The organism is Pseudomonas sp. FW215-R2 (assembly GCF_058789255.1).
Window position 1 is genome coordinate 57,672 of the sequence record NZ_JBYTBO010000024.1, and the last position, 47,029, is coordinate 104,700.

The window sequence follows — 47,029 nt, forward strand, 5'->3', positions numbered from 1 at the left end:
AATAGGGCTTGCCCACCTGGGCAGTACTCAAGCGGTCGAGAACTGAATGCAGGTAGAGGATGAAGGGGGTTGAGATCTTCTCGAACTCATCAATCGCCTTCGCCGTGAGGATCGGGGAGGGCGTGTTGTTGATCCAGGCGTAAAAGGCTCCCAGCCCGGTTTGCTGAATCCACAAACTGGCAATTTCGCTGCCCTTGTTCAACAACTCGTCCGTGATGTTCTCTCCGGACTTGATGATCTGGGTGGCCCATGCCGACAAGTCCTTTTGAAGTTGGTCAGCCTGTGGCGCGACTTTTTGCGACCAGGTTTGTACTTCGCCCTTGAGCCGGTTCACCTGTGTCTGCAACCTGGCACGCCCCGGTTGAGTGACGGAAGTCACCACCGGGATTTTCTGCTGCGCGCGTGCCAGCCAGTTCTCGACCCGCTGCTGAATCGCCGACGCTTGTTCCGGTTTGTCGAGCGCCACGCCGATGGCCGTGCTGATGGACTTGGCTTCCTGGCGCAGCTCAGTCAGCGCGCTGTCGGTTTTTTGCAGCGTCTGGACTTCTTGATCCATGGTGCTGACCGCGCCATCAAGCGAAGTTTTCCATTGGCGCAGAGTCTTTTTCCAGGCCTCCAGGTTGTCACCGGTCAACTGTTTCTGAACAAACTCGGCAATGTAGATCACGCCGCCGGTGGAGTACGCCGCGCCTGCTCCGAGCAAGCGCAAACCATCCTTGCCCTTTTCGGCGAACCATTCGCCAGCGTCTTTTTTTGCCTCGCGCATGACGTTGAACATCTTGTTGTCCATGGCCCACGCATACGTGCGCTGGCCTTTGCTCAGCGCATCGCCTTCCATCAACGCGGCGCCGATCAGTTCGACGGTGGTCATGTAAGGGTATTGCTTGTGTGCCTCGATTTCCGTGAGTGGCGGGATGCACGGGTTGTAAAACTCGTTCGCGGTTCTCCCGTTCGCGGCCAGACGAAAGTTGTTGTCATCACGGCGACCGTAAGCCAGATCGATCCCGCCGACGTAGGCGATTTCGTTGTCGATCACCACCATTTTCTGGTGATGAGAAAAGAACAGTCCCAAGGTGCCCATGTCACTTTGTTGAATCGCCGGCAGGCACCAGACTTTTTTCTTTGGCAGACCGGCGTTCAAAACGAAGGCGGCTACCATGGTCTCCAGGTCACCGGTATCGACGGCAGCCTTGGGTGACAGCCAGGGCATCAGATAAATGTCGGGCGTTTCGCCTGGTTTGCGCAGCGCGTGATTCAAACAGTCCCAGAGACGGACATCACCTTCCAGCCGCACTTCGTAGTTGATCTGCCAGCCGGAAATGAAGATCGATTTTTTGGCGTTTTTTATCGCATTGGCAACGTCTTTGAAGTAATCGCTACCGGTGGTGAAGAACTTGACCTGGTTCCCCGAGCGCTCAGGTGAAAAGGCTTCACCGAACCTGGCATTGTGTTGTTTGATGAACCAGCCTGGGGCGGAGGTCGAGGTATAGGCTTTGCCGTCTTTTGAAATCAGTTGGTTCAATTGTTTGGGCTGAACGCCATTCAGATTGCTCATGCCTTGAATTCCTTAAACTTGTCGAAGAGTGCTAGGCCGTCCGCCAGAGACAGGTTTTCCAATGCACTGTTTTTATCCGTACCGGCTTGCGGGTGATGAGGCGCGGCATGAGGTTCGCTGCTGAAGTCCATGCTCGCCAGCGCCAGCAGTTCCCGTTGTTCGTCGCTCCAGCCATTGTCTGTGTGGGCCTTCAGGGCGACGCACTGGCCGGGATAAACCAGCCAGAACATTTCCGGGTTTTGCGGATACTCAAGGGAGAGTTTTTTCTGAGCGGCGTCTGACAAGGTGACACGCCCCGTGTCATCGGTTTCGCCTTGGGCAATCACATCGCTCTCTGGTACACGACCGAGTTTTTTCCAGCTCGGTTCGCTCATCCTGATGATTCGCCACGGCGTGTTCGCCAGCGCAAAGGCGCCTTCGCCCGGACGGTCGGCCAGACGAATGTCGAAGCTCAGTTTGGTCGGCTCGACCGGTGGCACCGGCAGTCGTTGGCCCGGTTGCGCGGGCGCCATGAGATTGCCAGCCCTGGCCGAAGGAGCAGGAATCGGCAGCAGCGGCATCAGGATCGCAATCCCGGAACCCGTTCCCGCCGAGCCACCTGCGTTGATCTTCACCACCGGCCCGACCACCGTGATGCCACTGCCATCGAGTTTGATGAAGCTGCCGCCAGCCTGGACGGTCAGTTCGCTGCCGGCCTCGATGACCATTTTGTCACCGGCCTTGAGATGGATTTCCTTGCCCACGCTGGTCAACTGCGCGGTGCCGAGTTTGATGTGCTGATCCTGGTTCACGGTCAGGTGGTCACTCGCCTTCACTTCCACTTTGCGATCGGAAATCGTGGTGCGGTGTTCTTCGGCCTTCAGCTCGGTGTAGGTGTTCTTCACCACGGTGTCGTGACGTTCGTTGCCGACCCGGATCTTCTGGTCGTGTTCGACGTTTTCATCCCAGTCGCGCTGGGCGTGGATGAAGATTTGTTCGGCGCCTTTTTTGTCTTCGATGCGCAGTTCGTTGTAGCCACCGCCGCCCGGGGAGCTGAGGGTTTTGAAGACGCTGCGGGTTTTGTTCGCCGGGAGGGCGTACGGCACCGGGTTTTCCTTGTGGTACAGGCAGCCGGTCACCAGTGGTTGGTCGGGGTCGCCTTCGAGGAAGGTGACGAGGACTTCCATGCCGATGCGCGGGATGGAGATCGCGCCGTAGCGGTCGCCGGCCCAACTGCTGGAGACGCGCAGCCAGCAGCTGGTCTTGTCGTCGGCCAGGCCTTCGCGGTCCCAGTGGAATTGCACCTTGATGCGGCCGTACTGGTCGCAGTGGATTTCTTCGCCTTTGGGGCCGGTGACCATGGCGGTCTGGCTGCCGAGGACGCGGGGTTTCGGGTGTTCGAGGGCCGGGCGGTAGAACACGTCCCACGGGGTGGCGAGGAAGGTGTTGCGGTAGCCCTGGTGGAAGTCGTCCTTGTTGTCGGTGGTGTCGCTGGTCACCGACTCTTCGAGGACTTGCGGCTGTTTGCCTTCGTGGAAGATTTCGGTGAGCAGCCACAGGTCGTTCCACTCGCTGCGCGGGTGGTCGGACATTTCCATGAAGTGGCCACTGACGAGTTTGGTCTGGTCGCCGCGACCTTCGGCCTGGCGGTAGTCGGCGCGGTGGCGCTCGAGGGCGCGCTGGCTGAGGAACTTGCCGCGGGCGCGGTCGATGAAGCGGCCGGGGTAGTCGTAGTCTTCGAGATCCGGTTCAGTGCTCTCGCCGTCCGGTTTGTAGGCCGCTTCCATTTGCAGGTGCGGTTTTTCAAAGTCGTAGTCGCGGCGGGTGGTGCGGCTGGTGCGGGTTTCCAGGCGCAGCCTGAAGCCTTTGATCACCGGTTCTTCGGCGACCATGCCGCTGCCCTGCACGTACGCGGTCGGTTGGCCGAGGTTCGGGAACACGGTCTGGTCATCGCCGAACACCAGCAGATGGCCTTTCTTGCTGTGCTGGAAGTGGTAGTGAATGCCTTCCTCTTCGCACAGGCGTTGGACGAAGTGCAGGTCGGTTTCGTCGTACTGCACGCAGTAGTCGCGATCCGGGCACGGCTGGCTCAGCTGGAAACTGTAGGCGTTGCCCTTGATGCCATGCTCATCGAGGATCAGCGCAATGATTTTCGGCGCCGACATCTGCTGGTAGATGCGCTGGTTGGTGCGGTGATGCAGGTATTGCAGTTGCGGCACCAGCGAGACTTTGTAGCGGGTCAGGCGCTTGCCGGCATCGCCCTGGGCGACGCGGTAGATCTGGCCGTGGATGCCGGAGCCTTGCGGGTCGAGGGCGAGGAAGGCCTGTTTGTGCAGGAGCTTTTCCAGGTCCAGATCCGGGTTTTCGCTGACCAGTTCCAGGTCGAAACGGAATGGCTGGCTGATGCCTTCGGTGCCGGTGAACGACAGGACTTGCAGGTCGCAAACGTAGTCCTCAACGGTCAGGCTGAAGTGCGTTTCGTTGGCTGGACTGAACATTTGGCGCTCCTTGAGGTGAAACACAATCTCCTGAAAGTTCTACAGCGGGCGAAAGCCTGATCCAGAACCGAAGCGGATCATAAAGGCTTAAAGTTGCGCAAAAAGTTGCGCACATACCCTGAAGGCCACGGTTTATAAGGGCTGCTTGAAGTTGCTACGAGATATTTCTTGGCAAAGTGATATCACTTTTATTGATATTTCCAGGTGATTGTCGATCCCGTCAGGCAGTAGAGTGGAGCGCTGACAGGAGCCTCAGCGCAGGAAAACAGATGACGAAGTTCTACGATGCCCGCGGCAATATCTATGGTGTGGTTTCACCCCGACAGGTGCGTGAGGCGGGCATCGACCTGCCGGCCAGTGCCGGAGACGCCGCTTCATCCAGAGCCTTCTGGAGCGAGCAGGCCATAGAGACATTCTGCCAATGGCCTGACGCGATTCGTCCCGCCGGTGCCAAGCACCATCGTAGCGATGGCTTGCTGATCGGCCCGTTTCAATCGTCGCCACCCTTCGATCTGCTGATCGTCAATACCGACGGCACGCTGGCCGAGCGCAGCGGTAACGGCTTGACGATTTTCTCCCAGGCGCTGCTTGAACAAGGGTTGATGCCGAAAGAGGGCGCACCACTGCAGGTGCATCACGACAAACAGGATGCGCCGTCGCCCGTGCCGACCTCGGTCAAACCGGCTGAGGTGGCGGGCGTGCAAGGCTTCTGGCTGGATCTCGGGCAACCCGGATTCGGTCCGGCAGCCGTCGGTGCGCTCGGTGTTGAACCTGTGCCGTTCAACGGTGTGGAAGTCAGTCGTGTTCGGCCGTTGGTGCAGATCGATCCCGCTTGGGCGAACAGTCAGTTCGTACGCATCGGCAATCCCCACTGCGTGACGCTGGTGCAGGATGAAGCGGCACTGCCGAGCAACGAGCGGATGCTTGAACCGCCACTGGCGGACAGTCTGACCGCAATCGCCTATGCCACCCCCGTCGGCGCCGGCCAGCCGTGCCAGGCCGGGGTCAATCTGCAATGGGCGATGCGCGCAGGCGATCAACGCATTGTTGCGCGGGTTTTCGAACGCGGCGAAGGCCCGACGGCGTCCTCCGGCACCAGCGCCAGTGCGGTGGCGAGCGCAGCATGGCGGGTGGGCTGGGTGTCGGCGGGAGAAGTGAAGGTGGTGATGCCGGGCGGGACTGCGCCGATTTTACTGGAGAAACAGGACGGTGAACTGAGCGGCGTGCGTCTGTTCGGCACCGCGCATCAGACAAAAAGGTGAAGTCCCTTTCATGATCGTCCCCCCGGGAACGATGGATCCCTTGGACTTCACTGTGAGCTGGTTCGCTGCGGTTGTCGCCTGTCAGATCTGACAGGCCGGCTCTATCGTTTTGCGATAAGGCCGGCCCGATCCATAACCACGGCTCAACCCTCGACGAATTCCACCACCGGCATCTGCCGCTTCATCAACACCTTGCCGCCACGGATCGAATACAGCGGCAGGCCCTGGCTGCGGATCACTTCGTAATCGCTGTCCGCCGACAGAATCAGCAGGTTCGCCGGGCGACCCTGTTCAAGACCATAGCGTTCACCAAGGTGCATGGCCTTGGCGCTGTTGTCGGTGACCAGGTCCAGTGCGCTTTGCAGGTTGCGGTAACCGAGCATGTGGCAGATGTGCAGCCCGGCTTCGAGCACGCGCAGGATGTTGCCGTTGCCCAGCGGATACCACGGGTCGACGATCGAGTCCTGACCGAAGCAGACGTTCATGCCGGCTTCGAGCAATTCGTTGACGCGGGTCACGCCCCGGCGTTTCGGGAAGGTGTCGAAGCGGCCTTGCAGGTGAATGCTTTCGGTCGGGCAGGAGACAAAACTGATCCCTGAGTGCCCGAGCAGGCGGAACAGTTTGGCGCAGTAGGCGTTGTCGTAGGAGCCCATTGCCGTGGTGTGACTGGCCGTCACGAGCGCGCCCATGTCGCGGCTGCGGGCCTCTTCGGCCAGCACTTCGAGGAAGCGCGAATGCGGGTCGTCGGTTTCGTCGCAGTGCACGTCCACCAGGCAACCGGTGCGCTCGGCCAGGTCCATCAGAAACTTCACTGAGCTGACGCCCTGATCGCGGGTGTATTCGAAATGCGGAATCCCGCCGACCACGTCCGCGCCCATGCGGATCGCTTCTTCCATCAGTTCGCGGCCATTGCGGAACGACTCGATGCCTTCCTGAGGGAACGCGACGATTTGCAGGTCGATCAGGTGACGGCTTTCTTCGCGCACTTCGAGCATCGCTTTGAGCGCGGTGAGTTGCGGGTCGGTGACGTCGACGTGGGTGCGCACGTGTTGGATGCCATGGGCGGCCAGGGACTGAATGGTTTTCTTGGCCCGGGCCTTGGTGTCTTCCTGGGTGATGGTGACCTTGCGCTCGCCCCAGCATTCGATCCCTTCGAACAGCGTGCCGCTCATGTTCCAGCGTGGCTCGCCGGCGGTCAGGGTGGCGTCGAGGTGAATGTGCGGTTCGACGAAGGGCGGCACCACCAGATTGCCGCCGGCGTCGAGGTCGTCGGGGCCCAGGGTCGGCGCTTCGGTCTGGCGCGCGATGCTGCGGATCAGGCCATCTTCGAGGTGCAATTCGTGCAGACCTTCCTGGTTGCGCAGTCGGGCGTTGATGATGTGCATCGGGCGAATCCTTTTATAGATCTTGTAGAGGGGCGGCCGCGTTGCGGGCGCCGAGCAGGCCGGTCACTGCGATATACGTTAACGCGGCAACGGCGATCCCGACCAGCGGCGCGACCCACGGCGAGCCGAAGGCAGCGACGGTTCCAGCCGCGTAGGCCGCCAGGCCCGGCCAGTTGAACGCGGGCAGGCGCGCATCGGCAAGACGTGGATATTGACCGCGCCAGCGGAAGAAAAAGTCCGCCATGATCACCCCGCCAATCGGCGGAATCACCGTGCCGAGCAGGATCAGATAAGGCACCAGCATGTCGTACATGCCCAGCAACGCGAGTGCCGTGCCGATCACGGCACCGACCAGGGTCACGGTCTTGCGGCGTCCGGTACGCAGCAGATTGCAACCGGCGACGGCGAAGTTGTAGATGGTGTTGTCCTGGGTGCTCCAGATGTTCAGCAACAGCATCGCCATCGCCGCCATGGCGAAGCCCTGCAACAGCAACACTTCGACCACGTCGGGTTGTTGATAGACGATCGCGCCGTAAGCGCCGATCAGCACCATCAGTCCGTTGCCGATGAAAAAGCCAATGAGGCTGGCCAGCACCGCGACCCGCGCCGAGCGGGAAAAACGCGTCCAGTTGGTGGCCTGGGTCGCGCCGCTGACGAAGGTGCCGAACACCAGCGTGATAGCGGTCGACCAGTCCAGCGAACCGCTGGGTACGACGCTGAGCAATCCGTCGAGGCCGCCGACTTTCACGGTCGCGACCCACATCGACAGCATCAGCAGCAACATCATCGCCGGTACCGCGATGTACGACAGTATCTCCAGTCCGCGATAACCGACATACGCCGTGGCGCAGAACACCAGGCCGAACAGCACCATCAGCCCCAGCACCGTGCCTTCGTTCAGGTCGAAATACTTGCCGAGCACCACCGCCGCCGTCGCGGTGCCCCAGGCGTACCAGCCGATCTGGGTGAACCCGAGAATCAGGTCGCTGAGCTTGCTGCCGACTTCGCCAAAACAGAAACGTCCCATCAGCACCGAATTCAGGCCGCTCTTGAAGGCGATGTAACCGAGGCCTGCGGCGTACACGCCGAGCAGCAGGTTGCCGATGACGATGACGGCGAGCATTTCGCCGAAGTTGAATGCAACGCCGAGCTTGCCGCCGGCAAACATGGTCGCGGTGAAGAAGGTGAAGCCCAGCAGCACCATCGCCGTGGAGGCCAGGCCTTTGCGTGCGTGCATCGGGACTTCACTGAGGGGGTAATCGTTGCCGGGATCGTTCTGCGTCATGGGGGCGTTCCTTGCTGGAAAGGGGAGGACGCGAAGAGGTTGCAGCGGTCGTGCCAAACGCAATGTTGCGGGTATTTATAGACGAGACACGGATGATCGGCGCGAAAGCAGTGCATTTGGCGCCGTGCCGAACCATGGGGGAGCAGGGCGTCCCCCACGAGGTCATGGGATTCGATCAGAGGAACCGCAGCAGTGCAGCAACGATGGCTTCAGGCGCATCTTCCTGTACCAGATGCCCGGCATTCGGGATCGGATGAAACTGCGATCCGGGGATCAACTGGTGCAAGGCCCGGCCGCGTTCGATGGGAATCCACTGATCCTCCTCACCCCAGAGAATCTGCACCGGGCAGCGAATCGTCGGGTACAGCGGCTGAGTTTCCAGTGTGTAGCGCTGGTCCATCTGCGCGATCTGCCGGTAGAACGCCGCTTGCCCCGGATCACCCAGCCACGGCTGCACGTAGGGCGCCAGTTCATCATCCGGAATGTCACGATGAATCGCCCCGCGAATATAGGTCGGGACGATGGCGCGCTGGATGTAATCGGGCAGGCCGCTGAACGCCGCTTCATGCTGGCGCACGTGCTGCACGAACGGCGAACCCCAGGGTGTCAGTGCGACCGGGTCTATCAGCGTCAGGGTACGGTAATCCTTGCCGTTGAGCAGATGCGCGCGCAGGGCGGTGGCGCCGCCGAAGTCGTGGGCAACCACGTCCGGGCGTTGCAGACCCCAGTGATCCAGCAACTGCGCGAGCAATTCGTTTTGCACGCCCAGGGAGACATCGGCGTCCGGTTGTTCGGATCGTCCGTAGCCCAGCAGGTCGAAGTAATGCACCCGATGGCTGGCGAAAAAATGCGGCGCGATGCGGTGCCACACGTAGGAAGAGAAGGGTGTGCCGTGCACGAACACCAGCGGCGGGCCGTCGCCGCGCACCCCGTGGCGAATCTGTCGCCCTTTGAAGTCAAAGACCTGATCCAGCAGCCAGTCCGTCATGGGCCTGTCCTCTTGGCGGGTTCGAGCCAAAAAGCATAGGCGTAAAAAAACCACCGGTCTCGGTGGTTTTTTGGTGTCGCCGGACTCACTCGCCGCGATAGATGCAACCGCTGGTGCAGGTCTCGTGGATGCGGATCGCACTGAGTTCCGGCAGCAGGGGCTTCAACTCATTCCAGATGAACTTGGCCAGCACTTCGCTGGTCGGGTTCTCGAGGCCCGGAATATCGTTCAGGTAGTTGTGGTCCAGACGCTCGTACAGCGGCTTGAAAATCGCCTTGATCTCGGAGAAATCACGGATCCAGCCGGTGTGCGGATCGAGGTCGCCGCTCAGGTGAATCGCCACTTTGAACGAGTGACCGTGCAGGCGTCCGCACTTGTGGCCGTCCGGTACGTGGGGCAGGCGGTGGGCGGATTCGAACGTAAATTCCTTGAAGATTTCCACAGTGTTTTCAGCTCTGTTGAGATGGCGTTCGCCGCAGCGAATTCGGGCAGGCGGCGAGTTTACCAGCTTGTCCCCGGCTGTGCTGACTAAAGGGTCAGCAAGCGCTCGGCGAGGCGACCATTGGCAGTCAGTTCAAGGAACTCGTCGCCCAGACGGCGGCTCTCGTCCATCGCCGCGCGCCAGTATTTCTGCCGGCTCGGTGCATCGCCCATGAAGCGCTTGAAGTCGTTGCGGTCGGGGAGTTTGCCGTAGGGCAGGCGCGCCAGGTATTCCTTGGACGGCGCGAGCAACAGCACGTCCTGCAAGCGTTCCACCGAGGCTTTGCGCCAGGGCAGGGTCTTGTCGAACCAGCCCGGAATCACCCGGTCGGTGAAGTGCGGATAGAGCACGATGCCGTCGCCGTTGTAGGGCAGGTCGAGGTGATAGTCCAGCAGACCGCCATCGCGGAACGTGCCGGCTCCGGCGCCCGGCAGGTCGCGCACGCCTTCCATGACCATCGGGATCGAGCCCGAGGCCAGCAGCGCCTGGCGCAGGTTGCCGGCATCGAGGGCAACGAAGCGCGACGGGAAATCGTTCAGCGCATGCACCGGTGGCGCCAGGCGCGGGTCGTGGATGATCAGCCGTTCAAAGTGCCGCGACAGCCGCGCGCGACCTCGCAGGTTGTCGGCGATCACCGAACCCAGCGCCAGCCCGAGCCGGCCGCGATGATCGTCCGCCAGCCGCCCGTGGCTTTTGACCACCATGATGTTCAAGCGGTAATGGGCGTTGTCGAGCAGTACCGCATCGCGACCGTCGAGCAGGTCGTCGAGCATGCGCTGCGAACTGCGGCTGACTTCACCGATGGTCACGCCCTTGTTGAAGTTCTGCTCGGTGTACAGATGACCGAGGCGGCGGATGCCTTCGGCGGCGTCCGGCAGACAGGCGCTGGCGAAGCGCCAGGAGCCCACCGACGCACCGATCAGCGAGCGCTCGCGCGGTGCGGCCGGCAGCCACTCGCCGAACAGCGCCAGATCCAGCCCCTGAATCCCCAACGCCTTCGGCCCACCGGCAGCGCCGGGCAGTGTGCCGACGTCGGCGGCGTTCAGGCCCTGGGCGCGGATGCGCGCCATGGCACGTGGGCCAGCCTTGAGGGTGAGGGCAGGGAACTTGATGTGGATGGCTGTCATACCGGTCTCGATCGTTAGCAAGCGAAGAATTATAAACACATGTTGCCGGCCCTGCAGGAGCGGGTTCGATGATGGCAGTTCAGTTTCAATTAAGTTCGAATCGCTAAGGTGTCCGCCAAGGAAGCACTACCAGATATCAGGAGACACTCATGAAAATCCTCGCGACCCTGTTCATCGCGCTCCTGTTCTACGGCCTGACCTCGAACCTCGCCCACACCCGCGACTTGCTTGCGGATGAAGCCCGAAGATTGATCGACGCTGGTACCATTGTGCCGATTGAGACCGTCAAGGCCACGGCCATGGCCCGCCATCCGGATTCGACAGTCATCGATATCGAACTGGAAAAGCGCTACGGCTTTTATCTGTACCAGATCGAGCTGAAAGATCCGCAAGGCGTGGAATGGGAAATGGAACTGGACGCGAGCGACGGGCTGTTGCGCAAGGATCATCAGGACACTTAATGAAATTGTTTTTGCCGTATTCATCGACGCGCGCCACGGGCCTTATGGCCCTGGCGCTCGTTGCGTTCTGCTCGGCGCCGCTCGCTCGCGACCTGAATCAGGACGAAGCCCTGCGCCTGCGTCAGCAGGGTGTGATTCTGCCGCTGGAGCAGGTGCTGCATAACGCGCTGGATCGCTACCCCGGCGCGAAACTGCTGGAAGTCGAGCTGGAAGAAAAACACGACGTCTACATTTACGAAGTCGAGTTGCTGACCGTCGACGGTGTGACACGCGAGCTGCATCTCGAGGCCGCCACCGGCCGTTTACTGAAAGACAAGGAAGATTGACCGATGCGTTTGCTTCTGGTGGAAGACCACGTCCCCCTGGCCGATGAACTGATCGCCGGCCTGCAACGCCAGGGCTACGCCGTGGACTGGCTGACGGACGGCCGTGATGCGGTTTATCAGGGCCGTAGCGAGCCGTACGACCTGATCGTTCTCGACCTTGGCTTGCCGGGCGTGCCGGGCCTTGAAGTGCTGGCGCAATGGCGCGCCGGTGGGCTGGCGACGCCGGTGCTGATCCTCACTGCCCGGGATTCCTGGGCCGAGCGCATCGAAGGCCTGAAGGCCGGTGCCGACGATTACCTGACCAAACCCTTCCACCCGGAAGAACTGCATTTGCGCATTCAATCGCTGCTGCGCCGCTCCAAGGGGCAGGCCAACCAGCCGACGCTCAAGTCGGCGGGGCTGCATCTGGACGAGGGCCGCCAGTGCGTCGTGCGCGACGGCGCCGATATTCAACTGACCGCCGCCGAGTTCCGCCTGCTGCGCTACTTCATGCTGCACCCGGAGCAGATTCTTTCCAAAAGCCACCTCGCCGAACACCTCTACGACGGTGAAACCGAGCGCGACTCCAACGTGCTTGAAGTCCACGTCAACCACCTGCGCCGCAAACTCGGCAAAAGCGTGATCGAAACCCGTCGCGGCCAGGGTTATCTGTTCGGCGGACAAGCTTCGTGAGATCGATCCAGCGCCGCTTGAGCCTGGGTCTGATCAGCGTGATGGTGATCGTCGGCCTGGTGCTGGCGCAAACCAGCCTGTGGCTGTTCGAAGTGGGGTTGCAGCGTTACCTCGAAGCCGGCCTGCGCAACGACAGCGAGAGCTTGCTGGTGGCACTGGTGCGCGGCCCGCAAGGCTTGCAGCTGGACGAGCGGCACTTGTCGCCGGCCTATCAGCGGCCGTTTTCCGGGCATTACTTTCGCATCGATTTCGCCGAGAGTCACTGGCGCTCCCGTTCGTTGTGGGATCAGGAACTGCCGCTGCTGGAACGACCAGGCCTGCACAGCAATCTGCAACTGGGGCCGGACGGTCAGCAACTGCTGGTGCTGCGCTCGGATTACAAACGGCTCGGCCAGTCGATCTCGATCAGCGTGGCCCAGGATTACACGCCTGTGCGCGAGAGCTTCCAGCGCATGCGTCAGATTGGACTGGGGCTGGGGTTGGCCGGGCTGCTGCTGATCCTGATTCTGCAACGGCTGACCGTGCATCGGGCCTTGCGTCCACTGGAAAAGGCTCGCGAGCAAATCGCCCAGTTGCAGCAGGGCCAACGCTCACAACTCGATGAACAGGTGCCGGCGGAACTGGAGCCGCTGGTGGCGCAGATCAACCATTTGCTGGCGCACACCGAAGACAGCCTCAAGCGCTCGCGAAACGCGTTGGGCAATCTTGGGCATGCACTGAAAACGCCGTTGGCGGTGCTGCTGAGCCTGGCCTCGAACGAAAAGCTCGATGCTCATCCCGAATTGCGCAAGATTCTGAAGGAACAACTGGAACAAGTGCAGCAACGGCTTAACCGCGAGCTCAATCGTGCGCGACTCTCCGGCGATGCGTTGCCGGGGGCACTGTTCGATTGCGATGCGGAACTGCCGGGGTTGCTGGCAACGTTGAACATGATCCACGGCGAACACCTGGCATTGAGCTACGTCGCGCCGACCGGGCTGCAATTGCCGTGGGACCGTGAAGACCTGCTGGAATTGCTCGGCAACCTGCTGGACAACGCCTGCAAATGGGCGGATGCCGAGGTGCGTCTGAGCGTGATCGAGAAGGCTGAAGGTTTTGTGCTGAGTGTGGAGGACGACGGGCCGGGGATTCCCGAAGCACAGCGCGATCAGGTGTTCAGTCGGGGGGCGCGGCTGGATGAGCAGACCCATGGGCATGGGTTGGGGCTGGGGATTGTGCGGGATATTGTCGAGACGTGGGGCGGGGTTTTGGTGCTGGGGGAGAGTGAGTGGGGTGGGTTGAGGGTGGAGATTCAGTTGCCTCGGCGTTAAACCCGCTCCCACAGGGATCTGTGGTGAGCGGGCTTGAGCGTCAGACCCGGAACTGATCCATAAGACTCTGCTGCTGATTCGCCAGGCTATTGAGCGACTGACTTACCCGCGCCGATTCATTCGCCTGCCCCGACAGCGACTCCGTCACATCACGAATGGTCGCCACGTTGTTGTTGATCTCTTCGGCCACCGCGCTCTGTTCTTCGGCGGCGCTGGCGATCTGCAGGTTCATGTCGCTGATCACCGTCACCGCATCGCCGATCTGGCGCAGCGCGGTCACGGCCTGGCCGACCTGTTCGACGCTGCCCTGAGCCTGACGATGGCTGTTGCCCATCGAACCGACCACGTCCTGCGTGCCACTTTGCAGTTGTTCGATCACCTGGCGGGTTTCTTCCACCGATTCCTGGGTGCGGCGGGCGAGGTTGCGCACTTCGTCGGCGACCACCGCAAAGCCACGACCGGCCTCACCAGCGCGGGCGGCTTCGATGGCAGCGTTGAGCGCCAGCAGGTTGGTCTGCTCGGCGATGGCGCGGATGGTTTCCAGCACCGCGCCGATTTTCTCGCTGTTGGCGGCCAGGCCTTCGACCTGGATCATCGCGGCGCTCATGTCGGCGGCGAGGTGGTCGATGCTGGCGGTGGTGCGGTCGATCACGGTCAGGCCCTGACGGGTAGCGCGATCGGCATCTTTTGCCGCTTCGGCCGCTTGGGCGGCGCTGCGGGCCACGTCCTGGGCAGTGGCGCTCATTTCGTGGGACGCGGTGGCCACCTGATCGACCTGACGGTATTGCTGTTCCATGCCGGCGCTGGTCTGGGTGGCAATGGCCGAGGACTGGTCGGCAGTGTTGCGCGCGTCCTGCACCGAGCGTTTCACCTCGGCGATGATCGGTTGCAGCTTGTCGAGGAAGCGGTTGAACCAACCGGCCAACTGACCGAGTTCGTCTTTCTTGTCATAGGCCAGACGACGGGTCAGGTCGCCTTCGCCGCTGGCGATGTCTTCCAGCATGTGGGCCACGCCAAGGATCGGCTTGGTCACGCTACGTGCCATCAGCCACACCAATAGCAGGCCGACCAGCGCGGCGAGCACGCCCAGGCTCAGTTCGATCAGCGTGCCCGAGGTGTTGCTGGCATCCAGTTGCTGCTTGAGCGCTTCGGCGCGGCTGACCAGGACTTTCTCCGGTACATCGAGCAGCACGCCCCACGATGGGCCACCGGGAATCGGCTGGAACGGCGACAGCACTTTCAATTGCGCATTGCTGTGCAGGCTGCTGACGGTTTTGCTCGAGGCCAGCAGGCGCAGCAATTCAGCGCCGCTGGTGGTGTCCACGGCGTCGAGGCGCTGGCTGAGTTTGCTGGCGTCCGGGCTGTAACCGGCGAGCAGGCCGGCGGGGCTGATGATGCTCACGGCGGTCTGGCCGTCATAGAGCTTTTTGCTGGCGCCCTGGCTGATCGCTTGCAGGCTGTTGAGGTTGATGTCCACCGACAGCGAGGCGATGACTTTGCCGTTGACCATCAGCGGGAACACGATGCTGGTCATCAGCACGTTTTGCCCGTCGATCACATAGAAGTACGGTTCGATCACGCATGGCTTGAGCGTGGTGCGCGGGCAGGTGAACCAGGCGTTGGCGGCCTGGCCGCTGGGGCCGGTGCTGGTGTCGGCCATGTCGCTTTCCGGCAGCGCCATCGAGGTCACTTTGCCTGGGGTCGGCTGCGACCAGTACAGGGCGAAGCGGCCCTTGTCGTTGCTGCCCAGTTCGGCCTGGCCGGCGAACAGTTCATCCTTGCCGTCCAGCGCGTTGGCTTCGAACACCAGCGACAGACCGAGCAATTCCGGGTTGGCCTGCAGCGCCGATTTCACCTGACGCGTCATGTCTTCGCGCAGGTCGAAGGCATCGAGGAAGCGCTTCTCGGCCTGTTCGCGCAGGAACAGCACCTGCCGCGAGAAGCCGTGGCCATATTGATAGGCGTCCATGAACTGCTGGCGAATGCCTGCCGCCTGAACTTCGCCCTGGGATTCGATGCGAGCCTGGGCCGACTCGGTGAGCATTTCCATGCTCGAAGCTTTCACCAGTTCAGAACTGTGCTCCATGCGATACAGCGAAAGACCCACCAACAGGGTCACGATACCGGCCAGGCAGAGCCCGGCGAGCAGGGTGATTTTCCATTGGATGGAAAGTTGTCTGAGCGACATGGAGACGTCCTTATTCGATAAATATCTGAGACTTTGCACTGTAACGGCCGCGTTTCGACTTTCTTTATGGCGCAAATGCAATATGGCGAATTGACGCACGTTGTGGCGGATATGCCATCGTTCGCAGTTTGATCATGGAAAGTTACACAGTGTCGCGACCGGTCGCTTTGACACTGCGCCCGCTCTGCGGCACAGTGCGCGCCCTTCTAATAAGACCCTCTATGCAAATCCGCTGGCGACCCTCGTGGCTTGCCGGCCGGACTCATCCTGTCTGGCGGTGAATGGCTTTACCGTCGTGTTTTTGAGGTAGTGAAATGAATGCAGTGATTGCTGCGGTCGGCGTCATGCTGATCCTCAGCCTGTCCCGTGTGCATGTGGTGATCGCGTTGATCGTCGGTGCGCTGGTCGGTGGCCTGACTGGCGGCCTGGGCATCGACGCCACGCTCAAGGCGTTCAACAGTGGCCTGGGCGGCGGGGCGACGGTGGCGTTGTCCTACGCGTTGCTTGGTGCTTTCGCGGTGGCGATTGCCAAGTCTGGCCTGGCCCATGCGCTGGCCGACAAGGCCCTGGCGATGGTCGACCGTCAGCATGCGACCGGGGGCGGCAGCGTCAAATGGCTGCTGATCGGTCTGCTGTGGGTGGTGGCGATTGCTTCGCAGAACATCCTGCCGATCCACATCGCGTTCATTCCGTTGCTGGTGCCGCCGCTTCTATATGTACTGACCAAGCTGCAACTGGATCGCCGGCTGATCGCCTGCGTCATGACCTTCGGCCTGATCACACCGTACATGGTGTTTCCGGTCGGCTTCGGCAACATCTTCCTCAACCAGATCCTGCTGGCCAACGTCAGCAAGGCCGGCGTGGACATCAGCCAGGTCAACGTCATGCATGCGATGGCGATCCCGGCGGCGGGCATGGTGTTCGGCCTGTTGATGGCGGTGTTCTTCAGCTACCGCAAGAAGCGTGTCTACGACCTGGAAAAGATCGAACAGGTGGAGCAGGTCAGCGTCGCCTACAACCCGATGACGATCGGCATTGCCGGCCTGGCTATCGCCGCAGCCTTCATTATTCAGTTGCTGCTGGATTCGATGATTATCGGGGCGCTGGCCGGGTTTCTGATTTTCTCGGCGTCGGGCATCGTCAAGTGGCGCGAGACTGACGGCCTGTTCACCGAAGGCATGAAGATGATGGCGATGATCGGTTTCATCATGATCGCCGCCTCAGGGTTTGCCGAAGTGCTGAAGGCCACCGGCGAGGTGCGCACACTGGTCGAAAGCGCGGCGGCGCAGATTGATCACAGCAAGGCCATTGGCGCGCTGCTGATGCTGCTGGTGGGGCTGATGGTGACCATCGGTATTGGTTCTTCATTCTCCACGGTGCCGATTCTGGCGGCGATTTTCGTGCCGCTGTGCGTGCAGCTGGGTTTCAGCCCGATGGCGATCGTCTGCATCGTCGGCACTGCCGGGGCCTTGGGCGACACCGGCTCGCCGGCATCGGATTCGACGCTTGGCCCGACCTCCGGCCTGAACATCGACGGCCAGCACCACCACATCTGGGACACCGTGGTGCCGACCTTCCTGCACTACAACCTGCCGTTGCTGGCGGCCGGCTGGGTGGCTGCAATGGTCCTGTAACACCCACTCAGATCGTTCCCACGCTCTGCGTGGGAACGATCTGAACGATCTGGTTAAGACTCAGCTCAACTTTTGCTTTCGCGTGCCGTTAACGCCTTTAACCACGCCAATAAAACCAAAAGAGTGAGCACCCATGCGCCTGAGTCTCAAGGCTAAAGTCCTGTCCCTTGCCGTCCTTCCGGTCTTGCTCTTTGCGCTGGTGATCAGCCTGACCACGCTGTTCATCCTTCAGGAGCAGGCGCACAAGGAAGTCGAACAGACCCGCGAACGCCTGCTCGGCGACGCCAAGGCCACCCTGGCCAGTTATGTCGCCGTGGCCATGACCACTATCAAACCGTTGTACGACGCTGCCGCCCCCGGTGACGCCGACGCGCGGGCGCAGGTGATCAAACTGCTGTCGAGCATCAAGTACGGCAAGGACGGCTACTTCTTCGGCTACGACTCCGAGACCGTGCGCCTGTTCAAGTCCACCGACCCTGACGGCGTGGGCAAGAGCTTCAAGGACAACCGCGACCCGAACGGCGTCTACGTCAACCGCGATCTGGTGAAGGTGGCGAAGGACGGTACTCACTACCTGCAATACAGCTCGCCGCTACCGGGTAACGCCCAGGTGCTGGTGCCGAAACTCGGTTACACCGAATACCTGCCGAAGTGGGACATGGCGTTCGGTACGTCGGTCAACCTCGACGGCATCGAGGCGCAAGTGGCGCTGGTTCAGGCCCAGGTTCAGGACCGAATGGAAGGCGTGGTGCTGAGCATCGTCGGCGTGGCGGTAATCGTGTTGCTGCTGATCGCGGTGGCGGGGCTGGTGCTGGCCAATACCATTTTGCGGCCGCTGACCCTGATGAAAGCCAACCTCGACGACATTGCCGCGGGTGAGGGCGACCTGACTCGTCGCCTGACCATCACCAGCCAGGACGAACTCGGCGAACTGGCCGGTTCGTTCAACCGCTTTGTCGACAAGATCCACGGCCTGGTGCGGCAAATCACCGAGATGACTTCGCAACTGACCGGGCTGGTGACGCAGGTCTCGGATCAGGCCCAGCGCTCCGACCAGGCCATGGAGCGTCAGCGCCACGAGACCGATCAGGTCGCCACGGCGATCAACGAAATGTCCGCTGCCGCGCAGGAAGTTGCCAAGAGCGCACAGAACGCCGCCGTCGCTGCACAGCAGACCGACGAAGAAGGCCAGACCGCCAAACGCGTGGTGGCCGGCAGCATCAAGCAGATTCATGCGCTGGTGGACGACATCCGCAGCAGTGGCGTGTCCCTCGACAGCCTGCAGCAGGACGTGTCGTCGATTGTCGGCGTGCTCGGGGTGATCCGCTCGATCGCCGAACAGACCAACCTGCTGGCACTCAACGCCGCGATTGAAGCGGCGCGGGCCGGTGAGGCCGGGCGTGGGTTTGCGGTGGTGGCGGACGAGGTGCGGGCGCTGGCTTCACGCACGCAGATCAGCACTCAGGAAATTCAGGGGATGATTGATCGCTTGCAGGCCGGTACGCAGTCGGCGGTCGAGGCGATGCGCCGTTCCAGTGAAGCGGGGGACGGCACGTCTGCCCAGGCCAATCAGGCGGGGGCGTCGCTCGACGCCATGGCGGATCTGATTGCGACCATCAACTCGATGAACGCCCAGATCGCCAGTGCTGCCGAAGAGCAGACGGCGGTGGCGGAAGAGATCAACCGTAGCGTGCATCAGATTGCGGTGGCGGTGGATAACGTGGCGGATGAGACCCAGTTGGGGGCGCAGACTTCGCGGAGTCTGGCGGAGTTGGGGCAGCGGCTGGGTAAGTTGGTTGGGCAGTTCCGTATCTGACCCCTGAAAGCCCCCTCACCCTAACCCTCTCCCGGAGGGAGAGGGGACTGACCGCAGTGTCTTGCGTCATACATCGACCTGAAAAAACCAGTCGATTATGGATTCAAAGCTAATCGCTCACGTCGGTGCATTTCTTAAATATCCCCCAATCGGTCCCCTCTCCCTCCGGGAGAGGGTGAGGGCTGGCTTTTGATCTTCAGGGTCGATCCCAATAAGGAACCTCCCCAAAACACTCAACAAAGAAATCAATCACCGTCCGCACCTTCACCGACAACCGCCGGCTCCCCGGCCACAGCACCGCAATCTGCTGCGGCTCGACACTGTTCGACACCTGATAATCCCCCAGCACCGGCACCAGCGTGCCCTCACGCACCGCCTCGCCGATCAGCCATGACGGAAACATCACCAGCCCCAAACCCTGTTCGGCGGCCTGGGTCAGGGTGTCCGCGTGGTTGCCGGTGATCGGACCCTTGACCGAATACGGCGTCCACTCGCCCTGATCCTGACGGAAAAACCAGCGCTGCTGGCCGGTCGCGCCCTTGTAGGCCAGGCACTGGTGGCGGGCGAGGTCGTCGGGATGCTGTGGTGTGCCGAAGCGCTTGAGATACGCCGGGCTGGCCGCGACCTGAAACCGGTGCGGTGCCAGGATCCGCGCCTGCATGCTTGAGTCGTGCAGCGGGCCGATGCGGAACAGCAGGTCGGCGCCTTCCTGCAACGGGTCGATGTAGTGGTCGGTCTGCTGGATGTCCAGTTGCAGCTTCGGGTAGCGCTCGCACAGACGGCCTAGCCATGGCGTCAGATGACGTTGGCCGAACACCACCGGGGCGTTGATCCGCACCAGTCCGGTCGGTTCGCTTTGCTGTTCCTGCAACGCCTGTTCGGCTTCCTCCAGTTGCACCAGCACCAGCCGCGCGTGGTGGCCGAGCATGCGCCCGGCTTCGGTTGGTGTGACCGCGCGGGTGTGGCGGTAAAGCAGTTGCTGGTTCAGCGCTTGCTCCATCAACTGGATCTGCCGGGATATCGAAGAGGGCGCCACGCCCTCGCGGCGGGCGACTTCGGAAAAGCTGCCGTGATCGAGCACGGCCACAAACAGCCTTAGCGCCTTGAATCCCAGTTCGTTGAGCCCGTGCATCGTGTGTCCTGCTGTGCGAGTTACGCAAAAGTGTTGTCCGGATGCTCCCATTTATCGCACAGCTGCGCCAGCCGATAATCCGCGCCATCGTGTCCTTCAGAGGTTTTTCAGATGCAGTCGTTTGATGAAGTGAGTGCTGCGCCGGCACCTGTCGCCCGGTCCGGTTTGCGCTTGTTGCTGTTGCCGTTGGTGATTCTGGCCGGCATGGGCTTGTCGGTGGAGGCCGGGTTGCTCGGGCCGCTGGGTGAGCAGGTCGGGCACCTGTGGGCGACCTTGAGCATCTTCGGGGTCGGGTCGGCGATTCTGTTTTTGCTGTTGCTGTTTGCGGGGCCGCAGAAGGGGCCGGCGCTGACGGATCTGCCGCGCTGGCAGTTGATCGGCGGGTTTCTGGGGCCGATGTATGTGGTGGTGCTGACGTTGGCGACGCCGCATATCGGGATTGCGATGACGATGATTGCGATTCTGTCGGGGCAGGTCGGCAAGAGTGTGCTGATTGACCATTTCGGCTGGTTTGGGGCTACGCGCAAGAAGGTCAATGCTGAGCGGTGGCTGGCGTTGGGGTTGATTGTGGCGGCACTGGTTTTGATTGCGCGGGGGTGATGAGATGAGTCTGGTTATTTTGTTGGCGGTGGTGGTGTTGGCTGGCGCGGTGTTGAGTGTGCAGGCGGCGATCAATGGGCGTCTTGGGGAAACCGTTGGTGTGTTGCGCAGTAGCCTCCTGACTTTCGTGGTTGGCGCGGTGAGTACGGGGCTGCTGATCCTGTTTTTCGAACCGGCCCATGCGGTCAGCCTGCTGGACGTGCCGAAGTGGCAGCTCAGTGGTGCGTTGTTTGGGGTAGTTTATATGATGGTCATGGTTGGTGCGGTACCGCGCGTTGGTACTGCCGTGGCCACGGTGGCGGTTATTGTTGGGCAGCTTGGAATGGGGATGCTGATCGATAATTTTGGGTGGTTGGGGAATCCGGCGATTGAGCTGTCTTCGAGTCGGGTTTTGGCGATGGTTTGTTTGGGGTTGGCGTTGGTGTTTATGTATCGCAGTAGCGTGCGGGGGGTTGATTGAGTACATATCCGTTGCTGCGGTAACGGCTTCTTAGGGTTCCGCCCTTACGGCGGGTCACTTTTGGCAAACGCCCCAAAAGTAACCAAAAGGTCTGTGCCCTGACGTACGGCCCTCGCTGTGGCTCGGGTTCCTTCGCTCCGGGATTGATCCGGGGGCATCGCCTACGGTTTGCTTCGCTGCACCTCCTCTCGATGCATGCGGCTTCGCCGCACGGTCGCTGCGCTCCCACCCCCGGATCAATCCCTCCACTCAGCCTGCCGACGGGCCTGTGCGTCAAAAGCGGTACTCGAGCTAACGCTCATCTTGGTGAGTGGTGAGTGGTGAGTGGTGAGTGGTGGGGGAGTGAGTGATTTGGTTGTTGGGTGGTTTTCACCTTCTACACTGGTAGCACGGCTTGTTCTTTCAGCCTCAGACAACCACCACCAAAGGAGTCTGTTCCATGGCAGATAGAAAATGCGATTGCCCAGGATGTCGTTGCACGATCAAGGAGGGTGAGCATTCTTATGTGGCGCACGGTAAGCACTATTGCTGTGAGGCCTGTGCGCATCATCACAAAAGTGGCGAGGAGTGTTCTGGCAAGGGTTGCCAGTGCGCGCACCCGAAATAACGGGCTGCATGTAAAAGTGGAGCCTAGTCAGGCTCCACTTCCAGTTTCAGGCTGTCGTCGTCCAGGCGTTCGGTGTGGCGGACGGTGCCTTGCAGGCGTCGGCCTTCGACTCGGACGTCGACGGTTGTGGCCTGTTCGAGGTCTTCCGGCTGTGGGGCCGGGACGCGCAGGGCGAAGCAGTAGGGGTCGTTTGCGACGGGTTCCAGGCCAACCGGGCAGTCGATGCTTCTGGTGACTCTGCCGGAGGCGGTGTCCAGGCTGTAGTCCAGGTGCGCCGGGCTGCTGATGGTCGTCATGTGTGTTCCCCCGAATTAGTCCCCACCTGCGCCACAGCTTAGCTTGCCGGTCGCCACGTGACGTTTTCCACGCCGAATTTTTCCGCCGCAGGCTTGCTGGTCTTTTGCACCTTTTCCCGGCCGAAGCGCGGGATGCGGCCCACCCCGGCGTCGCAGCTTGCCCAGTGCCACGCCTCGGTGTTGTCCATTTTGTCCGAGCGGATAATGAACGACTTCGGCGCGCCGTGAAGGGTGTATTCGATGACAAACAGTTTTGCGTTGTTCATAAAGCCCGTCTTCCTCCCTGTGGTAATAGAAGGATCGTCGCGCACCGGGAAAATTCACTCGGATTGTCCGACGGTATCTATCAATGGCGAGCGAGGGGGCGGACTGGTTACCATGGCGTTTCCGTCAACCCCGATGAATGTTCGCCATGGCCCTCGCCGCGCCCCCCGATCTGAGTGATACCGATGTGCCGGTGCAACCGCTGGCCCGCACGTATCCGCGCGGGTTGTTCATCGAGCCGCACGAGCATGTCTGGGGGCAGTTACTGTATGCGATGAGCGGCGTGATGTGGGTCGAGACCCCGCACGAGGCGCTGGTGGTGCCGCCGCAGCGGGCGGTCTGGTTGCCGCCGGGCGTGCCGCACGGGATTCGCGTGGTGTCGGATTTGCAGATGCGCAATATCTACCTGCGCCCGGCGCTGGCGGCGACGCTGGATGAAACCGTGCAGGTGATCGAGGTCGGTGGTCTGCTGCGTGAGTTGATCGTCGGGCTGGTGGAACAGGGCGATAACGGCGATGCCGAGTATTACGAAGCGTTGGTCGGGCTGGCGCTGCTGGAGCTGAGACGCGCAAGGCGTTCACAGTTGAAGATTCCGCTGCCGGACGATGCCGACCGGCGGCTGATGAGTCTGTGTCAGGCGGTGATGGCCGCGCCGTCGCTGGAGATTCCTTTCGAACAACACGCCGAAAACGCCGGGGCCAGCGTGCGAACGTTGGCGCGGTTGTTCAAGGAGGGCCTGGGCATGGGCTTTGCCGAGTGGCGGCGGCAGGTGCAGTTGGCGACGGCGGTGGCGGAGTTGATTCAGGGCGTGCCGGTCAGCACGATTGCCCGTGAGCTGGGTTATTCGCCGAGCAGTTTCAGCGACATGTTTCGCCGCGAGTTGGGTGTCGCGCCTTCGCAGTTCAGTGCAGGGCAGCTTCCAGGCTGATTTGGCCGAAATTCAGAAGTCCTTGGCCGGTGCCGGTCGCAGCCTTTCCCTAGACTTTGCCCATTCCCTTTATGTGGCGGAGTGATCCCATGAACTACCTGATTTCCCTGGGCATCGGTCTGGGCGTCGGCCTGCTGTATGGCGCGCTGGATTTCCGTTCCCCGGCGCCACCGGCCATCGCGCTGGTCGGCCTGTTGGGCATGCTGGCGGGCGAGCAGTTGTGGCCGATGGGCCGGCAACTGGTCAGTGGCTGGCTGTCCTGAATTTCCTTTTTTCATTCGGTGGATCAACTCATGAAAGCACTGCAATTCGATAAAACCGGCGACTTGTCTTCCCTGCGCTTCGTCGAGGTGCCGACACCGGTGCCGGGGGTCGACGAGGTGCTGGTGCAGATCAAGGCGGCGGGCCTGAACCCCAGCGACGTGAAGAACGTGCTCGGGCGTTTCCCTTACACCACGCTGCCGCGTATTCCCGGACGGGACTTTGCCGGTGTGGTGGTCGAGGGGCCGCAGGCGTTGATTGGTCAGGAAGTCTGGGGCACCGGGCGTGAGCTGGGCTTTTTCGCCGACGGCTCTCATGCGCAGTTTGTCAAACTGCCGGCCAATGGCGTGGCGCACAAGCCTTCGCATTTGAGTTTCACCCAGGCCGCGAGCCTCGGCGTGCCTTACACCACGGCGTGGGATGCATTGGAGCGCAGTCTGGTCAGCGCCGATACCCGTTTGCTGGTGATCGGCGGCGGGGCGGTGGCGACGGCGGCACTGGCGCTGGCCAAGGTGCGCGGCGCGCAGTTGCTGGCGGCGGCGCGGCGGCCGGAGCAGGTCAAGGATTTGCAGGCGCAGGGTTATCAGACGATCCAACTGGACAAGCCCGAGGAGCTCGGCGCTCAGGTCAACGCGGTGTACCGCGGTGGTGCCGACGTGATCTTCGACACCACCGGGTTCTGGCTGCCGGCCTCGGTGCCGGCGCTGGCACCTTTCGGGCGCATCGCGATCATCGCTGCGCCGGTGGACGGGCATGTGCAACTGCCGGCGCTGGCCCTGTATCGCAAGGGCGGTTCCGTGGTTGGCATCAACTCCCTGCTGTACGGCGTTGAGGCTTGCGCGGCGATGCTCGAACAGTTCGGCCGGTTCTTCGACGAAGACTTGCTGCCACTGCCGCAAGGGCTTGTCGAAGCGCCGCTGGCCGAAGGACTGGCGCGCTATGCCGATGTGAATCAGGGCAGTGGCGACAAGATCATCCTGATGCCTTGATCCTCAGGCTTCAGGGACGCCGTTCTCCCACGCCGACCAGTGCTTCAGGATGTCCTGCACCAGCGGATGACCTGCGCGGTAGAGGTTTTCCAGTGCCGGGACAAATCCGCCTTGATCGGCGTACTTGAGCAGGTTGTCCACTTCGCTACCGCCCGGCGCCGGGCGGTCGAAGTCGGAGCCGGCGCGCACCACGGCCAGGCGCTGCACGTCCACCAGGCCCTCGCGGCTGGCGCGTAGCAGGGCCTCGTAGGTGGAGTTGTCTTCCTGTTGGGTGGTGCAGTATTCGCCTTTGTTGTCGGTCAACAATTTGGTCCAGACCTCGGCGCGTTCGCTCAGGCGTGTGCCGGAGAACCAAGTGTTGCCCGCCAGCGTGTCGCACCGGGTGATCACCGGCGGCTGGTTGGCGGGTGCTGCCGGGTATTTCAGGCGCCACGCCGCCGATTCCTTGCTCTCGCTCAGTTCGACCTTGTGGCTCAGGGCGAAGGCCTTGGCCTGTAGTTTCGGGTTGAGTTCGAAGACTTCGGTCTTGTAGTCCAGCGGCGGTTTTTCATTCGGGCCTTTAGTGTTGATGCCGAGGTAACCGGTCGGCCAACTCGATGGCGCATCGCGCGAATCCAGTTCCCACTGGGTGCCGAACTCGACCAGATAATGCGCCCAGGCAGCGGTGCCGATGGTTCCGTGTTTGGGGCTGATGCCGGCAATCCCGGCGATCAGGAAGTAGCTTTTGCGCAGGTCGAATTTCGGCGACAGCGCCAGTGCCAGGGTCGAGGCGGCGGCGTTGGTCTGACCCATGCCGGTGGTCATCAGGCACACCTGCTGCGTGTTGCAGCGGATGCTCGGGTACTCGGCCGACAGGCCCGGCACGCGGATTTCCTGCTTGAGTTCGAGGCGATCGATCCAGTGCTGAGCTTCCGGGGCGAACATGGTGATCAACATCACTTTCGGCTGAATCGGTGCCTCGGCCGCCCAGGCGGTGGAAGAGAGCAGGGCAGCAGCGGCCAGAGATATACGCGTCATTGCTTTCATGATTGCTCCTGGATTCAGAACTGATAACCGATGCCGGCGTAGTAACCCCAGCCGTTGGAACGTGCGCGGAAGTTGCCGTCGCCGAAGTTAAGCTCGCTGCCGTCCTCCCAGTTGCCGCCGTTGTGGAAGTAACGGCCGACGAGGGTGAAGCGCAGGTGCGTGAACGAGTACAGCAACACGTTGGTCGCCACCGTGGCATTGGCGGTGCGCGCCGGGTTGTCCTTGTGCAGGTCCGAGCCGAAATCGAAGTTGGTGAAACCAATGTAGGTCAGCGAAGCACCGTTGCTGAACTTGTCGATCGGCACGATGTACTTCAGCTGCGCGCGGTAGCCGTCCCACGAATACTCGTTGCTGGCGCCGTAGTTTTCCCACTGGTAGCGCCCGTACAGGTTGGCCGACAGGTTGACCCGCGAGTGGGTGTCGATGTCGGTACCCAAACCGCTGTACAGCGTGTTGGCACGGTTCTCCTTGCGGCTGCCGTGATCGTAGATCCAGTCGAACGCCACGTACCATTCCTTGAACGGCCCGATGGCCAGGCTGCGGCCGGCGAGGTAGTCGATGGAGATGCGCGGTTCGTGTTCCATGAACACCGGCGAGCCGTGATCCCACACGCCTTTGTCGTGGCTGTTGCCGATGTTGAAGATCTTCGGGATGTCGATATAGCCGTACAGCTCGAACGGGCCCTTGCGCCCGAAGTACTCATATTCCAGATAGATATCGTCGGCCGGTTGCGGGCCGAAGCTGATGTCCTTGCTGCCGATCAGCATCAGGTCCTGGTTGTACCAGTCCGACAGGTACGCGCCTTTTTTCGGCGGGCTGGCTTCGGGGCTGAGAGCTTCGCCCTGGGCAGATTCTTCGGGCAGGGCAGGTTGCGCCAGCGCGGTGTGGCTGAGAACTCCGGTAACGCCGGCCAGTAGCAGGGAAACAGCAACGGTGCGCGCACCACGACGGCGGCGGCAGGAAGAAACGTGCATTCAAAGTCCTTTTTGCGGATCAAGGCCCGAAAAAGCGGGCTTGTACGGTTCTGTAATGAAATTGTGAGTAACGGCGACTCGCAAACGTTTGCACAACCCGTACCAGTTTCGCAAGACGCTGAAAAACAGATCAATTCAGTGATTTACCTGGCCCTTCGGTCAGGCTTGGCTCAGGCCTTCCCCGAAAGCACTCAAGCCCGTGCTCAGAACGGCTCGGAGCATCGCTCAAGCGGCTTATCGCACAAAAGTATTAACACTATTTAACCGGTGCCCCATCGCAGGGCATCAACTAGCTTGTCTCGGGAATAGACGGTTTATCTGATGACCGTCATACGCTTGATACGCGTGTCGGATCTTGCCGCAGTTGCACGCCTTCAAGGATGAATTGGCCACGAAAGGAGTAGCCCGTGGAAGCAAGGTTTGGTGTCGCCCTCGTTTCGCGTTTTTCCCCACTTTCCCTTGCTGTGCACCTGAGCGTCGCCGGGCTACTGTTCGGCGGGGTCAGTGAGCAGGCGTTCGCCACCTGCTCGGCTGCAGGCTCCACGATTACCTGTTCGGGCGTCCCGACGCTGCCGCTGTTTCTCAACGATTACAGCAGTGCCACCAGCGGATTGACGGTCAACGTCACCAACGGTGCACAGATGAACGCGACCCTGGGTGGCAAGGTGATCAACCTGACCGGGGCCAACATCAACCTGAACAACTCCGGCACCCTCGACCCGGCCTTGCTGGGCCTGGTCTCGATCCTCAGTGGCGGCGCGTTCATCGGCACCGGTGCGACCAGCACGGTGAGCATCGTCAACAACACCACCGGGCTCATTCGCGGTACCGGCATGCTGCTCGGCCTCAACCTGACCAGCATCGACGGTCTGGGGATAGCCGTGAACAACTCGGTGTCGGGCACTACGACCATCACCAACGACGGCACGATTACCTCGACCGGGCTGTCGGTCGGCGGGATCACCCTGGCCGATACCCCGGTGGTCGGGGTGTATGGCGGTTCACAAGTCAACATGACCAACAGCGCCACCGGCACGATCAACGGCCGGGTCGCGTTCGAGACGTCGGTGGCGGGCAACACTTTCACCAACGCCGGTAACATCACTGGCGGCGTGTCGATGGGGGCGGGCAGCACCAACACCTTCTACGCGATCACAGGTTCCAGCGTTAACCAAGGTGACGGTGCGCAATTGTCCGTCGGCCTCGGTGGCTTGATCGGCGTCAACCTGACCTTCGCCCCGACCGGGACGATCGATGGCGGCGCAGCCGGTACCAACACGCTGATCCTGCAAAACCCGATCGGCCTTGGCGGCGGCACCACCGGCACCGGCACGGCATCCAGCCTGGTCTACGTCAACTTCAACAACCTGACCCTCAACAGCGGCACCTGGACCTTGCAGGGGCCCTTGGTCAGCGGTGCGACCACGCTCAATGGCGGTGTCGCGCAGTTCAACGACAACGCGGCGTTCGGTAGCGGCGTACTGACGTCCAACGGCGGGATTCTCCAGGCCAGCAACGCCGGACTGTCGCTGGCCAACCAGATCAACCTGGGCGCCGGCGGTCTGACCCTGCAGGGCATCAACGGCATGACTCTGAACGGGGTGATCTCCGGCACTGGCGGCCTGACCAAGATCGGCAGCGGCCAGATCGACCTCAGCGGCATCAACACCTACACCGGCAATACCGTGCTCAACGGCGGTGTGGTGCTGGTGGGCAACAACCAGGCGTTCAGCACCGGCAGCATCACCGTTGGCGGCTCTTCGAGCATCTCGGCGACGACGCCGATTTCGCTGGCTAACGCGATCACGCTCAACAGCACCCTGACCGCGACCGGCACCGGTGCGCTGACCCTGGGCGGAGTGATCAGCGGCGCCGCGAACCTGACCAAAACCGGCAGCGGCAGCCTGACCCTCAACGGCATCAACACCTACACCGGGATCACCAGCCTCAGCGCCGGCACCTTGCGCGTCGGCAACAACAACGCCTTGGGCACCGGGGTGCTCAATACCAGCAACGGCACCAGCCTCGACAGCACCGGCAACGTGACCCTGGCCAACAACGTCGGCATCACCGGTGCGTTGAACGTGCTTGGCAGCAATGCTCTGACGCTGTCCGGCATCGTCTCCGGCACCGGCGCAATCACCAAGAGCGGCAGCGCCAGCCTGACCCTGACCGGCAACAACACCAACAGTGGCACCACTGCGCTCAACGGCGGCACTTTGTTCGTCGGCAGCAACACCGCGCTCGGCACGGGAGCACTTAACGCTGCGTCCGGCACCACCCTCGATGCAACGACGGCGGTGACGCTGGCCAACGCGGTTGCACTGGCGTCGGACCTGACCATCGGCGGCACTCAGGCCCTGGGCCTGAGCGGCGTCATCAGCGGCGCCGGCAACCTGATCAAGGGCGGCACCGCGAACCTGACCCTCAGCGGCAACAACACGTTCTCCGGCGGTACGGCGCTGAACAACGGGACGCTGATCGTCGGCTCCAACACCGCGCTGGGTACCGGCGCACTGACCACGGCGGCGGGCACTACCCTCGACGCCAGCACCACCGTGGCACTGAGCAACGCCGTCGCCCTCGGCGGCAACCTGAACATCGCCGGTAACGCCAACCTGACCCTCGGCGGTGTGGTCAGCGGCAGCGGCGGGCTGACCAAAAACGGCGCGGCCAACTTGATTCTCAACGGCGCCAACACCTTCAGTGGTGGCACCACGCTGAACGCCGGGACGCTCACTGTCGGCAACGCCGCCGCACTGGGCAGTGGCGCCCTGACCGTCGCGAATGCCGCGACCCTCGACAGCAACACTTCGGTCATCCTCAACAACAACGTTGCCCTCAACGGCAACCTGGCCATCGGCGGCAGCAACGGCATGATCCTGGGCGGCGTGCTCAGCGGCGCCAGTCAGTTGATCAAGAACGGCACCGCCAACCTGACCCTCAACGGCGCCAACACCTTCACTGGCGGCACGGCGCTCAACGCTGGCAGCCTGACCGTCGGCAACGGCGCGGCACTCGGCACCGGCACGCTGACCGTGGGCGGGGCGGGCGCAACGCTCAACAGCAGCGCCAACGTGACGCTGAACAACGCGATTGCGCTGAACTCCAACCTCACCGCCGGCGGCGCCAACCCGCTGACCCTCGGCGGCGTGATCAGTGGTGGCAGCAACCTGATCAAGACCGGCTCCTCGACCCTGACCCTGACCGGCAACAACACCTACACCGGTGCGACGTCGCTGAACGCCGGGACACTGATCGTCGGCTCCAACACCGCCCTCGGCACCGGCGTGCTCAACGCCGGCAACAACACCACGCTGGACGCCAGCACCGCGACGAGCCTGGCCAACAACGTTAACCTCGGCGGTAACGTGACCATCGGCGGCAGCAACGCGCTGACCCTCGCGGGTGTGGTCTCCGGTGTCGGTGGCCTGACCAAAAGCGGCCCCGCCGATCTGATTCTCAACGGCGCCAACACCTACTTCGGCAACACCGCACTCAACGTCGGCAAGCTGATTGTCGGCAGCAATACCGCGATCGGCAGCGGCGCATTGAACGCAGCGGCCGGCACCACACTGGATACCAACACAGCCGTCACTCTGGGCAACCAGGTCAACCTGGCCGGTGCGATGAACATCGGCGGCAGCGCCGATCTGACCCTCACTGGCACTGTTGCCGGTGCCGGCAGCCTGGTGAAAAACGGCGCAGCCAATCTGAACCTCAATGGCACCAATACCTACGTCGGCGGCACCACGCTGAACGCGGGTACGGTGACCGTCGGCAACAGCTCGGCACTGGGGACCGGCGCCTTGACCGTCGGCGGCGCAGCAACGCTCGACAGCAGTTCGCCGCTGGCCAGTCTGGCCAACGCGGTCGTGCTCAATGCGGCGCTGAGCGTCGGCGGCACCCAGGACCTGACCCTTGGCGGCGTGATCAGCGGCGCAGGCCAGTTGATCAAGAACGGTGCAGCCAACCTGACTGTCAACGGCACCAACACCTTCAGCGGCGGCAGCACGCTCAACGCGGGCACGCTGACACTGGGCTCGGCCGCTGCGTTGGGCAGTGGCGATCTGACCGTCGGTGGCGCTTCGACGCTGGATACCAGCACCGGCATGAGCGTCGGCAACAACATCACCCTCAACGCCGGCCTGACCCTGGCCGGCAGCAACACCCTGAACCTCAGTGGCGTGATCGATGGCGCCGGTAGCCTGACCAAGGACGGTTTTGGCGACCTGACGCTCAGCGGCAACAACACCTTCACCGGTGCGCTGAACATTGCCTCCGGCAGCGTCACCACCGTGAGCAGCGGGGCGCTGGGCAACACCTCCGGCGCCAACATCAGCGCCGGCGCCAATCTCTATCTCAACAGCAGCGCCAGCCTCAACGGGCTGAGCGGCAGCGGCAGCGTGCAGATCGCCGGCGGCAACACCCTGACGGTGGGCGGCGTGAGCGGCACCAGCACCTTCGACGGTGACCTCGGTGGCAGTGGCGCCCTGACCAAAGTCGGTACCGGGACGCTGAACCTCACCGGCAGCAGCGGCCTCACCGGCAACACCAACGTCAACGCCGGTACGCTGAATCTCACCGGTTCGCTGGCCAGCACCCAGCTCAACATCAACAACGGCGCCACCCTCACAGGTACCGGTTCGGCGCTGGGCTTCATCACCATCAACAGCGGCGGTCATCTGGCGTTGTCCTCGGGCAACACCTTGTCCACCTCGTCGCTGATCCTCACCGCCAACAGTAATGTCGACGCTAGCCTCGCCACGCCTTCGACCAGCTCGCTGATGAACATCGGCGGCAACCTGACCCTCGACGGCAATCTCAACGTCACCGATGCCGGCGGTTTCGGTGTCGGTGTCTACCGCTTGTTCAACTACATCGGCGCGCTGACCGACAACGGCCTGACCGTGGCCGGTGTGCCGGTGGGTTACGGCCTCGGCGACATCCTCGTGCAGACCCTGGGTAACCAGGTGAACCTGGTGGTGTCGGCGCCGAACACCAACCTGCGTTTCTGGGACGGCAGCCAGACGATCGCCAATGGCACCGTGGATGGCGGCACTGGTACATGGACTGCCGGCGGCACCAACTGGACCAATTCCAGCGGCACGGTGAACCAGACCTGGGCCGGCGACTTTGCGGTGTTCCAGGGCACGGCGGGCACGGTGTCGGTCAACGGCACGCAACTGTTCACCGGGATGCAATTCCTCACCGATGGCTACAACGTGGTCAACGGCACGTCGGGTCTGCTGACCGCCGTCAACGGCACTGGCGGCACCACGGCGATGCGGGTCGATCCGGGCGTGACCGCCACGGTCGGTGTGAACATCGACGGCAGCGGCATCCTCAACAAACTCGATGCGGGCACACTGGTGCTCAACGGCGCCAACAGCTACACCGGCGGCACGCAACTGGACGGCGGCACATTGGTCGTCGGCAGCAACACCGCCCTGGGCACTGGCGCTTTGATCGCCAACGCCGGTACGCAACTGGACAGCAACACCGCCGTGACCCTGGCCAACGCGGCCACGCTCAACGGCAACCTCACCGTGCTCGGCAGCAATGCGCTGACCCTCAACGGTGTCATTTCCGGCACTGGCGGCTTGATCAAGAACGGTTCGGCCAGCCTGACCCTCGGTGGCAACAACGCCTTCCTCGGGCCGGTGGCACTGAACGCGGGCGGATTGATTCTGGCGTCGAACAGCGCGCTGGGCTCGGCCACCCTGAACGCGGCGAATGGCACCACCCTGGATGCCAGTGGCGCCTTCACGGCGGGTAACGCGATCAACCTGGCGGGCAACCTCGGCATCGTCGGCAGCAACGATCTGACACTCAGCGGCGCCATCAACGGCGCCGGCAGCCTGACCAAGAACGGCGCGGCCAACCTGATCCTGAGCGGGGCCAACAACTTCCTCGGCGGCATCACCCTCAATGCCGGCACCCTGACCGCCGGCAGCAACGGCGCCCTCGGTCTGGGCAACCTGACCGTGGCCGGTGCGTCGTCGCTGGACAGCAACACCTCGGTGTCGCTGGGCAACAACGTGGTGCTCAACGCCAATCTGACCAACACCGGCAACAGCGACGTGGCCCTCAGCGGCGTGGTCAGCGGCAGCGGCGGACTGATCAAGAACGGCGCCTCCAACCTGACCCTCAATGGCATCAACACCTACAGCGGTGGCACCACGCTGAACGCCGGCACCGTGACCCTCGGTACCTCGGCGGGCCTGGGCTCCGGCGCGGTGACCGTGGCGGGCGCATCGACTCTCGACACCACTGCGCCGCTGGTGCTGGCCAACAACGTCAACGTCAATGCCAACCTTACCGTGGCCGGCAACAACAACCTGACCCTGGGTGGCGTGATTGCCGGGGCGGGCACCCTGACCAAGAACGGTCTGGCCGACCTGACGCTATCCGGCAACAACACCTTCAGCGGCACCTTCGATGTGCAGTCCGGCAGCCTGACCACCCTGGGCAACTCGGCACTGGGCAGCAACGCCGGGGTCAATCTCGGCGCTGCGGCGACCCTCAACCTCGGCGGCTCGGGCAGCCTCGCCAGCCTGACCGGCAGCGGTACCGCACTGATCGGCGGCGGCAACACGCTGAGCATCGGCGGCAACAACGCCAGCAGTATTTTCGGCGGTGTGCTCACCGGTACGGGCGAATTGAACAAACTCGGCACCGGTACGCTGACCCTGACCGGCCTCAACAGCCTGACCGGCAACACCACGGTCAACGCCGGCACCTTGAACGTCAGCGGCTCGCTGGACAGCGCCAGCGTACTGGTCAACAGCGGCGGCACCCTGACCGGTAGCGGCTCGCTCGGCGGGGCCGTGACCGTGGCGGACGGCGGCCATCTGGCCGGCGCCACCGGCAGCACGCTGTCGGTGAATTCGCTGGTGTTCAACGCCAACTCAAACTTCGACGTCGGCCTCGGCGCCCCGGTTTCCGGTGGCGGCAACGCGTTGGTCAACGTCGGCGGCAACCTGACCCTCGACGGCACCCTCAACGTCAGCGACATCGGCGGCTTCGGCAGTGGCGTGTACCGGTTGATCAACTACACCGGCGGCCTGACCGACAACGGCATGCTGATCGGCACCGTGCCGGGCAGCGTCACGCCGGGCGATCTGACCCTGCAGACCGCGCTGGCCAACCAGATCAACCTGCTGGTCACCGCACCGGGCGTCACCGTGCAGTTCTGGGACGGCAACCAACTCGTTGCCAACGGTTCGGTGGATGGCGGCAGCGGCACCTGGGGCACCGGCACCACCAACTGGACCGACGTCAACGGCACCACCAATCAGGCCTGGACCAACAGCTTCGCGGTGTTCCAGGGCACGGCGGGCACCGTGACCGTCAATGGCGCGCAAACCATCACCGGCATGCAGTTCGTCACCGATGGCTACAGCCTGCAGAACGGCACGGCCGGTTCGTTGAATCTGGTCAACGGTTCGCTGGGCAATGCCACCGTGCGGGTCGATCCGAACGTCACCGCGACCGTGGGCGTCGCGCTCAATGGCGCTGGCACGCTGGGCAAATACGACACCGGCACCCTGGTGCTCAACGCGGCCAACGGCTACACCGGCGGCACCGCGCTCAACGGCGGCAAGATTGTGGTTGGCAACAACGCGGCCCTCGGCACTGGCGTATTGACCGCCGCCAACGGCACGGCGCTGGACAGCAACACGGCGGTCAGCCTGGCCAACGATGTGGTGCTCAATGGCGGACTCACCGTCGCCGGCTCCAACGCATTGACCCTCGGCGGTGTGGTCAGCGGCAGCGGCAGTCTGATCAAGACCGGCGCATCGAGCCTGACCCTCAACGGCAGCAACACTTACAGCGGCGGTACTCAGCTGTCTGGCGGTACGCTGATTCTGGGCAACAACAGCGCGATCAGCAGCGGCGCTCTCAGTGTGCTGGGCAACGGCACCCTCGACAGCACCTCTGCGCTGCAACTGGCCAACGCCATCAACCTGGGGGCGCAACTGACCCTGGCCGGCAACCAGAGCACCACGCTGATCGGCGCGATCACCGGCAGCGGCAGCCTGGTGAAAAACGGCGCTGGCGACCTGGTGCTCAGCGGCGCCAACACCTACAGCGGCGGCACGACGCTGAACAGCGGCAGCACCCGTGGCGACACCAGCAGCCTGCAAGGTGCAATCGTCAACAACGCGGCGCTGACCTTCGAGCAGAACAGCGACGGCAGCTACACCGGCAATCTGACGGGCGCCGGCACCCTGAACAAAACCGGCACCGGCGCCTTGCTGCTGACCGGCAACAACACCTTCACCGGCAACACCGCCGTGCAGGCCGGTACGCTCAACGTCAACGGCGTGCTCAACAGCGCCAACGTCAATGTCGCCAGCGGTGCGAAGATCGGTGGCAGCGGTCAATTCGGTGGGACTGTGCAACTGGCCAGCGGTGCGACGCTGCTTGGCGGCGGTAACGCCGCACCGTTGTCCGTTGGTTCACTGGCGTTGTCTTCGGGGACGAATCTGGACTTCACCCTCGGCTCGGCCGCCAGCTCCACGACCGTGGTCAACGTCGCCGGCAACCTGACCCTCGACGGCACGCTGAACATCACTAACGCCGGTGGCTTCGGCGTCGGGGTGTATCAGCTGTTCAGCTACGGTGGCACGCTGACCAACAACGGTCTGGTCTACGGCAGCCTGCCGGTTTCGGCGGCCAATCTGACCCTGCAAACTGCGCTGGCCAATCAGGTCAACCTGCTGGTGCAAGGCACGCCGGGCGAAGTGCAGTTCTGGAACGGTGGCAAGACCAACCCGGACGGCAGCATCGGTGGCGGCAACGGCGTGTGGGGGCCTGGCACCAACTGGACCGACCCGACCGGCACTCAGGCACTGGGCTCCAACGGCCAGTTCGCAGTGTTTGGCGGGCAGGGCGGGACGGTCACCATCCAAGGCAACCAGAACTTCACCGGGCTGCAATTCCTCGTCAACGGCTACAGCCTGGAACCGGATGCCGGCGACACGCTGACCCCGGTCAACGGGCCTGGTGGCACCCCGGCGCCAATCCGCGTGAATGCCGGCGCCAGCGCGCAGATTGATGTGCCACTGATCGGTACCGGCGGTATCGAAAAACTGGACTCCGGCACGCTGATCCTCACCGGCGCCAACACTTACAGCGGTGGCACCACGGTCAGCGGCGGTACGCTGATCGGTAACACCACCAGCCTGCAAGGCAACATCATCGATAACGCTTCGTTGGTGTTCCAGCAGAATACCAATGGCCAGTTCAATGGTGTTCTCAGCGGCCTCGGTGCGCTGGCCAAGCGTGGCGTCGGGACTTTGCTGTTGACCGGCGATCAACCGTTCAGCGGCACCGTGTCGGTCGATCAAGGCGTGCTGCAGGTCGGCAGCCGTTCAGCGCGGGCCTCCCTGGGCGGACAAGTGACCGTGGCCAACGGCGCGGCCCTGAGCGGTAACGGCAGCGTCGGTTCGGTGGTCAACCACGGTGTGGTGGCCTCCGGTGGCGCAGACGGCACCTTGAGTGTGGCGGGCAACCTGACCAACGCTGCCGACGGTGTACTGGCCCTGACCGTCAGCTCGCCCACCGCTACGCCTCTGGCCGTCGGCGGCACTGCAACCCTGGGCGGTGGCCTGCAAGTGAACAGCCTGGCGCCGTTCACCGGCAACACCGTGTATTCGCTGATCACCGCCGGCGGTGGCGTGACCGGCACCTTCAGCGCAGCCGATCTGCCGCAATATGCGTTCCTCGACACGGCGCTGGTGTACAGCCCTGACGCGGTGAACCTGGTGGTCAGCCGCAACGGCAATTCGTTCGCCGACGTCGCCGCCACGAGTAACCAGCGCAACACCGCCTCGGCGTTGATGAGCAACGGGCCGGCGGGTGCTGCGTTGCAGAACGAGATCGTCAACCTCAGCGTGGCCGGCGCGCGTCACGCTTTCGACAACCTGTCCGGGGAGATCCATGCCAGCACCGCGAGCGCGGTTCTCGAGGATTCACGCTTTGTGCGTGAAGCGGTCAATGACCGTATGCGTCAACCGACCTGCAGCGCGTCGGATGATCCACGCCGGACGTTGGCACCGAGCGACACCCAACTGAGCAGCAACGGCTGCCACGGTGAAATGGTCGGCTGGGCCCGGGCCATTGGTGCCTGGGGCGACATGGGCGGCGACAGCAACACGGCGAAAGTCGATCGCAGCCTCGGCGGTTTCATGCTCGGCACGGACAAGCAACTCGACGATCAATGGCGTGCCGGGATGGCCGCGGGCTACACCCGTGGCAACCTCAACGCCCACGATCGCAACTCCGATGCCAAGGTTGACAGCTACCACCTGGCGGGTTACCTGAGTTCGCAGTTCGATGCACTGGCCGTGCGCCTCGGCGCGGCTTACAGCTGGCACAGCATCGAGACCAAACGCGACGTCAGCGTCGGTGCCTACAACGATCGCCTGAAGGCTGACTACGATGCCCGCAGTGCCCAGGTGTTCGGCGAAGTGGGTTACGCCATCAATGCGGCAGGCGTGGCCATCGAACCGTTCGCCGGCCTGGCCTACGTCAACTACGACAGCGACACCGCCAAGGAAAAAGGCGGAGTGGGGCGCCTGAAGGGCGATGCCGATCAGGACATCACCTACTCGACCCTCGGTGTGCGCATCGGCAAGTTGGTGACCCTGGCCAACGGCAGCCAACTCACGCCACGGGCGGCGATCGGCTGGCGACATGCCTACGGTGATACCAAACCTGACGCCGACCTGACCTTCATCGACGGCGGCGCGTCGTTCAGCACCCAGGGCGTACCGATCGCCAAGGACAGTGCGCTGCTCGAAGCCGGCGTGGACTTCCAGATCAGCCCGACCGGCAAGCTCGGCATCGGCTACTCGGGTCAGGTGTCCAGCGACAACAACGACAGCGCGATGACCATCAGCTTCAGCCAAAGCTTCTGATCATGGTCGAAGCACTTTAGCCGCCCGAAAGGGCGGTTTTTTTTGGCTAAATACGCTCGAATCCGTGATCTCGGATCATGAGTGTCAGTTCGGCGGGTTAGTCGCAGGAAGAACGGCGGCAGGTGTTGTTTTATCCACGCATGTTTGGAACCCGACTTTGCAAAGTATGGCGTCATACCAGGCTCCGCTTTTGCTTGCTGTCGAAGGTTGTGCCCGCGCACTGGAGGACTTCATTTGCAGTTGCAGCTCAATCTCTACTCGCCGATCTGCGGCCAGGCACTCTTTGAGCTCGACGGAACCGAGATTCCTGGGGCAGTTCGATTTGGGAAAAAGCGAGCCTTGCCCAGTACTCTTAACCGGGACCGCTGGCACGCCGATGAACAGACTCTCCAACTCTGCATGCACACTTTCTGCGCGTCGCAAAGACAAGGCCGCGTTTGAATCTCCCGATTTCATGACCGGTGTTCTGTCCGTGTATCCGATGATTTTTGCTGACAGGATGTGTAAGTGATCCTTTTCGAGCTTTTGTTTGGTTTCGCTGCTGAAGGTGATCAATTGTTGCTTTCCGCTTGTGCTGACTTCGTCTTCGTAAGTGTCAAAAAGTGCATCGGAGTTAAGCGTGTGGCAGGTACTGAAACTGGCTTCCTTATTGGAGGCTTTCAAAACTTTCAAACCACTGCGATCCAACTCGATTCTGGCTTTTGGTGACCAGTCTTTTCCGTTGTATGCAAGTATTTCCACGAGACTCCGTTCGCCCAAGCCATGCCAGAGAATATTGAAGTGATGAACGATGTTGGTTTGACTGCCGCTTTTCAGGCATCCGTAGACGGAAATATCGAATTCCTTTGCAACATCGCTGACGACTTTCTGGTTCTCTTCACTCAACGCCAACGAGACATCCTTCTGTGCGATGCCGATGAATCCGAAGGTGCTGCCAATGATGAGGCCCATGACAGGCACCGCCACTGCAATCGGCAGAATCAAGGCAGTGATGAACGTGGCCACGCGCATCCGTGCACGTTGGCGAATCTGTTCAATCGTCGCGCCGGCAGCGTCAGGTTTCCAATAGATGATTGAAAGGAACAACAGGGCGCCACTGAAGACGGGCGCTGCGAGTGGTGAAAAATCATGCATTAAAAGGGCGACGATGATCAGGCAGCCGATAAAAACAAAACACATGAAAACCGCGAAGGCTTTGTCCATTTTTTTGGAGCTTTTAGTGAAGTCGTGCGCGAAATACACGCCCAGAAATCCGAAAAGCAACCAGTAGAAATAGAGCAGTCCGAAGCCAAGCGCGATAAAAATAAACACCAGGCTGTCGGCGAGAGTTAATCCTGTGGGGAAGAAGTTGATGATGAAGGCGCAGTAGCCCCAGGTAATTCCTATACCCAGCGCCACTATCAGTTTGGCAGCCAGCGTTCCGTGTTTTTCCACTGCATCCAGTAACTCAGACATGTTCTTCCTTAAATGGTGTAGAAGCGGGGGGACGTGACCGTCCACTCGGCGAGCGCCGATTCTGGTGGACTGCACACTGATGTCAATATGCCCAATCCTGTTCAGGGTGTGACGCACTCGCAGCTCCATTGAGGCCCTCTGCTAGAATTCGCCCCAGTCCCAGCCAGGAGATTGCCCCGATGAGCGAGCCCATTCGTCTGACCCAGTACAGCCACGGCGCCGGTTGTGGCTGCAAGATTTCGCCCAAAGTGCTGGAGGTGATCCTCGCCGGCAGCGGGGCGCAGAACCTTGATCCGAAACTGTGGGTCGGCAACGCCTCGCGTGATGACGCGGCGGTGTATGAGATCGATGCCGAGCGCGGCGTGGTGTCGACCACCGATTTTTTCATGCCGATCGTCGATGACCCGTTCGACTTCGGCCGGATTGCCGCGACCAATGCGATCAGCGATATCTACGCCATGGGCGGCGATCCATTGATGGCCATTGCCATTCTCGGCTGGCCGGTCAACGTGCTGGTGCCGGAAGTGGCGCGCGAAGTGATTCGTGGCGGTCGCGCGGTGTGCGATGCGGCGGGGATTCCCCTGGCGGGCGGGCACTCGATCGATGCGCCGGAGCCGATTTTCGGCCTGGCCGTCACCGGGCTGGTGGAAAAACGCTTCATGAAGCGCAACGACACCGCCACCGCCGGATGCCTGCTGTACCTGACCAAACCGCTGGGGATCGGCATCCTCACCACCGCCGAAAAGAAGGGCAAGTTGCGCAACGCCGACATCGGTCTGGCCCGGGACTGGATGTGTACGCTGAACAAACCCGGCAGTCGCTTCGGCAAACTGGCCGGCGTCACCGCGATGACCGACGTCACCGGTTTCGGCCTGCTCGGGCATCTGGTGGAAATGGCTGACGGCAGCCACCTCACCGCACGCATCGTCTATGACCGGGTGCCGCGTCTGGACAGCGTCGAGTATTACCTCGAACAGGGCTGTGTGCCGGGCGGCACCTTGCGCAATTTCGACAGCTATTCGGACCGGCTCGGGCGGGTGCAGGAACTGCACAAACGGCTGTTGTGCGACCCGCAGACCAGCGGCGGGTTGCTGGTGGCCGTGACCCCGCAAGGCAACGCCGAATTCCTTGCCGTGGCGGCGGAGCTGGGCTTGAGCCTGGAACCGATTGGCGAACTGGTCGAGCGACAGACCCACGCCGTCGAGGTGTCTTGATGGACCCTGACTACGGCGATTACCGGGACATTTTCCTCAACGACCGACCGCTGATGGATGTTCGCGCGCCGGTCGAGTTTCACAAAGGTGCGTTCCCCGGCGTGGTCAATCTGCCGCTAATGAATGATCTGGAGCGGCAGAAGGTCGGCACTTGCTACAAGCAGCATGGCCAACACGCTGCCATCGAACTGGGCCACCGCTTGGTGTCCGGCGTGGTGAAGGCCGAACGTATCGAGGCCTGGGCCGAGTTTGCCCGGGCCCATCCCGACGGTTATCTCTATTGCTTTCGCGGCGGCTTGCGTTCGCAGATCACCCGGCAATGGCTCAAGAGCGAGGCCGGGATCGACTATCCGCGCATCCGTGGCGGCTACAAGGCGCTGCGCAATTTCCTGATCGACACCCTCGAGCAAGCCGTGACCCAGTGCGATTTCGTGTTGTTGGGCGGCATGACCGGCACCGGCAAGACCGAACTGTTGGTGCAGTTGGACAACGGTCTGGATCTGGAGGGCCACGCCAATCATCGCGGCTCAAGCTTCGGCAAACGCGCCACGGGGCAACCGTCGAACATTGATTTCGAAAACCGCCTGGCCATCGACCTCCTCAAGAAACGTGACGCTGGCATCGGTCAGTTCGTGCTCGAAGACGAGAGCCGGGTGGTCGGCAGTTGCGCCTTGCCGCTGCCGTTGTATCAGGGCATGCAGCAATACCCGATGGTCTGGCTGGAAGACAGTTTTGAAGATCGGGTGCAGCGGATCCTGCGCGATTACGTGGTGGACCTGTCGGCCGAGTTTTCGGCAGTGCACGGCGAGCAGGGTTTTGCACTGTTCTCTGAACGGTTGCTCGAGAGCCTGAACAATGTGCAGAAACGTCTGGGCGGCGAACGCCACCGAAGGATGCTGCTGTTGATGGAAGACGCACTGGCAGAGCAGGGGCGCAGCGGCGCGGTGGATTTGCACCGAGGCTGGATCGAGGGGTTGCTGCGTGAATATTACGACCCGATGTATGTGTTTCAGCGCGAGAAAAAGGGCGCGCGGATCGAATTTGCCGGAGAGCGCGGGGCGGTGATCGAGTATCTGCGCGAGCGGTTGAATCACAAACGCTGAAGCCGGAGACCCGGCACCGGCTCCAGGACACTCAAGTCGGGCAAGTGACCTTGCCGTTATCCAGCCCCTGCTTGTAACTGTGGCTCTGCAGGCTGGCCTTGCCGTTGTGCCAGGTCAGGGTCAGCACATACAGCGAGTCATAGTCGCCGGACGCCCAGTCCTCGGTGATGGACTGTTTCTCGCCAACAGCCTTGCCGGCGACCTTGTTGATCAGCTCCGGCAGGTAGCCGTGGGACCAGGCGGTGTAGATGGTCGAGTTGTGATACTTGTCGGCGGTCAGCTCCCGAGCCAGGTCGCTGGTGTCGTTGGCCGAGAATTCGATGTTCACCGGCAGGCCGAGCTTGATCGCGGCGGGGCTGATGGTCATCAAGGGGCGGATGTAGCTGTAGGAGTTGTCCAGCTCGCCTTCCTCGACATTGCGCGTCGGGTTGGCGGCAAACACGTAGTCGGCCTTGCCGAATTTCTCCGGCAGCAGCGTCGACAGCTCGATGGCGCGGTTCAGGCCCTGGCAGTTGAGCTGGCCGAGGCCGCCGGCAGGTTTTTCCCCGTGGCGCAGGAAGATCAGGGTCTGGGTGCCGTCCACCGGTTGTGCGCGGCTTTCGCTGGACTCGAGCGACAGGAACAGCGCGCTCACCGCCAACAGAGAGGGCAGGGCCACGTAGGCGCGATGTTTGAAGCGTTTGGCGACTTTCATCAAGTTCGTCATGAGATCAGGATTCTTCAGCGTGTTCGGTTAAGGCTGACAAACCTCTACACCACGGGCTGCCGGGGCCGGGTGTTTTTCCCTGTCTTGATTGGCTTGCTTGGAGCCCCCGCAGGCCTTTTGGTTCGATCCGCCTGCCGGGGCGCACTCTAAAGGCATCGCCCAAAGGCTTGAGGGAAGGTTAGCGACAGGATGTTGCGGAATTAAGTAAGCGTGGTGCCCACGGCAAAAAAGAACCCGAGCCAGAGCGGAAAACGTGGATTATGCTCAGGCCTTTCATTTTGTGACTGGATGCTACACATGACCGATCTGTCCGCGTTCCCGATCACCCAGAAATGGCCGGCGCAGTACCCTGACTGGATTCAGCTCTATTCTCTGCCGACTCCCAACGGCGTCAAGGTCTCGATCATGCTCGAAGAGATCGGTCTGCCCTACGAACCGCACCGTGTGGGGTTCGACACCAACGACCAGATGTCCCCGGCGTTCCTGTCGCTGAACCCGAACAACAAGATCCCGGCGATCCTCGATCCCCACGGCCCGGATGACAAACCGCTGCCGTTGTTCGAGTCCGGTGCGATCCTGATTTATCTCGCCGACAAAAGCGGCCAGTTGCTGGCCCAGGAAGGCGCGCTGCGCTACGAGACGATCCAGTGGCTGATGTTCCAGATGGGCGGCATCGGCCCGATGTTCGGCCAACTCGGCTTCTTCAACAAATTCGCCGGCAAGGACTACGAAGACAAACGTCCCCGTGACCGTTACGTCGACGAAAGCAAACGCCTGCTCAACGTCCTGAACGCCCGCCTCGAAGGGCGCGACTGGATCATGGGCGAGCGCTACACCATCGCCGACATCGCCACGTTTCCGTGGGTGCGCAACCTGATCGGGTTCTACGAGGCGGGCGATCTGGTCGGCATCAAGGACTTCCCGAACGTCACCCGGGTACTGGAGCGTTTTCTGGCGCGGCCGGCCGTGGTGCGCGGGCTGACCATTCCCTCATAACCCTGTGGGAGCCGGGTGCGCGGATTATTGCGCGCCCGGTAATGCACTGTTGATTGATCCAGGTTTGTACCCCGTCCCCCGCAAGGCATAAGCTTCGCCCCCTACGACTTTCGTCTCATCTGCCCGTTTTCAGGAAAGGCCCCATGTCCAGTCAGTTCCCCGAAGCACGTCCACGCCGTCTGCGCCGCAATGCGAGCCTGCGCAGCCTGTTCCAGGAAACCGAGTTTTCGCTCAACGATCTGGTGCTGCCGATCTTCGTCGAAGAAGAGATCGACGACTTCGTGCCAATCAAGAGCATGCCCGGCGTGATGCGCATTCCGGAGCGCAAGCTGGCCGGCGAGATCGAGCGTTACGCCCGGGCCGGGATCAAGTCGGTGATGACCTTCGGCGTGTCCCATCACCTGGACGCCAACGGCAGCGACACCTGGCGGGAAAACGGTCTGGTGTCGCGCATGTCGCGGATCGCCAAGGACGCCGTGCCGGAAATGATCGTGATGTCCGACACCTGCTTTTGCGAGTACACCGACCACGGTCACTGCGGCGTGATGCACAACCATGAAGTCGACAACGACCAGACCCTGATCAACCTCGGCAAACAAGCGGTCGCGGCAGCGCGTGCCGGTGCCGATGTGATCGCACCGTCGGCCGCGATGGACGGTCAGGTGCGGGCGATTCGCCGGGCACTGGACGATGCCGGCTTCACGCAGATTCCGATCATGGCCTACTCGACCAAATTCGCCTCGGCGCTCTACGGCCCGTTCCGCGAGGCCGGTGGCAGCGCACTGAAAGGCGACCGCAAAAGCTATCAGATGAACCCGATGAACCGCCGCGAAGCCCTGCGTGAATCGTTGCTCGACGAGCAGGAAGGCGCCGATGCACTGATGGTCAAACCGGCGGGCGCGTACCTGGACATCATTCGCGATATCCGTGAAGCCTCGAACCTGCCGCTGTCGGCGTATCAGGTCAGCGGCGAGTACGCGATGATCAAGTTCGGCGCCCAGGCCGGGGCCATCGACGAAGATCGTGTGGTGCGCGAAAGCCTCGGTGCGATCAAACGCGCAGGTGCGGACCTGATCTTCACTTACTTTGCGATGGACCTGGCGCTGGCCGGGATCTGATCCGTCAGGGGCAACTGAAAAACGGCCGGATCCCGTGGTCACGAAAGTACCGTTCGATCACCTTCGGATCCGCGCTGTTGTCGGCAATCGCCACATAAGTGTCCGGGCGCAACAGGTAAAAGCCGTTGCGCCCCAGTCCTGCCGATTCAAACGCCGGGCGCCAGTCGAACACGTGCAGCGGCAAGTGATGTTCATTGCACCAGGCGATCATCTCGTCGCTGGTGTCGCCGTACACATGCACCTGCCAGCATGGATTGCGCAGCGGTTCGTAATTATCCCCCTCGCCATCATGGGCCCACGGCAAGCGGTCGCCGCCGTGCACATGCCCGGCCACTCCCTCGCTCAACGCCATGCCCCGATAATTGACGGTGATTTGCGAGACGGTGCGAAACAGGAATTCGCGACTGGTTTCGAATGACGCCATTTTCGGGATCAGGAACGGTGCCAGTCGTGTGCGCAACAGATCGGCCATCCGGCCTTCGGCAGTCACAAAACTGAAGACTTTGTCAGTGGTCGACACCAGTCGCCGGGCGAAGGCGATGCGTTCGGTTTCGTAGCTGTCGAGCAGCTTCGCCGTGGCGCCACCGCTGAGTACCGCCGCGAGTTTCCACGCCAGATTGATCGCATCGCCGATGCCGGTGTTCATGCCTTGGCCGCCGGCGGGGCTGTGCACGTGCGCTGCGTCGCCGAGCAGAAAGGCCCGGCCCTTGCGAAAGTGATCCGCCACCCGATGATGCACGCGATAGGTGGAGAACCAGTTGACGTCCTCGATGTGCACGTTCAAATGCTCGATGGCGCGGCTGCTGACATCCGAGAATTCCAGGGTTTCGGCGCGATCCGCACGCTCGTCGCGTACCGTGCCGATCAGCCGCGCACGGCCTTCGCCGGCCAGCGGGAATACCGCCAGAAAATCCGCCTCATCCAGATCCAGATGCAACTCGCCGTTGAGCGCCGGGCCGCTGGCCTGCACGTCGGCGACGTAGAAAATCTGCTGATAGGTGCCACCGGGGAAACCGGTGTCGAGGGTTTTGCGCACGACCGAACGGGCGCCGTCACAACCGGCCAGGTAGCAGGCCTGGCAGATCTCTTGCTCGCCATCCGGCAGGCGCAAATGTGCGGTGAGGCCGTCGCCGTTTTCCGTGAAGCTTTCGAGGGTGGTATTGCGCTCGACGAACACGTCGTAGTCTTCGAGGCGGTCGATCAGCAACCGCTCGTGTTCGTCCTGCGGGTAGATTTCCAGGAAGGCGTAAGGCGTCAGGCCTTCGCCGATGCGGTTAAGCGGCAGTTGTGCCACGGGGTTGCCCTTGACCCAGAAATTCGCCGCCGCCACCCGGTGCCCGTTGCGCACCACGGCTTCGGCGAGATCCAGTTGCCGGTACAACTCCAGCGTGCGCGCCTGCACCGCCAGCGCCCGTGAGGTGGTGCCCGGCACGGAGCTCTTGTCGATGATGCGCACCCGCACGCCCAGTTTGCTCAGCCACAGGGCCAGTACCAGTCCGGTGGGGCCCGCGCCGATGATCAGAACGTCACTGCGGTTCATGGTCTGTCCTCCTCGCGTGCCCTTTGCCACTGAGTGTGCAGCAGCAAGTATGGATCAGCAGGCGAGGGCGGCCAGTCGGCCTGCCAAACGGGACGATGGAACAGCGCCGCCGGCCCGCAGTCCTATCCTGCACCCTGCGATTGAGCGTAGGGTTAACCCGCCTCAACGGACTGGATGAAGCGTTATGCACACCCCTCGATTATTCGTCAGCCTCGCCGCATTGTTGGTGCTGGCCGGTTGCGCAGGCCAACGCGGGCAGGAACCGGCCCCGCGTTCGCCGGCCGAGGTCAAGGCGCAGATTGTGCGTTTGCTGCCAGCGAAAACCGCCGACCGCCAGGGCTGGGCCACGGACATCTACACCGCGTTCGCCGCGCAGGGCATCAGCCCTACCACGCAAAACCTGTGTTCGGTGCTGGCCGTCGCCGAGCAGGAATCCAACTTTCAGGTCGATCCGTCGGTGCCCGGCCTGGGCAAGATTGCCCGCGACGAGATCGACCGGCGCGCGGCCAAGGTCCATATCCCGAGCCTGTTGGTCAGCGGCGCGTTGCAGGTGCGCTCGCCCAACGGCAAGACTTACAGCGAACGCCTGAGCGCAGCACGCACCGAGAAAGACCTGAGCGGTATTTTTGATGACTTCATCGGCATGGTGCCGATGGGGCGAACGCTGTTTGGCGGCTTCAACCCGGTGCACACCGCGGGACCCATGCAGGTCAGCATCGAATTCGCCGAACAGCATGCCAAGGGTTATCCGTATCCGGTGAGCGGCACGATTCGCCACGAAGTGTTCACGCGCCGTGGCGGCATGTATTTCGGCATCGCCCATTTGCTGGGGTATCCGGTGAGTTATCGCGAGCCGCTGTACCGCTTCGCCGATTTCAACGCCGGGTGGTACGCCAGTCGCAACGCGGCGTTTCAGAATGCAGTCAGTCGCGCCTCGGGCGTTCCACTGGCACTGGATGGCGACCTGATCCGCTATGACTCGATCATGCCGGGCACGACCGAACTGGCGGTGCGCAGGCTCGGCAAGTCATTGGGTATGCGCAATCCACAGATCCGTGACCAATTGGAGAAGGGCAACACGCTGGGATTCGAGGAGACCAGGCTGTATCAACGGGTCTTTGAACTGGCGGACAAGGCAGAAGGCAAGTCATTGCCCCAGGCGGTGCTGCCGGGGATCGTTCTGCAGAGCCCTAAGATCACCCGCAAACTGACCACTGCGTGGTTCGCCAAACGGGTCGATGAGCGCTATCGGCGCTGCATGGCCAGGGACTGAAGAGGCAAAAAAAGACGTAAAAAAACCCGGCTGACGGGAGCCGGGTTTTTTCTGGATTGCTGCGGTAAAGCCCTTCATTCAGGCAACGCGGCGTTCGATCAGACGATCCGAGCCACCTTCGGCAACGCGACGTTCTTGCAGACGATCCGAGCCACCTTCAGCGACGCGACGTTCCAGCAGACGATCCGAACC

At 62.2% G+C, this 47,029-nt stretch carries 35 protein-coding genes and 1 pseudogene (1 of these 36 running past the window's edge); 19 read left to right on the plus strand and 17 right to left on the minus strand.

Translation table 11 applies throughout. The features are described 5' to 3' along the window. Positions 1–1,555, minus strand: partial view of a hypothetical protein gene (locus AC3WRD_RS25785; RefSeq protein WP_102622358.1) — the 5' portion only. Its footprint begins 1,847 nt before the window's first position; 1,555 of the gene's 3,402 nt are visible here — the first part of the coding sequence; the start codon lies at positions 1,553–1,555; its stop codon lies off the left edge, out of view. Beyond that, a complete protein-coding gene (locus tag AC3WRD_RS25790) occupies positions 1,552–4,032 on the minus strand; it encodes a type VI secretion system Vgr family protein (RefSeq protein ID WP_256580663.1) in 2,481 nt (826 codons plus the stop codon). Before AC3WRD_RS25790 ends, AC3WRD_RS25785 begins: the two co-directional genes overlap by 4 nt. Before the next feature lie 269 nt (positions 4,033–4,301). Here AC3WRD_RS25790 and AC3WRD_RS25795 point away from each other — a divergent pair, with 269 nt between their 5' ends. Continuing rightward, positions 4,302–5,294, plus strand: a complete 993-nt coding sequence (locus tag AC3WRD_RS25795) for a diaminopimelate epimerase (RefSeq protein WP_102622359.1) — start codon at positions 4,302–4,304, stop codon at positions 5,292–5,294. A 143-nt stretch (positions 5,295–5,437) separates the two neighbouring features. Here AC3WRD_RS25795 and codA read toward each other — a convergent pair whose 3' ends face one another. The 5 genes from codA to AC3WRD_RS25820 form a co-directional block, all read right to left on the minus strand. Then, positions 5,438–6,679, minus strand: coding sequence for a cytosine deaminase (gene codA, locus AC3WRD_RS25800; RefSeq protein ID WP_102622360.1), 1,242 nt, complete (start codon positions 6,677–6,679; stop codon positions 5,438–5,440). A gap of 13 nt (positions 6,680–6,692) precedes the next feature. After that, positions 6,693–7,964, minus strand: a complete 1,272-nt coding sequence (gene codB, locus AC3WRD_RS25805; protein ID WP_102622361.1) for a cytosine permease — start codon at positions 7,962–7,964, stop codon at positions 6,693–6,695. 175 nt (positions 7,965–8,139) lie between these two features. After that, on the minus strand, positions 8,140–8,952 hold the full coding sequence (locus AC3WRD_RS25810; protein WP_102622362.1) for an alpha/beta fold hydrolase: 813 nt from the start codon (positions 8,950–8,952) through the stop codon (positions 8,140–8,142). Positions 8,953–9,037: 85 nt separating this feature from the next. After that, entirely contained in the window at positions 9,038–9,394 is a 357-nt protein-coding gene (gene queD / locus AC3WRD_RS25815) for a 6-carboxytetrahydropterin synthase QueD (RefSeq protein ID WP_007955941.1), read from the minus strand. 86 nt (positions 9,395–9,480) lie between these two features. Further along, on the minus strand, positions 9,481–10,560 hold the full coding sequence (locus tag AC3WRD_RS25820) for a hypothetical protein (RefSeq protein WP_102622363.1): 1,080 nt from the start codon (positions 10,558–10,560) through the stop codon (positions 9,481–9,483). A gap of 149 nt (positions 10,561–10,709) precedes the next feature. Between AC3WRD_RS25820 and AC3WRD_RS25825 the strand changes: the two genes are divergently transcribed. From AC3WRD_RS25825 to AC3WRD_RS25840, 4 genes are read left to right on the plus strand one after another with little or no spacing between them, the layout of a single operon-like run. Continuing rightward, the gene (locus AC3WRD_RS25825) at positions 10,710–11,021 is read left to right on the plus strand and encodes a PepSY domain-containing protein (protein WP_102622364.1); all 312 of its coding nucleotides are present in this window, start codon (positions 10,710–10,712) and stop codon (positions 11,019–11,021) included. Beyond that, the gene (locus tag AC3WRD_RS25830) at positions 11,021–11,347 is read left to right on the plus strand and encodes a PepSY domain-containing protein (RefSeq protein ID WP_096822001.1); all 327 of its coding nucleotides are present in this window, start codon (positions 11,021–11,023) and stop codon (positions 11,345–11,347) included. Before AC3WRD_RS25825 ends, AC3WRD_RS25830 begins: the two co-directional genes overlap by 1 nt. A gap of 3 nt (positions 11,348–11,350) precedes the next feature. After that, positions 11,351–12,019, plus strand: coding sequence for a response regulator transcription factor (locus tag AC3WRD_RS25835; protein WP_102622365.1), 669 nt, complete (start codon positions 11,351–11,353; stop codon positions 12,017–12,019). After that, a complete protein-coding gene (locus tag AC3WRD_RS25840) occupies positions 12,016–13,329 on the plus strand; it encodes an ATP-binding protein (RefSeq protein ID WP_102650866.1) in 1,314 nt (437 codons plus the stop codon). The genes AC3WRD_RS25835 and AC3WRD_RS25840 overlap by 4 nt, the downstream gene beginning before the upstream one ends. A 40-nt stretch (positions 13,330–13,369) precedes the next feature. On the opposite strand, the gene AC3WRD_RS25845 is transcribed toward AC3WRD_RS25840, so the two are convergent. Together AC3WRD_RS25845 and AC3WRD_RS25850 are read right to left on the minus strand one after the other, a co-directional pair. After that, positions 13,370–14,125 carry a methyl-accepting chemotaxis protein gene (locus AC3WRD_RS25845; protein ID WP_404943238.1) on the minus strand — a complete coding sequence of 252 codons (756 nt, stop codon included), beginning with the start codon at positions 14,123–14,125 and terminating at the stop codon, positions 13,370–13,372. Between the two features lie 102 nt (positions 14,126–14,227). Continuing rightward, positions 14,228–15,517: pseudogene (locus tag AC3WRD_RS25850) on the minus strand (cache domain-containing protein); the annotation flags it as partial. A 314-nt stretch (positions 15,518–15,831) separates the two neighbouring features. Between AC3WRD_RS25850 and AC3WRD_RS25855 the strand changes: the two are divergent. Together AC3WRD_RS25855 and ctpM are read left to right on the plus strand one after the other, a co-directional pair. After that, complete coding sequence (locus AC3WRD_RS25855) at positions 15,832–17,151, plus strand: Na+/H+ antiporter family protein (protein WP_102622600.1); 1,320 nt, start codon at positions 15,832–15,834, stop codon at positions 17,149–17,151. A gap of 133 nt (positions 17,152–17,284) precedes the next feature. Then, a complete protein-coding gene (gene ctpM / locus AC3WRD_RS25860) occupies positions 17,285–18,967 on the plus strand; it encodes a methyl-accepting chemotaxis protein CtpM (RefSeq protein WP_102622599.1) in 1,683 nt (560 codons plus the stop codon). A 196-nt stretch (positions 18,968–19,163) separates the two neighbouring features. Here the strand turns inward: ctpM and AC3WRD_RS25865 are convergent, their stop codons facing one another. Beyond that, on the minus strand, positions 19,164–20,099 hold the full coding sequence (locus tag AC3WRD_RS25865; protein ID WP_102622598.1) for a LysR family transcriptional regulator: 936 nt from the start codon (positions 20,097–20,099) through the stop codon (positions 19,164–19,166). A gap of 111 nt (positions 20,100–20,210) precedes the next feature. Between AC3WRD_RS25865 and AC3WRD_RS25870 the strand changes: the two genes are divergently transcribed. The 3 genes from AC3WRD_RS25870 (at position 20,211) to AC3WRD_RS25880 (ending at position 21,766) form a co-directional block, all read left to right on the plus strand. Then, a complete protein-coding gene (locus AC3WRD_RS25870) occupies positions 20,211–20,699 on the plus strand; it encodes a DMT family transporter (protein WP_102622597.1) in 489 nt (162 codons plus the stop codon). A gap of 4 nt (positions 20,700–20,703) precedes the next feature. Continuing rightward, entirely contained in the window at positions 20,704–21,159 is a 456-nt protein-coding gene (locus tag AC3WRD_RS25875; protein WP_102622596.1) for a DMT family transporter, read from the plus strand. 439 nt (positions 21,160–21,598) lie between these two features. After that, the gene (locus AC3WRD_RS25880; protein WP_074689145.1) at positions 21,599–21,766 is read left to right on the plus strand and encodes a metallothionein; all 168 of its coding nucleotides are present in this window, start codon (positions 21,599–21,601) and stop codon (positions 21,764–21,766) included. A 23-nt stretch (positions 21,767–21,789) separates the two neighbouring features. On the opposite strand, the gene AC3WRD_RS25885 is transcribed toward AC3WRD_RS25880, so the two are convergent. After that, positions 21,790–22,062 carry a hypothetical protein gene (locus tag AC3WRD_RS25885; RefSeq protein ID WP_102622595.1) on the minus strand — a complete coding sequence of 91 codons (273 nt, stop codon included), beginning with the start codon at positions 22,060–22,062 and terminating at the stop codon, positions 21,790–21,792. A 38-nt stretch (positions 22,063–22,100) separates the two neighbouring features. After that, positions 22,101–22,328: a DUF6555 family protein gene (locus AC3WRD_RS25890; protein ID WP_096821993.1), complete on the minus strand. Its 228-nt coding sequence runs from the start codon at positions 22,326–22,328 to the stop codon at positions 22,101–22,103. A gap of 146 nt (positions 22,329–22,474) precedes the next feature. Between AC3WRD_RS25890 and AC3WRD_RS25895 the strand changes: the two genes are divergently transcribed. From AC3WRD_RS25895 to AC3WRD_RS25905, 3 genes are all read left to right on the plus strand, one after another. After that, complete coding sequence (locus AC3WRD_RS25895) at positions 22,475–23,254, plus strand: AraC family transcriptional regulator (RefSeq protein WP_371858330.1); 780 nt, start codon at positions 22,475–22,477, stop codon at positions 23,252–23,254. Between the two features lie 89 nt (positions 23,255–23,343). Next, positions 23,344–23,517 (plus strand): DUF1427 family protein, encoded by a 174-nt coding sequence (locus AC3WRD_RS25900; RefSeq protein ID WP_085733565.1) that lies wholly within the window; start codon positions 23,344–23,346, stop codon positions 23,515–23,517. A 30-nt stretch (positions 23,518–23,547) separates the two neighbouring features. Continuing rightward, complete coding sequence (locus AC3WRD_RS25905) at positions 23,548–24,504, plus strand: quinone oxidoreductase family protein (protein WP_102622593.1); 957 nt, start codon at positions 23,548–23,550, stop codon at positions 24,502–24,504. Between the two features lie 3 nt (positions 24,505–24,507). On the opposite strand, the gene AC3WRD_RS25910 is transcribed toward AC3WRD_RS25905, so the two are convergent. Then, positions 24,508–25,530, minus strand: coding sequence for a purine-nucleoside phosphorylase (locus AC3WRD_RS25910; protein ID WP_102622592.1), 1,023 nt, complete (start codon positions 25,528–25,530; stop codon positions 24,508–24,510). 14 nt (positions 25,531–25,544) lie between these two features. Next, positions 25,545–26,504, minus strand: coding sequence for a nucleoside-specific channel-forming protein Tsx (locus AC3WRD_RS25915; RefSeq protein ID WP_102622591.1), 960 nt, complete (start codon positions 26,502–26,504; stop codon positions 25,545–25,547). A 407-nt stretch (positions 26,505–26,911) separates the two neighbouring features. Here AC3WRD_RS25915 and AC3WRD_RS25920 point away from each other — a divergent pair, with 407 nt between their 5' ends. Beyond that, a complete protein-coding gene (locus tag AC3WRD_RS25920) occupies positions 26,912–37,432 on the plus strand; it encodes an autotransporter-associated beta strand repeat-containing protein (protein WP_102622590.1) in 10,521 nt (3,506 codons plus the stop codon). Positions 37,433–37,516: 84 nt separating this feature from the next. Here AC3WRD_RS25920 and AC3WRD_RS25925 read toward each other — a convergent pair whose 3' ends face one another. Next, positions 37,517–38,887, minus strand: coding sequence for a hypothetical protein (locus AC3WRD_RS25925; protein WP_158243873.1), 1,371 nt, complete (start codon positions 38,885–38,887; stop codon positions 37,517–37,519). A 179-nt stretch (positions 38,888–39,066) separates the two neighbouring features. Here AC3WRD_RS25925 and selD point away from each other — a divergent pair, with 179 nt between their 5' ends. Together selD and mnmH are read left to right on the plus strand one after the other, a co-directional pair. Next, positions 39,067–40,101 carry a selenide, water dikinase SelD gene (gene selD, locus AC3WRD_RS25930; protein ID WP_102622589.1) on the plus strand — a complete coding sequence of 345 codons (1,035 nt, stop codon included), beginning with the start codon at positions 39,067–39,069 and terminating at the stop codon, positions 40,099–40,101. Continuing rightward, a complete protein-coding gene (mnmH, locus tag AC3WRD_RS25935) occupies positions 40,101–41,204 on the plus strand; it encodes a tRNA 2-selenouridine(34) synthase MnmH (protein ID WP_102622588.1) in 1,104 nt (367 codons plus the stop codon). The genes selD and mnmH overlap by 1 nt, the downstream gene beginning before the upstream one ends. A 31-nt stretch (positions 41,205–41,235) precedes the next feature. Here the strand turns inward: mnmH and AC3WRD_RS25940 are convergent, their stop codons facing one another. Beyond that, on the minus strand, positions 41,236–41,910 hold the full coding sequence (locus AC3WRD_RS25940) for a histidine phosphatase family protein (protein WP_096823071.1): 675 nt from the start codon (positions 41,908–41,910) through the stop codon (positions 41,236–41,238). A 297-nt stretch (positions 41,911–42,207) separates the two neighbouring features. On the opposite strand from AC3WRD_RS25940, the gene AC3WRD_RS25945 reads away from it, so the two are divergent. Further along, a complete protein-coding gene (locus AC3WRD_RS25945) occupies positions 42,208–42,906 on the plus strand; it encodes a glutathione binding-like protein (RefSeq protein ID WP_096823070.1) in 699 nt (232 codons plus the stop codon). A 143-nt stretch (positions 42,907–43,049) separates the two neighbouring features. Beyond that, positions 43,050–44,024, plus strand: coding sequence for a porphobilinogen synthase (gene hemB, locus AC3WRD_RS25950; RefSeq protein ID WP_102622587.1), 975 nt, complete (start codon positions 43,050–43,052; stop codon positions 44,022–44,024). 4 nt (positions 44,025–44,028) lie between these two features. Here hemB and AC3WRD_RS25955 read toward each other — a convergent pair whose 3' ends face one another. Then, positions 44,029–45,564, minus strand: coding sequence for an FAD-dependent oxidoreductase (locus tag AC3WRD_RS25955; protein WP_102622586.1), 1,536 nt, complete (start codon positions 45,562–45,564; stop codon positions 44,029–44,031). 184 nt (positions 45,565–45,748) lie between these two features. Here AC3WRD_RS25955 and AC3WRD_RS25960 point away from each other — a divergent pair, with 184 nt between their 5' ends. Beyond that, positions 45,749–46,837 (plus strand): DUF1615 domain-containing protein, encoded by a 1,089-nt coding sequence (locus AC3WRD_RS25960; RefSeq protein WP_102622585.1) that lies wholly within the window; start codon positions 45,749–45,751, stop codon positions 46,835–46,837. Positions 46,838–47,029: the final 192 nt, after the last annotated feature.

Excerpts from the sequence above, each read along its gene's own strand:
- AC3WRD_RS25880 (WP_074689145.1), top strand. The coding sequence starts at position 21,599 with ATGGCAGATAGAAAATGCGATTGCCCAGGATGTCGTTGCACGATCAAG.
- AC3WRD_RS25790 (WP_256580663.1), bottom strand. The coding sequence starts at position 4,032 with ATGTTCAGTCCAGCCAACGAAACGCACTTCAGCCTGACCGTTGAGGAC.
- AC3WRD_RS25925 (WP_158243873.1), bottom strand. The coding sequence starts at position 38,887 with ATGTCTGAGTTACTGGATGCAGTGGAAAAACACGGAACGCTGGCTGCC.
- AC3WRD_RS25905 (WP_102622593.1), top strand. The coding sequence starts at position 23,548 with ATGAAAGCACTGCAATTCGATAAAACCGGCGACTTGTCTTCCCTGCGC.
- AC3WRD_RS25960 (WP_102622585.1), top strand. The coding sequence starts at position 45,749 with ATGCACACCCCTCGATTATTCGTCAGCCTCGCCGCATTGTTGGTGCTG.
- AC3WRD_RS25895 (WP_371858330.1), top strand. The coding sequence starts at position 22,475 with ATGGCCCTCGCCGCGCCCCCCGATCTGAGTGATACCGATGTGCCGGTG.
- AC3WRD_RS25885 (WP_102622595.1), bottom strand. The coding sequence starts at position 22,062 with ATGACGACCATCAGCAGCCCGGCGCACCTGGACTACAGCCTGGACACC.
- mnmH (WP_102622588.1), top strand. The coding sequence starts at position 40,101 with ATGGACCCTGACTACGGCGATTACCGGGACATTTTCCTCAACGACCGA.
- AC3WRD_RS25865 (WP_102622598.1), bottom strand. The coding sequence starts at position 20,099 with ATGCACGGGCTCAACGAACTGGGATTCAAGGCGCTAAGGCTGTTTGTG.
- AC3WRD_RS25810 (WP_102622362.1), bottom strand. The coding sequence starts at position 8,952 with ATGACGGACTGGCTGCTGGATCAGGTCTTTGACTTCAAAGGGCGACAG.
- AC3WRD_RS25855 (WP_102622600.1), top strand. The coding sequence starts at position 15,832 with ATGAATGCAGTGATTGCTGCGGTCGGCGTCATGCTGATCCTCAGCCTG.
- AC3WRD_RS25940 (WP_096823071.1), bottom strand. The coding sequence starts at position 41,910 with ATGACGAACTTGATGAAAGTCGCCAAACGCTTCAAACATCGCGCCTAC.
- AC3WRD_RS25915 (WP_102622591.1), bottom strand. The coding sequence starts at position 26,504 with ATGCACGTTTCTTCCTGCCGCCGCCGTCGTGGTGCGCGCACCGTTGCT.
- codA (WP_102622360.1), bottom strand. The coding sequence starts at position 6,679 with ATGCACATCATCAACGCCCGACTGCGCAACCAGGAAGGTCTGCACGAA.
- AC3WRD_RS25910 (WP_102622592.1), bottom strand. The coding sequence starts at position 25,530 with ATGAAAGCAATGACGCGTATATCTCTGGCCGCTGCTGCCCTGCTCTCT.
- AC3WRD_RS25955 (WP_102622586.1), bottom strand. The coding sequence starts at position 45,564 with ATGAACCGCAGTGACGTTCTGATCATCGGCGCGGGCCCCACCGGACTG.
- AC3WRD_RS25945 (WP_096823070.1), top strand. The coding sequence starts at position 42,208 with ATGACCGATCTGTCCGCGTTCCCGATCACCCAGAAATGGCCGGCGCAG.
- AC3WRD_RS25830 (WP_096822001.1), top strand. The coding sequence starts at position 11,021 with ATGAAATTGTTTTTGCCGTATTCATCGACGCGCGCCACGGGCCTTATG.
- selD (WP_102622589.1), top strand. The coding sequence starts at position 39,067 with ATGAGCGAGCCCATTCGTCTGACCCAGTACAGCCACGGCGCCGGTTGT.
- AC3WRD_RS25795 (WP_102622359.1), top strand. The coding sequence starts at position 4,302 with ATGACGAAGTTCTACGATGCCCGCGGCAATATCTATGGTGTGGTTTCA.
- AC3WRD_RS25870 (WP_102622597.1), top strand. The coding sequence starts at position 20,211 with ATGCAGTCGTTTGATGAAGTGAGTGCTGCGCCGGCACCTGTCGCCCGG.
- ctpM (WP_102622599.1), top strand. The coding sequence starts at position 17,285 with ATGCGCCTGAGTCTCAAGGCTAAAGTCCTGTCCCTTGCCGTCCTTCCG.
- AC3WRD_RS25835 (WP_102622365.1), top strand. The coding sequence starts at position 11,351 with ATGCGTTTGCTTCTGGTGGAAGACCACGTCCCCCTGGCCGATGAACTG.
- AC3WRD_RS25820 (WP_102622363.1), bottom strand. The coding sequence starts at position 10,560 with ATGACAGCCATCCACATCAAGTTCCCTGCCCTCACCCTCAAGGCTGGC.
- AC3WRD_RS25825 (WP_102622364.1), top strand. The coding sequence starts at position 10,710 with ATGAAAATCCTCGCGACCCTGTTCATCGCGCTCCTGTTCTACGGCCTG.
- codB (WP_102622361.1), bottom strand. The coding sequence starts at position 7,964 with ATGACGCAGAACGATCCCGGCAACGATTACCCCCTCAGTGAAGTCCCG.
- AC3WRD_RS25875 (WP_102622596.1), top strand. The coding sequence starts at position 20,704 with ATGAGTCTGGTTATTTTGTTGGCGGTGGTGGTGTTGGCTGGCGCGGTG.
- AC3WRD_RS25845 (WP_404943238.1), bottom strand. The coding sequence starts at position 14,125 with ATGGAACAGCAATACCGTCAGGTCGATCAGGTGGCCACCGCGTCCCAC.
- AC3WRD_RS25890 (WP_096821993.1), bottom strand. The coding sequence starts at position 22,328 with ATGAACAACGCAAAACTGTTTGTCATCGAATACACCCTTCACGGCGCG.
- hemB (WP_102622587.1), top strand. The coding sequence starts at position 43,050 with ATGTCCAGTCAGTTCCCCGAAGCACGTCCACGCCGTCTGCGCCGCAAT.
- AC3WRD_RS25900 (WP_085733565.1), top strand. The coding sequence starts at position 23,344 with ATGAACTACCTGATTTCCCTGGGCATCGGTCTGGGCGTCGGCCTGCTG.